Below are 55,723 nucleotides of genomic sequence, written 5' to 3' on the forward strand. Positions count from 1 at the left end.
GTGACCGAGCATCAGCCACGCCTCGTCGAGCACGATCAGGCTCGGCGCGCCGGTTAGCCGCTTCTCGATCCGGCGGAACAGATAGAGCAGCACGGGCACGAGGCTGCGCTCGCCCATGTTCATCAGCTGCTCGATCTCGAAGGTCTGGAAGGTGCGCAGTGACAGCCCGTCGCTTTCCGCATCGAGCAGCTGACCCATCGGCCCGTCGACCGTGTAGTGATGCAGCGCTTCCTTGATTTCCCTCATCTGCACGCCCGACACGAAATCGGAGAGCGAGCGCCCATTCGCCGACGCCATCAGGCCGATCTGGCGCGAGATGGCATTGCGATGATCGGGCGTGATCGTCACACCCTGAAGCGCTACCAGCGTCTCGATCCATTCGGAGGCCCAGGCCCGATCGCCGTCCGTGCCGAGCTCGGAAAGCGGGCAGAAGGCGAGCGTCGGGGAGCCATCGCCGTCGCTCTCTCCGATCTCGTAGTGATCGCCGGCGGCGGCCAAGGTGACCGGCAGCATGGAGCGGCCCTTGTCGAAGGCGAAGATCTGCGCCTGCGCGTAGCGACGGAATTGCGCGGCGATCAGGGCCAGCAACGTCGACTTGCCAGAGCCAGTCGGTCCGAAGATCAAGGTGTGGCCGACATCGTCGACATGGAGGTTCAGGCGAAACGGCGTCGAGCCGCTCGCCACGAGCATGAGCGGCGGCGAGCCTGGCGGATAGTAGGGGCAAGGCGCCGTCGGGGCGCCCGACCACACCGAATTGAGCGGGACCAGGTCGGCGAGGTTGCGGGTGTTGATCAGCGGCTCGCGGATGTTCGCGTACCAGTTGCCGGGCAGGCTGCCGAGGAAGGCTTCCGTCGCGTTGATGGTCTCGATCCGCGCGCCGAAGCCCTCGGCCTGGACGAGCCGGCGGACGGCTTCCGCCTTCTCGCGCAGCCGGGCCTCGTTGTCGTCGAACAGCACGATCACCGGGGTGTAGTAGCCATAGGCGACCAGCTGCGACGAAGCCTGGGCGATGGCGTCCTCGGTCTCCGCCACCATCGCCATGGCGTCCTGGTCGACGGAGCGTGACTGCGTCTGGAAGAGCTGGTCGAAGAACGGCCTGACCTTCTGTTGCCACTTCTTGCGCGTGCGCTCGAGGCGCGCGCGGGCCTCCTGGTCATCGAGGAAGATGAAGCGCGACGACCAGCGATAGGTGAGCGGCATCAGGTCGAGCGAATTCAGAATGCCGGGCCAGCTCTCAGCCGGAAGCCCATCGATGCCGACAATCGCGAGGTAGTGGCTGTCGACCATCGGCGTGAGGCCGTGGCTGAACTCGGCCGTCGCGAGCCAGTCGAGATACATCGGGATTTCGGGAAGCCGGACGGGATGGTTCTCGCCGGTGATGCAGAAGCGGATGAACTGGAACAGCTCGTCATAGCGCGCGGTCTGAAAGCCGCCGCGCTCCTCGACCGTGCGCGTCACCATGCGACGGATCGACAGCACATTACCGAGATACTGCTCGACCTCGCGGATCGAGGTCAGGAAGCTGTCGAGGACGGTGTCGGCATAGCGCGCAGCGCGGCTTTCGCTGTCGGAATAGACGTAGCGGGCAAGCCCGGAACGCCGCCGCTCCGGCGGCCGCCAGGTGAGGATCAGCGCATGGCGGCTCTCGAAATGTCCCCTGCCCTCCTGAAAATGCGCGCGCCGTTCGTCGTCGATGGCGCGCGTGACCGCATCGGGAAAATGGCACTCCTCGCGAGCAGGATAGTCCGATGTGGCAACCCGCACCGCCTCGACCTGGATCATCCAGCCGGTGCCGAGCCGGGACAGGATCGCGTTGATCTGCCGGGACACCTCGTTGCGCTCCGCATCCGTCGAGCTCTCGGAGTCAGGCCCGGCAAAGTACCAGCCCGCCATGAGCGACCCATCCTTGAGAAGGATGACGCCGTTCGCCACGATCGCGGCGTAGGGCACAAGATCCGAGAAGGACGGGCCGGAATGGCGGAAGGAGCGTATCGCCACCATGGCCGGTCCTCAGAAACGCCGCCAGGGCGTCGACGTCGGGCGATAGTACGGCCGGTAGCCGACATGGCGGGCGTAGACGCGCCGCATCATCGGGTCCGCTTTCGCCATCATCCGCAGCGCCGCCACTACCACGATCCAAACCGCGACCCCGAACAGCGCGGAATAGGGCGTCAGCACGACGAAGATCAGGATGGCCGCTGCAAGGCCCGTCAGCAGCACGAGCTCGCGGTCGGCGCCGAGGAGAAGGTTCGGGCGCGACAGCGCCCGATGGATGCGCGAGCGGTCGAGGTTCGATCCCGGTTCAGCCACGACCGCCCTCCCCTGCCCGCTCGATCAAGGGCGAGGACGCGACGTCGCCGATCGAGGCGCCGCTCGCGCCGAACAGCGCAACGATCTGAGTGGCTCCGAGAAGGATGCCGGCGACGAGCACGACATACATGAGGCGCCGCGCGAAATCGTTGAGCTCGCCACCAAAGATCAGCATTCCGCCGGCGACCGCGACCGCTGCCAAAGCGATGAAGCCGGCGACTGGCCCGGTGATCGACTGCTGGATCTGCTGCAGCGGGCCTTCCCATGGCAAGCTGCCGCCGCCCGAGGCGAACGCTGGCTCGGAAAACACCAGCCCAAGCGCCAGTGCCGCGAGCGCAAGCCTGCACAGACGTTCATGCGACATGGCGTTCCTCCTTCGGCGAATAGGATTCCGTGCGATAGTGGCCATTGACGAAGCTCTCGACGTGCAGGACATCGCGGACGACGCGGCCTTTCGGCGTGCGCTCGATCGAGACGATGAGGTCCACGGCCTCGCCGATGACTTCGTGCATCGGCTGCTGGCTCGCCTCGGCTGTGAGCTGCTCAAGGCGCCGCAGCGCGGATTCCGCCGTATTGGAATGGATCGTCGTCACGCCGCCGGGATGGCCGGTGTTCCATGCCTTGAGCAATGTGAGCGCGGCGCCGTCGCGGACCTCGCCGACGACGATGCGATCGGGACGCAAGCGCATGGTGCTTTTCAGCAGCCGGCCCATGTCGATCGAGTCGCTGGTGTGCAGCGCGACCACATTCTCCGCTGCGCACTGGATTTCCGCCGTGTCTTCCAGGATCAGGATCCGATCGTCCGGCGCCGACTCGACGACCTCGGCGATGACCGCGTTGGCGAGCGTGGTCTTGCCCGACCCGGTGCCGCCTGAGATGACGATGTTCATCCGCGAGGTGATTGCGTTGCGGATCACGCAGGCCTGATGGTCCGTCATGATCTTCGCCGCGACATAGTCGTCGAGCGGGATGAGCCGCGACGCGCGACGCCGGATGGTGAAGGCCGGCGCGGCGACCACCGGCGGCAGGAGACCCTCGAAGCGGTGGCCGCCGATCGGCAGCTCGCCCGACACGATCGGGCGATCCTCGTCGGCCTCGGAATGCAGTGCATGCGCCACGCTGCCGATGACGATCTCGGCGGTGGCGGCGTTCATCTGCCCGGCAGGCGCCACGCCATGGCCGAGGCGCTCGATGAAGAGGCGCCCGTCGGGGTTGAGCATAATCTCGACGACGGTGGCGTCATCGAGGGCGAAGCAGAGCTGATCGCCGAGCGCCTCTTGCAGTTTGCGGACCAGGCGCGGATGGGAACGAAGCTGGGCCATGGCCGTCCTCCTAGCTCACGCCGCGCGCAGCTGCGGGCAGAAGGTCGAGAAATACGAGGCGGGCCGGACGCGCTCGAAGCTGCGCCGGTCGGCGGGCAGGATGCCGGCGACGGCGGTCGTCTCCCCGATCCTCCGCGGTTCCCCTAGCCGCTTCATTGGCCAACCGGCGCGGTTGAGGATGCGTTCGACGCGAAGGTCGGTACCGGTGACGATTTCGCGATAGCCGTTCACCATCGCCCATTCGATGATCGCGGCGAACATGGTGAGCGTCGCGTCATGCAGCGAACCCCCTGCCCTGCCCTCGCCCAGCGCCGTATCGACGCAAAAGCGAGAGCTCTCGATCATGAAAGGATTCGGCTTGTACAGGCCGGAGGTCGCAAGGTCCGGGAAGAGCACGTCCATCATGGTCGGCCCGTTCGCCGGCAGCAGCCTCGCGCAGCCGATGACCTGCGAGCTCGAGGAAAGCGCGACGATGTACGTCGGCGAGAAGCCGTCGAACTGGTCGCTCTCGCGACCGTCCCGCACGTCGACCGCCCAGCCTAATCGCTCCTTAAAGACGCGGGCACGAAGTCGATGCATGGAATCGACGAGATCAGCAAAGTCATCATGCGTTTCGGCAGGAATAGCCAGTGCCCGCATCAGTATTGCTCCGATTCGAGTGTGTTCGGAGATAGGAGGCACGTTTGCGCAGATGGCCGCGACTAGCGAAATTATGAGTGCGACTCGACGGAAGCTGCGCTGAGTCGCCCTGAGAACGAGGAAATCGAGGGCGAGAAGCGTCCAAAATCGGACTTCCAGCACTAATAGATTTACTAGTCGCTACACTTGGTGCCGGAGCTGCGCGGCCGGCTAAATAACTGATTCAACGCGATAAAGTGGCGGGAAAGGAGGGCCGGTGAGGTCTCGCGTTAACGAGCCGTTAACCTTAAAGCGCTGGACGCATCCGCAGAATCGTGGCCTAGCTGTTGTCGGGCAAAGGCCGATAAGTCGCACTTAGGCCGACAATAAGGACTGGAATCGACAATGGCTGTGCAAGCCGCAATCAGCATGCAGAGCGAAGACCCGGCGGACAAGATCGTTCGGCACGCTGGCCTGCTTTCGGAACACCTGCAGGCGCGGCGCCAGCAGATGTACCCGCCGGACGCACAGAAGAGCCTCAGAACCTTCATGATCCATGAGGTGTCTCGGCTGACGTCGATTCCTGAGTCGACCTTGAAGCTGATGTCGAACGAGGGAAAAGGCCCGGTCCCTGCCCGCCTGGAAAACAATCATCGCGTCTATACGCTGGCGCAGATCAACGAGCTTCGTGAGCTGTTTGCTGCCCAGCGGCCGGCTGAGGCTTTGAGATTTTTACCGCATCGCCGCGAGGGCGAGCACCTGCAAATTTTGGCGGTCGCGAATTTCAAGGGTGGCAGCGCTAAGACGACAACGAGTGCGCATCTCGCGCATTACCTCGCGCTTCATGGCTATCGCGTCCTGGCGATTGATCTCGACCCCCAAGCGTCGCTATCCGCAATGTTCGGCGCGCAGCCGGAAATGGACGTTCGGCAAAATGAGACGATCTATGCGGCTCTGAGATACGACGAGGAGCGTCGTCCAATCTCCGAGATAGTCAGGCCAACGTACTTCACCGGTATCGATCTGATCCCCGGGAATATCGAGGTCATGGAGTATGAGCATGAGACGCCTCGGTTCCTGTCGCAGCAGCGGCGGGCCGGCGATGACAGCATCTTTTTCGAGCGGTTGCGTCTCGCCCTGGCCGACGTTGAGGATCGGTACGACGTCGTCATTCTGGATACCCCCCCTTCCCTCGGCTTTCTGACGCTAGGCGCGATTTACGCCGCGACGGGCCTACTCGTCACGGTTCATCCTGCGATGCTCGACGTCATGTCGATGAGCCAATTCCTTCTCATGATGGGCGATCTGATTTCGGTAATTCGAGATGCCGGCGCGACAATGAAGCAGGATTTCCTGCGCTATGTCGTGACGCGGCACGATCCCATGGATCATTCGCAGGTCCATGTTGTCTCGATGCTGCGCCATCTTTTCACGGAAGATGTGTTGACGTCGACGGCCATTGAGAGCGCGGCAATCGAAACGGCCGGCTTGGCGAAGCGCACGCTCTATGAGCTTGAATCCGGCAATATCTCGGCAACGACCGCGAAGCGTGCCCGTGAGTCGATCGACGCCGTCAATGACCAAATCCTCGGTCTGATCAAGCAGAGCTGGGGGCGCAGCTGATGGCGAAGCGCTCGGCCGGCAAATCGATTCTCGCAAACTTCGGCGCCTTCTCCCAGCCGGAGGCGGAAGCTCCAGATCCGTCTGGTCCGAAGGATTCACCGGCGCCGCCGGTGCAACCGGTCGCGCGCGTCGGCGCGGGGGTAATTGGTGCAACACAGCGATCGCTGACGGAGCTGCGAGAAGAGCGCGACAATCTGCGTGCGCTTGTCGAGGCCGGTGGCGGCTCGGAACTCGATCCGAATTTGATCGATCCGTCGCCGTTTCCGGACCGGCTACCGGATGACAACGAGACCCCCTTCGAAGCGCTGAAGAAGCTGATCCAGGATGAAGGCCAAAAGGTCCCAATTCAGGTTCGACGGCATCCAGCCTCGGACGGCCGCTACCAAGTAGTCTACGGGCATCGCCGCTGGCGAGCGGCATCGGAGCTTGGCATCAAGGTCAAAGCGACGATTCTGTCGTTGTCCGACAGCGAGCTTGTTGTGGCGCAAGGCATCGAGAATGCCTCGCGGCAAGACCTCAGCTGGATCGAGCGCGCATTGTTCGCGTGGCGGATGGATGCGGCCGGCATAAAGGCACGGGATATTCGGGCGGCGTTGTCGATCGATGATCCTGAATTGGCGCGCATGAGATCCGTTTGCCGCGCGATTCCGGTGGACGTGATCGAGGCGATCGGCCGCGCGCCGAAAGTCGGGCGGCCACGGTGGATATCGTTGGCGTCGGCCCTTGGCGAAGACCCATCGGCACTGGCTCGGGTTCGGGAAACCTTGTCAGCTGACAAGGTTTCGGGACAGCCGTCTGATGAGCGGTTCAAGCACGCCCTCGCTGCGCTGAAGAAGCCTGCGAGCCGAACGCGGACCCAGGTGGAGATGAAGGCCCCGTCGGGACAGATTGTCGGTAAGGCGACCTTCTCCACGGGCGATATCAAGCTTGCGGTCGCCACAGAGTATGCGCCGGCGTTCAGCGATTTCGTCGAGGAGGAGCTGCCGGCGCTTCTGGAGCGCTTTTTCGCTCGCGAGGGCGGAGGATGATTTCAGAGCGGAGTGAAAACCTTGTCAGCTGACAAGGTTTCAGCGACGCGCTGGGAAGGGTGAAGGCCTCGGCCTCACCGGACAGGTGCAACAAACGAAGAGGTAGCATGCGGTAAAAAGAAAGGCCCCCGAAACAGCGTCCCGGAAGCCTCTCTCGTTCGTTTGGCGACAACGAGAATCTCACTTCCGCGAATCACAGTCAAGAGTCTCCGAGAGGAGATTGGGCGCCGTTTTGGTGAGCGCTTTCGCTTTGCCTAAAAGCTGAAGGGCAGAACCATGACGGAATACATTGCGACGACGCCCTTTGGGCGGCGAACGATGACACTTGGCCAAATTGCAAGCCAGGTGAAGGCACGCACGGCACCGAAGGATGCCGTCGTTCATAAGTGGCAGACCTTCCAACATATCCGTGAGGCCCGCGACCTCATTGGAGCGACGGATCGCGCGCTTGCGATCCTGAATGCGCTACTGTCGTTCCATCAGGAGACGGCGCTTACGGGCGATGCCGACATCGTCGTGTGGCCGTCGAACGAACAGCTTATGGCCCGCGCCAACGGTATGCCGCCCACAACCCTTCGCCGGCATCTCGCCGTGCTTGTCGAGTGCGGGCTGATCATTCGGCGGGATAGCCCGAACGGGAAGCGCTATGCCCGGAAGGGGCGGGGAGGCCAGATCGAGCAGGCCTACGGCTTCGATCTCTCGCCGATCGTCGCGCGCGCGGCCGAATTCAAGGACCTGGCGGAAGCTGTGCAGGCCGAGAAGCGCGCCTTCCGCGTCGCCAAGGAGCGGCTGACGCTCTTGCGCCGGGATATCGTCAAGATGATCGACACCGGCATCGAGGAAAGTGTGCCGGGCAACTGGGGCAGGGTGCAGCAGAGCTACCAGGCGGTAATGAACCGTTTACCACGTTCTGCGCCGCGCCAGCTGCTGGAGAGCATCTGCGAGGAGCTCGAGGCCCTCTGGCGAGATATCCGTGACGTCCTGGAATCGTTTGCAGATTCACAAAATACGGACGCCAATGAGTCCCAATCCGGTCGCCACATACAGAATTCAAATCCAGACTCCCTTTATGAATCTGAAAATGACAATCGAGATAAGAAAGAAGCGGGCGGCAGCGCCGAGGAAAACGACAAGCTGCGGAGCTTGCCGAGGCGTGATCTGCCTTTGGGGATCGTGCTGGACGCCTGCTCGAACCTGCGTGAGCTGGCCCAGGGCGGCGAAATCCGCCACTGGCGCGATTTTCTGGCCGCCGCGGAGCTTGCCCGGCCGATGCTGGGGATCAGTCCGAGCGCTTGGCGGGAGGCCCGCGAAGTCCTTGGGGAGCAACAGGCCGGAATTACGCTGGCGGCGATCTATCAGCGCGCCGACCAGATCAACAGCGCCGGCGGTTACTTGCGCAGCCTGACGGAGCGGGCTCGGGACGGCAAGTTCTCGACCTGGCCGATGATCATGGCGTTGCTGCGCGCGAAGCTTGATGCCTCGAAGCCGCCCGCGGCCCGGCCCGAAACCGCCGACTATGCCAGCGAGCCGCGACAACAGGGTAGTTCCGGCGGGGTCCAGGCGAGCTCCGAGCTCCGGAAGCTTCTGGAGAAGCGGCCGAAGGATCCAGGCCCTGGGTGGGAATGACTCTGTCAGCGGACACGACTCAGCTAGGCTTTTCAGGAGAATGCGAAAGGGGAGGGCGGTTTGAGCGGAAGTGCAACATCGGTTGGCGCCGCGATCGCGGCGGCCTTGGATCGCGCCGAGCAATTGCGCAGCCTCGGCAATCGCCCGGCTCGCGTTCGGATCATGACGATCTTTGGGGATGATCGCTCGGGTTTGACCATTCACGCCAGCATAAGGTCCAACAGCCCAGCGGAGCTCCGTGCGCAGCACGGGCTCGGAGTGAGGTGCATTCCGTGGGAGGAGCTCGACGCCCGCGCAGGCGAGCTCGTCGGCCTGGTCGACGCCGCAGTCGGAGAGGTGACGCTCGCGGTGAAGAACGCCCCTCAGGCCGACCGCCCAAGCCGGTCACAATGTGATGTCGAGATCGATAAATTCGGCAGCCTGATCGATCAACTCGGCCGTACCCTCACGCACTCGGCGATGGCCGTTCTGAAGGACAATCGGAACCCGACAATGCCACGGGATCTGGGAAGCGAAGCCACCATGGTTGCCGCGCTCAAGCTCGCGGCATTGGCAGCCTTCACCGCGAACGTCAGCGCGAGCGACGCCCAGGATGAGCTGCGCCTGGCGACCGGTGACGTGATGAGCAAGGCGAGTGCTTCGCCGGAGCTCTCCGGACGGCCGCCGCTGAATTCCTGAGCGGGAAGGGCGGGATCAGAGGCCGGCGGCCTTGGTGAGGTTCACCCGGAAGCGGTCACGCCGGCGTTGGTAGCGGCGGGTCATTTCCGCACTCGCGTGACCGAGCTGCTTCTGGACGTAGCGCTCGTCAACTTCGGCCGAAGAGGCGAGACCGGCGCGCAACGAATGGCCGGCGAATTTCTGCTCCCGCTCGCCCTCCGTGAGGTCGCCTCTGACCCCGGCGGCGAGCGCGGTCCGCTTGACCAGGCGAGCCACCTGCTTATCGGTCAGCCTGTCTGGGCCGACGTTCTTGCCTTGTCCGGTCACGCGCCGAAAGAGGGGGCCGTGACCGATCTTCGCCAGCTTCAGCCAGGTTTCGAGGGCCGCGACAGGGCAGGTCGCGTCCGACGAGCCGCGACCGATCTCGACCTCGCGCCAACCGTTCTTGCCGCGCAGCGTGACGATCATGCCCTTCTTGAGCACCTCGATCCATCCGCCCCCGTCCTCGGTATCATCGCGATGGAGGTCGAGGCCGACGACCTCGGATCGGCGCAGGCCGCCGGCAAAGCCCAGCAGCAGCATGGCGCGGTCGCGCAGGCCTCGCAGCGTGGCACGATCGAGCGTCTCGATCATGGCGATGACGTTCTCGGGCAGGACCGCCTCCTTTTGGCGCGGCGGGGCGGCATGGGTGTTGCGGATGCCGGCGAGAACGGTCGCGATATGCCGATCGCTGCGATCGAGCGGCGTGCCACGCTGCGTATAGCTCCACGCCAGCGCCGATAAGCGCCGTTCGATCGTCGAGACGGCATTCGGCTTGCGGTCGGCAGTCGCGGCCCCGGAGGCGCAGGCGGTGATGTAGAGGCCGACGACCTGAGGGGAGGGCGGGAACATCTCGAGCCCCTGGCGCCGGCACCACCCCGAGAAGTGCCGCCAATCGGAACCGTAAGCCTTGCGGGTGTTCGCCGAGCTCGCAGCATCGACATACTCGCGGGCGCGGTCGGCGAGCTTCTCGAGGTGAACCGGTAGCGTGGAGGACGACGCTGCGTCGGCAACAGTCGGGAGAGGGGAGGGGGAGTTCCGGTCGACCCGGTTGTCTTCGCCGATTGGCCCTGCGGTCATCAATTTACCTCCGTGGGGCACAACTGTTAGTGGTGACTGTTCATGACGATACAATCCGCTTTCGGGAGTCACCCAACATGGACACGCGCCGCTATGAATTGGTGTTCGACGCCGAATTCTCCCTCGTCTACCTCGTGGGCGAACCGCCTGAAGCGGGCACGTTGCCGGCCGAGCTGACCTATGCCGAAAGCCTGCGCATGTTCGGTTCTCGCGACGGCGCCGTGACGATCTTCACGGCGCGGGAATGGGACGTCCCGTTCACCGTCGAGATCTCCAAGAGCGCGCCATCCGAGGATTTTGACAGCTGGGAGCACGTTGTCGAAGCGGCGATCCGCGTCGGCGCAGACGGCTTGCGTCTCGGAAGCGACGGGGTCTCCGAACTCAAGGAGGCGAAGCGCTTCGACCTTGAGCCCGGCTCCTATCGGGTCCGCGTCTCCTACGGCGGCTTGAGGGTGATGGAGGAAGGGGAAGCCGAGGTCGACGATGATCGCTATCGGATTCAGCTTTGGCCCGGCCCGCCAAGCGAACCCGCGGTGCTGAAGCAGATGGACCCGGCGATCGCGGCATCGATGCCGTACCCGGAGATGCATGGTCACTTCGTGGAACGCGGCCTTATCCCGAAGGCCTAGCGTCGCTGACCTCGCGTTGCGATGTCCGCCGGCCGAGAGCACCACGGCGACGCGCTCGCGGGACCTGATGACCACCCGGCGGTCCGGGCTCAGCGCCATCGTGCCGGCGTCCGGAAGATCGCTGTCATCGTCGGCCGAGGCGTCGCCGCCTTCCATCGCGTTCCGCCTTCCTTTTCCAGCATTCGGCGTCGCCGGAATGGCACGGGAATTCTGGCACTGCTGACGCGCAAATCGCGCCTCCTGTCGGACTACCGGGGTTGATGAGACTGGCGCCTGCGCAATTTCAATGCCTTGGCCGTGTCGTCATTATGAGACCGATTCAAGGTAATTGAGACTGGCGACGGTATTGAGTCGGTAGTTGTGAGACCAGCTTGCAGCCAGACGGCGAGGCTGTCCATGAACGATGATGGTATCGATCCTGAGGCCTGGGCGCAGGCGCGGCATCGCGCCGAGATCCTGTCGAAACTGTCGAAGCACCTTGGCGATGCGGAAGTCCGCGATGCCCTGAACGCGCTTGGCGTCAGCCGGGCAACCTTGTTTCGCTGGCTGAAGCGGTTCCGGCAGGATGACCGCACCAGCACGCTCCTACCGCGCCGGCGTGGCCCAAACGCTGGCATGCAGCCTCTGGATCCGGTGGTGCTCACGATCGTCGAGCAGCATTTCCGGATGCTCTATGCGACGCGCCGCAGGCCCACCCTGACGCGCTTTCAGCAGGAGGTTGCGGCGGACTGCCAGCTTCAAGGCCTGCAGCCGCCATCGATCCGCCGTCTCGGCCGGTGGCTGAAAATGAAAGATCAGGCCGATCTGATGCGCCGACGGGAGGGCGCCGGCAAATCGGAGGCGGTGTTTCTGGCGACGCCAGGCGGATTGGAGGCGGCGGCTCCGCTTGAAATCCTCCAGATCGACCACACCAAGGTCGACGTCACGGTCGTCGATCCGGTAACCCGATTGCCGATCGGCCGGCCGACGCTCACGCTGGCCGTCGACGTCAACACCCGCATGGTGATGGGCTTCTACCTGTCGCTGGAAGCGCCGTCCCTGGCAGCCGTGGCGTTGTGCCTGACCCATGCGGTGACGGACAAGACGGCCTGGCTGACCTCACGGGGGATCGTGGCGGAGTGGCCGGCGCACGGAATTCCTGGGACCATTCATGTCGACAACGGCGCCGAATTCCATGCGCGCGCCTTCGAACGCGCCTGCGGCGAGCATCGCATCGACCTGAGCTACCGTCCACCTGGCACGCCGCGTTTCGGCGGTCATATCGAGCGGCTGATCGGCACGATGATGGGTGCCGTTCACCTCATTCCGGGCTCGCATTTCTCGAACATCGACGAACGCGGCGACCTCGATCCGGAGGCCGAGGCGGTCATGACTTTGCGCGACCTGGAACGCTATCTCGCCATCGAGATCATCGGCTCCTACCATGCCCGCATCCACAAGGCGCTGGATCTGCCGCCGGCGGCCGCCTGGCAAGCCCGCATCGGCGACGTCACGGTGCGGGTTCCGTCGGATCCGCGGCGGTTCCTCATCGATTTTCTGCCTTTCGAGCAGCGCACTTTGCAGCGCGACGGGCTGCACCTGTTTCACATCCGCTACTGGTCGGACGAGCTGCGTTGGCTGATGGGGCGCGACCGGCAACGACTGACCGTCAAATTCGATCCGCGCGACCTGTCCTGCGTGTTCGTGGCGACAGGGCAGGGGTATCTGGAAGCGCGTCCAGCCGATCGGACCCGCCCGCCCATTGGGCTGTGGGAGCACCGGGCTGCCGTGCGCGCCTTGCGGGAAAAAGGCCGCGAGGCCGTCGACGAGGAGCTCATCTTCTCCACAATCCTCGCCCAGCGATCCCTGGTCGACGAGGCAACGCGCCTGACCAAGGCGATGCGAAGGGATGTCGCCCGGCGCGCGCATCTCGCACCGGACAGGATCATCGACGTGACACCGGAGGTGGTGCCGAACAAGGACGAAAGGCCCCTGCAACTGCCTTATTTCGCGGTGGAGGAATGGGATGATGACTGAGGCGTTCTCGCATCTCTTCCCCGCTAGCCGGCCGATCGCCGCGCTGAGCGCGGACGAGCGTATCCGGCGCATTCGCGCCGACCGCTGGATCAACTATCCGCGCGCCGAACAGGCGCTCCAGAAGCTCGAAGCCCTGCTTGCCTTCCCGCCACGGGCGCGCATGCCCAACCTGCTCATCGTCGGCGCCAGCGGCATGGGCAAGACCATGATCGTCGAAAAGTTCGCCCGCGACCACCCTTCGCAGTTCGATACGGTGACGGGGCGCATGCATATGCCGGTCATCGCCGTCCAGATGGTGCCGGGCCCTGACGAAGCCCGCTTCTACAAGCGGCTCCTGGCGGCGATCGGGGCACCCGAACCGCCGCGGGCGACGCTGTCGGTACTGGAAAGCCTGACGCTGCGCCTGCTGTCCGAGATCCGGCCGGGGCTGCTGGTCATCGACGAGGTGCACAGCCTGCAGGCCGGCACCGTGCGGGAGCAGACCCGCTTCCTGAACATGCTGCGCTTTCTCGGCAATGAGCTGCGGATTCCGCTCGTCTGCGTCGGTACGCAGCAGGCGCGAAACGCGCTGCGCACCGATGATCAGCTGGTGCGCCGGTTCGAGGCTTTCGCGCTGCCGCCGTGGCAGAATGACGAGGATTTCGGCGGTCTGATCGGCAGCTTGCAGCGCAGTTTGCCGCTGCGGCAGCCCAGCGAGTTCGCCGACGCGACGCTGAAGCGCCTCATCGAGGTGACGGGAGGGATCACGGCCGGCATCTTCTCGCTGGTGAGCGCGCTCGCCATCGCCGCGATCGAGAGCGGCGAGGAAAGGATCACGCCCGGCGCGGTCGCAGACAAGCGGAGCGTGCTGGCTCTCGTGGGAGAGCCCGTGTGAGGGACCCACCGGCACCGGTTCCGTTGCCGGTGGTGCCGCGGCCGAGCCCCGACGAGCGTCTGTCGTCCTGGCTGGGGCGGCTTGCGCGGCTCTACAGCATGCCGGCGGAGGCGCTTCTGGCGCATTGCGGCCTCGGCCGCTTCAGCGTTCGCGAGCTCGAATGGCGCCTCGGGGTAGGGGAGGGGTCCGTGCTGGCTGGCCGCACCGGCATGACCGTTGAGGGGCTGCGGAGGCTGACTTTCGACGAGATCACGCCGCAGGCGCGCCTGATGATCGCCGCGGCAAGCCGCTATGTCTGTCCGCGTTGTCCCGCCGGGCTCCACCGCAAGGCGACGGCCTTTCCCTGGAATTTCTGGTGCGATGAGCACGGCGTCCGGTTCGGGGGGAGGGCCGGGACAGGACTGGATGCGCGGCTGCCGCAAACACAGTTGACCAGGCTCGATCCCAGTGCGCGGAGCGGGGCGCTGCGGCTGGCCGATTGGGCGCAGGGGAAGGAGGAGGGCGCGCCCGCGGTGCCCGCGCTGCTGGACCTCCTGACGACGCGGCATCGCAGGTCCTCGCCCCCGTCGCTGGCCGAGCAGCCGATCCTGTCGCTCGCCGCGCGCCGGGCCAATCACGATTTCCTCACGCAGCCGATTGCCCGGCAGGCGCTTCTGGTCGTCGTGCCGGAGTACGATCGGGTGGCGCCTGTGCTCGCCAAGCCGGTGCGCCCAGGCCTGTTTTCGCTCGCACAAGGCTCGCTGCTGCAGAACTATGCCTTGGCCGTTGGTGTCGGGCGGCTGTGCGCGGATCCCGTTGGATGCGCCACTTCGGTGCTGCTGGCGAGCGATCGGGAAGGGGAAGAGCGGCTGCGGGAAGCCCTGCGGGCGTGGTCGCCGGCGCTGCGGCGGCGTGTCTATGCCCGGCTCCGGCGCCTCCGAGCGCCAGAGACGTCGCCTCAGCGGGCGTCGCAACGGCTCGGCTGAGCCGGAAAGTCCGCCAGTCTCACAAATTCCGACTCAGCCAGTCTCATAATGGCGCTCCGGGAGTCTCATAATTATGCGCGAGATTTCCGCCCAAGCGCTTGAGTCTCACAAATTGTCAGCCGACGGTTTTTCATGAGACTGGCGATCGCTTATTTTCAATGGGTTAGCCGATTCAGAATTTGTGAGACCGAGTCGGATCTGCTGAGACGGAACCGTCACGCGATTCAGTTATGGTGAGACTAGATTGATCGACCATCCGCGTGAATAGGCATGGAACGCGACCAGCTCGACGAACAGGAATGGCAGAACGCGCTCAGGTATGCAGATGTTCTACGACGGATGCCACAACGCCCGAGTGCAGCTGATGTCGCGGACGCTATGGCGGAGCTTGCCGTCAGTCGCGCGACCTTATTACGGTGGCTAAAGCGGTACCGGACGGAGGAGCGCGCCACTGCGCTCATTAGTCGAAAGCCAGGGCGGCGTGCCGGAATCGACGCCTTTGATCCTGCCCTGAAGGCGATCGTCGACCGCAACATCACGACATTCTACGCCACACCCGAGAAGCCCACGTTGACGCGCCTGTGGAAGCGAATCTCGGCCGATTGCCGGGTGAGCGAGTTGGCGCCGCCCTCAATCAGACGCCTGAAAGGATACCTTGCGACGTTCGATACGGAAGCTATGACGCGCCGTCGCGAGGGCAAGGCCCGGGCCGACGCGCAGTTCCTGGCACTACCCGGCGAGCTTTCAGCGCAGCATCCGCTGCAGATCGTCCAGATCGATCATACGAAGGTCGACGTGACGGTGGTCGACCCGATCGAGAGGCAGCCGATCGGTCGACCGATCCTCACCATCGCGATCGATGTCTGTACCCGGATGGTGCTGGGCTTTTACCTGTCTCTGGAGGCGCCGTCGGTGACGTCGGTGGCGCTTTGCTTGACGCACGTGATCATCGACAAGACCCGCTGGCTGCAGGGTCGGGGGATTTCGCTGGATTGGCCGACGAGCGGCCTGCCCGAGTGCATTCATGTCGATAACGGCGCTGAATTCCACGCGCGCGCCTTCAAGAGGGGCTGCGACGACCACAATATTGCCATCTCCTACCGTCCGCCGGGAACACCGCGTTTCGGGGGGCACGTCGAGCGCCTGATCGGCACGATGATGGGGGCGGTCCATCTGCTGCCCGGCACGCATTTTTCCAATGTGCTGGACCGCGGCGACTATGATCCCGAGGCGCGCGCCGTGATGACCATGCGCGAGCTCGAGGCCTGGCTGGCGCTGGAAATCATCGCCTACCATTCCGATCTGCACCGCGGTATCGGCCGGCCGCCCGGTGCGGCCTGGCACGAGGCCATATCCGGGCGCCCTCCGCGGCAGGTGCGCGATCCGCTCGCCTTCCTGATCGACTTTCTACCATTTGAGCCGCGTGTACTGCGGCGAACCGGCATCCACATCAACAACATCTGCTACTGGTCGGACGGCTTTGCCCCCTGGATCGGCCGGAGCAGCGACAAGGTTCTCGTCAAGTACGATCCGCGGGATCTGCATCGGGTCTTCGTCAAGCTGGGTGGGAACTATCTGATGGCGCCCACGCGCAACCCTGGACGCCCGGCCATCACGCTGTGGGAGCAGAAGGCGGCGCTGCGCGTGCAGCGGGCGCGCGGCCGCCGGGAGATCGATGAGGAAACGATCTTCCAGACGATCGCTGCGCAGCGTGCCCTGGTCGAACAGGCAACCCGGGACACCACACAAGCCCGCAGGCTGCGCGCGCGGCGCGCTCATCTGCAGGCAAGGCCAGCGCTTCCGGCAAGCGCGCCGGCGGACGAGCCGGTGATCGCCTTGCCGCATTTCCCGGTGGAGGTATGGGAATGACGGCTTATCCGCATCTCGATCCCGCCGTTCAGGCCTATGCCGATCTGCCCGCGCGGGAGCGCATCGAGCACATCCGGGTGGATCGATGGATCGACTATCCGCGTGCCCGCCAGGCGCTCGACAAGCTCGAAGAGCTGCTGTTGTTTCCCAAGCGCGCCCGCATGCCCAACCTGCTGATCTTCGGCGCCTCGGGCATGGGCAAGACGATGATTATCGAGAAGTTCGTGCGCGCTCATCCGCCTCGGTTCGATGAGCGCAGCGGAATCCATCACCGGCCTGTCATCGTCGTGCAGATGGTCCCCTCCCCGGATGAGGGGCGGTTTTATCATCGCCTTCTGTCGGTGATTGGCGCGCCGCCGCCAACCCGTGCCACACTCGGACAGCTCGAAACGCAGGCGCTGCGGCTGCTTCAGGAAACCGCGCCACGCATGCTGATCATTGACGAGGTTCAGAATCTGATTGCGGGCACCTACCGGGAACAGCGCCGAATGCTCAATCTGCTGCGCTTCCTCGGTAACGAACTGCGGATTCCCCTGATCTGCCTTGGCTCGCACGAGGCGCGTGATGCGATCCGGGGCGATGCCCACCTCAACAGCCGCTTTGAGCCGTACGGCTTGCCGCCGTGGCGGCACGATGCCGACTTCCATGGCCTGATCGGCGGTCTCCTCTACTCCTTGCCGCTGCGCCTGCCGTCCGAGATGACGGACAGCGCGCTCAAGCGGCTTGTCGAAGCCAATGGCGGCATCACGGCATCGATCTTCCGGATGGTGATCGAGCTCGCCACGGATGCCATCCTCTCGGGAACCGAGCGGATCACGCCGACTGCGATCCTCGATCATCGTGTCGCCGCGCCGGCGACCTTCGCCGCGGCCTAAACCGTGACGGGGGAGGGGAGGGCGCCGCTGCCGATCGTGCCGCCGCCCTTTCGAGACGAGCGGCTGAGTTCCTGGCTGGAGCGGATCGCCGACGTCTATCTGGTGTCCCTGGACGAGCTGCAAGCGCATATTGGTTGCGTTCGTCCGGCATTGCAGCTTGAGTTCGAGCCTGTGCAGGCCGACATGGAGCGCATCGCAGTCGCGACGAACAGTTCGGCCGAACGTCTGTTCGCCATGACCTTCCGTGGCGCACCGCCGCGCTATCGCAGCCTGCTTCGACCCAGCTCCAGAGAGATTTGCCCGGCCTGCTCGCGCGGCACGCAACGACCGCAGCGTCTGAGAGGCTGGTCGTTTGCCTTTGCGTTCTGGTGCGATCGGCACCGTGAGCCACTATTCGGCGGCGAAATGAGCGGCGTCAGCGCGCTCGGCGATGAAGCATCAGGCCGTCGGGGTGCGGAAGTCCTGCTTCAATGGGCAATGGAGAGGGAGATTGCCGCGATTCCTGTCGGCTCGGTGCTGTCGCTGCTGCTTTTGCCGTCTCGGAAATCGTCGCCTCCGGAACCGTGGGAACTCGCGCACTTGCCGATCCCGCATCAGCGCGATCCTTCCGTTCTGTCGCGACCCTGCCGGCGCCCGGTTCTGAGTGTCGTGGTGCCGGAATTCAGGACTGCGGTGCCGATCAGCGATCAGCGTCTGTCTTCAACCATCGCCGATCTGCCGAGTGCGCCACGGGCGGAGCGGTACGCGCTTGCCATCGGCGTTGCCCGGGTTCTGAAGAATCCGATCGGCGCGATCGTTCGTGTCCTGGAGGTTTCCGACGAGTTCGGCCGAAAGAAGGTAATGGCGCTGATCGACGGATGGCCGGCGGCAATCCGCTACGCTGTCGGACGTGCCGCTCCCTGCACCAGGCACAGCGGGGAGGCCGGAAGAGCGGTGACAGGTGCCCGTTTCAGCCATCAACGGGTTCAAGCGCTCTCCTGATCCCCCAAAAAAGCTGGAGGCCCGCCAAGGCCGCTCAGAAGCCCGCAGGCGGCCACTAGCCGTTTTCCGACCCTTGCCTCGCCCAACCCGTTCGATCGGCCTCAGCGGCCTCCTGACGAGGTCGATGGAATGGGGTCTGCGTCCGCATCCGGCGACGTCCACCGAACAGCAGGCTGTCTTCAAGATGTGCGAGCCGCGCTTGGCCGGGCTTCCGCGCTGATCGGGGCGGTATTCCCGAGACAATGTCCATCCAAACCGGAAATCGTGAGACTGCGTAACAAGGCGCGCCTCTGGCTGGGAAAGGCGTCTGGAAACCAACGATTTCAGTCTGTTAGCAACGCGCCCAGCTCTGGATCTGGCAGGCTGTCTCACGAAAACCGCTTCAAAAAACGGCTCGACGGCGGCCGAGTCTCACGAATTCCGGTCTGTCAGCCGACGGTTTTTCATGAGACTGGCGATCGCTTATTTTCAATGGGTTAGCCGATTCAGAATTTGTGAGACCGAGTCGGATCTGCTGAGACGGAACCGTCACGCGATTCAGTTATGGTGAGACTAGATTGATCGACCATCCGCGTGAATAGGCATGGAACGCGACCAGCTCGACGAACAGGAATGGCAGAACGCGCTCAGGTATGCAGATGTTCTACGACGGATGCCACAACGCCCGAGTGCAGCTGATGTCGCGGACGCTATGGCGGAGCTTGCCGTCAGTCGCGCGACCTTATTACGGTGGCTAAAGCGGTACCGGACGGAGGAGCGCGCCACTGCGCTCATTAGTCGAAAGCCAGGGCGGCGTGCCGGAATCGACGCCTTTGATCCTGCCCTGAAGGCGATCGTCGACCGCAACATCACGACATTCTACGCCACACCCGAGAAGCCCACGTTGACGCGCCTGTGGAAGCGAATCTCGGCCGATTGCCGGGTGAGCGAGTTGGCGCCGCCCTCAATCAGACGCCTGAAAGGATACCTTGCGACGTTCGATACGGAAGCTATGACGCGCCGTCGCGAGGGCAAGGCCCGGGCCGACGCGCAGTTCCTGGCACTACCCGGCGAGCTTTCAGCGCAGCATCCGCTGCAGATCGTCCAGATCGATCATACGAAGGTCGACGTGACGGTGGTCGACCCGATCGAGAGGCAGCCGATCGGTCGACCGATCCTCACCATCGCGATCGATGTCTGTACCCGGATGGTGCTGGGCTTTTACCTGTCTCTGGAGGCGCCGTCGGTGACGTCGGTGGCGCTTTGCTTGACGCACGTGATCATCGACAAGACCCGCTGGCTGCAGGGTCGGGGGATTTCGCTGGATTGGCCGACGAGCGGCCTGCCCGAGTGCATTCATGTCGATAACGGCGCTGAATTCCACGCGCGCGCCTTCAAGAGGGGCTGCGACGACCACAATATTGCCATCTCCTACCGTCCGCCGGGAACACCGCGTTTCGGGGGGCACGTCGAGCGCCTGATCGGCACGATGATGGGGGCGGTCCATCTGCTGCCCGGCACGCATTTTTCCAATGTGCTGGACCGCGGCGACTATGATCCCGAGGCGCGCGCCGTGATGACCATGCGCGAGCTCGAGGCCTGGCTGGCGCTGGAAATCATCGCCTACCATTCCGATCTGCACCGCGGTATCGGCCGGCCGCCCGGTGCGGCCTGGCACGAGGCCATATCCGGGCGCCCTCCGCGGCAGGTGCGCGATCCGCTCGCCTTCCTGATCGACTTTCTACCATTTGAGCCGCGTGTACTGCGGCGAACCGGCATCCACATCAACAACATCTGCTACTGGTCGGACGGCTTTGCCCCCTGGATCGGCCGGAGCAGCGACAAGGTTCTCGTCAAGTACGATCCGCGGGATCTGCATCGGGTCTTCGTCAAGCTGGGTGGGAACTATCTGATGGCGCCCACGCGCAACCCTGGACGCCCGGCCATCACGCTGTGGGAGCAGAAGGCGGCGCTGCGCGTGCAGCGGGCGCGCGGCCGCCGGGAGATCGATGAGGAAACGATCTTCCAGACGATCGCTGCGCAGCGTGCCCTGGTCGAACAGGCAACCCGGGACACCACACAAGCCCGCAGGCTGCGCGCGCGGCGCGCTCATCTGCAGGCAAGGCCAGCGCTTCCGGCAAGCGCGCCGGCGGACGAGCCGGTGATCGCCTTGCCGCATTTCCCGGTGGAGGTATGGGAATGACGGCTTATCCGCATCTCGATCCCGCCGTTCAGGCCTATGCCGATCTGCCCGCGCGGGAGCGCATCGAGCACATCCGGGTGGATCGATGGATCGACTATCCGCGTGCCCGCCAGGCGCTCGACAAGCTCGAAGAGCTGCTGTTGTTTCCCAAGCGCGCCCGCATGCCCAACCTGCTGATCTTCGGCGCCTCGGGCATGGGCAAGACGATGATTATCGAGAAGTTCGTGCGCGCTCATCCGCCTCGGTTCGATGAGCGCAGCGGAATCCATCACCGGCCTGTCATCGTCGTGCAGATGGTCCCCTCCCCGGATGAGGGGCGGTTTTATCATCGCCTTCTGTCGGTGATTGGCGCGCCGCCGCCAACCCGTGCCACACTCGGACAGCTCGAAACGCAGGCGCTGCGGCTGCTTCAGGAAACCGCGCCACGCATGCTGATCATTGACGAGGTTCAGAATCTGATTGCGGGCACCTACCGGGAACAGCGCCGAATGCTCAATCTGCTGCGCTTCCTCGGTAACGAACTGCGGATTCCCCTGATCTGCCTTGGCTCGCACGAGGCGCGTGATGCGATCCGGGGCGATGCCCACCTCAACAGCCGCTTTGAGCCGTACGGCTTGCCGCCGTGGCGGCACGATGCCGACTTCCATGGCCTGATCGGCGGTCTCCTCTACTCCTTGCCGCTGCGCCTGCCGTCCGAGATGACGGACAGCGCGCTCAAGCGGCTTGTCGAAGCCAATGGCGGCATCACGGCATCGATCTTCCGGATGGTGATCGAGCTCGCCACGGATGCCATCCTCTCGGGAACCGAGCGGATCACGCCGACTGCGATCCTCGATCATCGTGTCGCCGCGCCGGCGACCTTCGCCGCGGCCTAAACCGTGACGGGGGAGGGGAGGGCGCCGCTGCCGATCGTGCCGCCGCCCTTTCGAGACGAGCGGCTGAGTTCCTGGCTGGAGCGGATCGCCGACGTCTATCTGGTGTCCCTGGACGAGCTGCAAGCGCATATTGGTTGCGTTCGTCCGGCATTGCAGCTTGAGTTCGAGCCTGTGCAGGCCGACATGGAGCGCATCGCAGTCGCGACGAACAGTTCGGCCGAACGTCTGTTCGCCATGACCTTCCGTGGCGCACCGCCGCGCTATCGCAGCCTGCTTCGACCCAGCTCCAGAGAGATTTGCCCGGCCTGCTCGCGCGGCACGCAACGACCGCAGCGTCTGAGAGGCTGGTCGTTTGCCTTTGCGTTCTGGTGCGATCGGCACCGTGAGCCACTATTCGGCGGCGAAATGAGCGGCGTCAGCGCGCTCGGCGATGAAGCATCAGGCCGTCGGGGTGCGGAAGTCCTGCTTCAATGGGCAATGGAGAGGGAGATTGCCGCGATTCCTGTCGGCTCGGTGCTGTCGCTGCTGCTTTTGCCGTCTCGGAAATCGTCGCCTCCGGAACCGTGGGAACTCGCGCACTTGCCGATCCCGCATCAGCGCGATCCTTCCGTTCTGTCGCGACCCTGCCGGCGCCCGGTTCTGAGTGTCGTGGTGCCGGAATTCAGGACTGCGGTGCCGATCAGCGATCAGCGTCTGTCTTCAACCATCGCCGATCTGCCGAGTGCGCCACGGGCGGAGCGGTACGCGCTTGCCATCGGCGTTGCCCGGGTTCTGAAGAATCCGATCGGCGCGATCGTTCGTGTCCTGGAGGTTTCCGACGAGTTCGGCCGAAAGAAGGTAATGGCGCTGATCGACGGATGGCCGGCGGCAATCCGCTACGCTGTCGGACGTGCCGCTCCCTGCACCAGGCACAGCGGGGAGGCCGGAAGAGCGGTGACAGGTGCCCGTTTCAGCCATCAACGGGTTCAAGCGCTCTCCTGATCCCCCAAAAAAGCTGGAGGCCCGCCAAGGCCGCTCAGAAGCCCGCAGGCGGCCACTAGCCGTTTTCCGACCCTTGCCTCGCCCAACCCGTTCGATCGGCCTCAGCGGCCTCCTGACGAGGTCGATGGAATGGGGTCTGCGTCCGCATCCGGCGACGTCCACCGAACAGCAGGCTGTCTTCAAGATGTGCGAGCCGCGCTTGGCCGGGCTTCCGCGCTGATCGGGGCGGTATTCCCGAGACAATGTCCATCCAAACCGGAAATCGTGAGACTGCGTAACAAGGCGCGCCTCTGGCTGGGAAAGGCGTCTGGAAACCAACGATTTCAGTCTGTTAGCAACGCGCCCAGCTCTGGATCTGGCAGGCTGTCTCACGAAAACCGCTTCAAAAAACGGCTCGACGGCGGCCGAGTCTCACGAATTCCGGTCTGCTGACAATTTCAGGGGGCAACGTCATCGATCATCTCCTCTATAAAGAGCAATACGACCGATAATGCAACATTATCGGATGTTCTTATTTGGCGACAGGTGGTGCGGTTTCAATCGGAAAATATGGAATAAAGCGCACCGCTCGGTTATCCTTCCGGCCGATGTCCGCGACCGATTCAACGTCCTTGCCCGCATATGCGCCTCCGACCGTGCCGGGGTGGGCGATCCCGCGCGCGCCCGTGGAGGACCCGGTCGAGGCCGCCTACATGGCCGGCGCAGCATTGAATTCATTGGATAATCTGGTCCGCGCCGATCCGCCCTGGGCGGGTGCCTGGCGCCAGCGCGTGGCCCTGAACGCGGCGGCGAGCGTCGCCCGCCTGCTCGGCCATCGCGAGGACGCGGGGGCGCTGCGCGACGCCTGGCATCTGCGCCCGCCTGGCGCCGATCCTGGGCCCGCGGGCAACTTGCTGGCGGCGTGGCGACGGCTCGCCTCCCGCTCCCCGATGCTCGACGTGGACGGGCTGCGCTCGCTCGCCACTCTGCTCGGTCTGGCCTGGGCGCCGGCGCTTGAGGCCCTGCCGGAGGCGGTCGAGACGGCCGCCACCTCCAGTCGGCTGGCGCCGCTCGCCACCGCGTCGGCCGTCGGCACAGTCAGTGCGGCCGCACCCGGAACCGAAGCACTCGCCTGGTGGATTGCGGACCTGACGCTGGCGCGACGGATGCGCTGGCCGATCCCGGTGCCGGTGCTCGCCACCCAGATCCACGCGCGCGTGCTGCGATCCGCTCCGGGTGGTCGCCGCTATCGGCCGGGAGGGGAGGGGGGCGAGGCGGCGCTTTGTCTTGCCGCGGCCGCCGGCGCCGCGGAGGCCTGCCGGCTCGCCGGCGAGATCGCCCGCCGCGCCGAGCGGCTCGGGGCCGTGGCGCCAAAGCTGCGCGCCAAGGGGGCAGGGGAGGCGATCGCCTTGCTGCTGGACGATGACGCGGTGTCGGGCGCGCTGACGACGGCGGCGCTGTCGCGCTGGGCGTCGCGCCGACTGTTCGAGCGGCTCGCAGCGCTCGACGCCGTGCGCGAGCTCTCGGGCCGATCCACCTTCCGGCTCTACGGGCTCTAGCCATGGCCCGGCGGCGCCGCGCGGACGCAACCCTCGACACCGAGCTCGCCGAGCTGCCGCCGGAGCTGCGCTGGCGGGAATGGGTCGCGCGGGTCGAGGCGGTGATCTTCGCCGCGCCAGGTCCTGTCGATCGGGAGCTGCTCGGCCGCGTCGTCGGACGGGGCTGCAGCATCGAGCTTATCATCGAGGACATCCGGGACGCGTTGCGTGAGCGCCCCTACGAGCTGGTGCCGGTCGCCGGCGGCTGGCAGCTGCGCACCCGTGCGCGCCACGCCGAGGCGATCCACGCGGCGTTCGGCTCGGCGCCAGCGCCGGTTCCGCTCTCCGAGGCCGGCATGCTCGTGCTCGCCTGCATCGCCTACCATCAGCCGGTGACCCGGGGCGCCCTGAGCGAGATGATCGGCAAGGCGGTCAGCCGCGACACCATCGCCGAGCTGCGTGCGCGCGACTTCATCGTTGCCGGGCCCAGGAGCCCGCAGGCGGGCGCGCCCTACACTTATGTGACCACCCGGGCATTCCTGGTGCACTTCGGCCTCGACACGCTGCGCGACCTGCCCGACGTCGAGGCGCTCGAGGACGCCGGGCTACTCGATGCCGCGCAGCTGCGCGCTGGCGGCTTTCCGTCGTCGGCGGCCGACGACGATGATCTCGGGCCCGAGGATGGGGAAGACGAGGAGGGGGATTGAAGCCGGCATGAGAGCCCAGCCGTTTACCCGGTCGACGATTGTCGCCGCCAATGAGCTTCTGGCCGAGGCCATCAGGTCGCACACTCAGATCAACAAGATGGTGCTTCGCCTGGGCCTGGAAACGGAGGTCCCGGACGACACTTCGCTTGGCATCGAAAAGAAGTGCGATCGGCTTGGTCGAACCATCCTCGACCGCGCCTTGGTGCCGGTGGAAACCCTCGATGGGAGATTTTCGCTGGCCGAAGCCTTTGTCCGCGAGGCGGTGAGCCTCGCCGAGCAATCATCGTCGAGCATCCGCCAGAGGGATCTGCTCCGGGGCCTGGCACGCGACGGGTATGTCGTGGTCTGGGGCGAATGGCGCGAGCCGCCCAGGCTGCGGGCCGCCTTGCCCGAGGAAGTTGACCTGCCGGCGGCCGACGACGAGGTCCGGGAATTGCTGAAGCGGTTCGGGTTCACGGTGCCGCTGCGACACCTGGATCAGGCGATCGAGGCGCACACGCGGGGCGATTGGGAGGCGGCGAACGCGCAACTCCGAACCTTCCTCGAAGGGCTGTTCAACGACATCGCCCGCTCTATCGACCCGTCGAGAGCGGCCCGGCTGCAGGAGGGCATCAACATGCGGCAGATGCTGGCGGACAACTCCATCGAGTTCCTGGCGATCGACCGGAAGGAATGGACCGCCGATGGCAGGAGCTATATCGAAGGCCTCTTCAAGATGCTCCACACCGATGGATCGCACCCCGGCCTGTCCGACGAGGATCACTGCACGTTCCGGCTCCACGTCGTGCTGGTGACCGCGCGGACCTTCCTTCGACGCCGACAGCAGGGGCGGCTGTCCTCGCTCCCGCCTGGCTAAGCTTACGGCTGAGGCGCGCAGGTGACCGGCACGGTCGTCTCAAACGGCGTGCCCGCAATGGCGGACAGCACGTCTCTCCTCTGTGCAGCGGGACCGCACTGGATCTCGAGAAGCCGGATGCCGCAGAAATCGTTGTGTTGGCCAATCGGCAGCGGCCAGTATCGATTCTGGCCGTCAAATTCGGTCTCGTCTCGGCCTCCCGGGTATCGCTTTATGAGTAGCCGGACCTCATCTTCCCGATGAAGCGTCGACGGCAGATAGAAGGCGCCGATCTTCGACACCGTCCACGGTACAAAGGGTGGCTCACCCTCGGCTGCAAGCGTGCTGTTCAGTTCCATCAGAAGCGTGCCCGCGGGTGGTTCATACTGAATCTTCCGCAGTTCGGCGCGCGAGGGGTTCACCAAGAGCCTCAACCGCACTCCGGTGCCGCCCAGCGCAAAGGCGCGCCATAGTTCGAATTCGTCACCGCCACCCGGACATGTCAGCGAAATGTAGAAGAGGTCCTTGGACAAGGTCTTGAAATAGGGCTCACTCTCCGATGAATCGAGGTAACCTTTCAGCCGATGCTTGATGGCGAAGGGTTCGAGCTCACCCTGATCAATGCGCTTGTGGACCCAATGGAGGCGCAGGAGCCCGGTTTTTGCAATACCCTTCAGTGAATCGATGCTGGTGTAGTGAAAAAGTTCCGCTGGCTTTGGTGCGTGCGGAAACATGTGGTTGAGGATCGCGTCAGAAAGCACCTTGCTATGCGTAGGCTCTACGATAACTTCCGGTCGGAGGGTGAATTCGACGTCTTTGACCTGATCCCAAACACCGCAGGGCTCCAATACGGATTGGAAGATCCGCCGGACCTTAGCTTGTCGCTCTATCTCAAGGAAGATGGGTGGTTGGTTCATTGCGAGGGGAATCTCGTCTCAAGGGAGAAGGCTGGCCGCCCATGCGGATTGCAATTCGGCTTCCGAGCACTGCAGGCGTTCGAAGCCGGTCCGGCTCGGTTCCATGCGGGTCAAGACGCGCTGCTCCATCTCGTAGGCCTCGATGGAGGTCTTCCAGGGTTGGGTCAGGAAAATCGCCCATTGCTCGTTGAGCACCTCGACGGGGATGTGCTGGTTCACGGCGGCGAGACGTACCTTCACATCCTCGGCGTGGCCGATCTTGAAGATGTTCCTCTTGCCGAACCGCAAAGCGTAGGTCGCGGCGGCGTTCTGAGCGGAGCGTTGCACGCCGTACGTTGTGTCGTGGGGTCTCGGGCCGGTGGTCGGCCGAAGAAGCTCGTTCAGTTGTCGCATCCGCTGGAGCGAGGCAAGCTCGGGCAGCACGAGCGGCTCGGCAGCGAGGGCCAGGACGCGCCTTACATCATCCTCCTCAAGCTCCTCCACGCCCGGCGTCGCGAGCATGGTCAGCTGGGCGGACAGCGTGTCCGTCACCACCGGCTGCGGCACAAAGCGCCATGCCCGGGTCAGTGCGACCGCATGAGGAAATTTGTAGTTGCCGCGCTCGTCGAAGTCGCGGGGATCGAGGTCGGCGTGGGTGGCGATCTCGAGCGTGCGCAGCGGCTCGAAACCAATCTCCGCCATTCCCAGCAATCGCCCTTGGAGGGACTCCGGCGTGCGCTCCGTCTTCGTGCCCACGAACAGCAGGCGGTCCCCGCGTTCGGCAAGCCTGAGGAGACGGTTGAGGTGGCCCGCCGATCCGAAGGTCGCGATCGGCAGACGTTCAAATCCCAGGCCCCAGACGCGGGTTGCGAACATCCTCATGGCGCTGTCGAGCCCAGCTGATCGGGATGCGACACCGAGGGCGAGTTGAGGTGTCGTTCGAGCGCTTCGATGCTCGCCATCACCTCCTCGAAGGCGGGCGGTGTCCCGAAGATCATCGCCGACATGCGCCCATAATCGGCCGCCAGCTTGGCACGCATCTCCGAGGTGGGGACAAGACGGTAGGTCCCCGGCACGGCCCGGTCGTATCGATGATCCGGCGCGCGAAACATCAGCATCTTGTGTTGGCGGGAGGCTTCGGCGAGGTCGAGCGTCGAGGCGGTCGCGACGCCATAGTCCGGATGGGTCCAGATCTGATGGACGTCGTAATAGTGGCGCGAGTAGCGATCGAGATTGGGTTCCGGGCGGTCGGGCCTGGCGTCAAGACGGCGCTTCTCGGTCATCTCGGTCATGGCGTGCAGGATCAGCACCTTTTCCCAAAAGGTCCGCTCGGGTTTGACCGTCATGACGCTTCCGACGGTGAGATCGAGGTCCTCGGGCATTTCCGAGGCGACATAGGGAACGATCGTTCGAGGCTCCGCGGGCACGGGATCGGGCCGCGCGCCGCCCTCGATGCGGACCGCCGCCTGGACGTAGTCGTCGCCGGCGTCGAAGGCGCTCCTGTAGCCGACCACCAGGATGTCGAGGGCCTCCCTGTTCCGGTAGGGATCGAAGCCGAAGCTGAGGGAAAAATGTCCCTTCTGCCCGGCCTCCCTTTCGACGACGGTGATCTCCTCGCTCAGCAGGGTTCTGAGCGGGCCGGAAATATACTGCCGCGCCGCTTCGTCGACCCGGTCGGTCAGTGCCTTCTGCTGCTGGGTCGGCGAGGGCAGGGCAGCGATGTCGGCTTCCAGCGGCACCTTCAGGTCGGCCTTGTAGATGCCGATGTCGATGTCTTCGGAGAAGCGGCGGATCAGTCCATAGGCCTTGCTGAGGCTGGTGCCACCCTTGAAATAGAGTCCGATGGGATCGTGTGGCCGGCGGTTGAACAGGAAGTCGAGCACCCAGCAGACATAGAGGTCCTTCTCGACGTTCTCCGCGCGGGTCTCGAGCCCGGCGGCGACGGTCGAAAAGAGGGCGCGGCGATCGTCGACGCTCGCGCGGAGGATTTCAATGAACGTCTCTTGCATGCTCCCCCTTCGGCCGCTCGGGATCGGGTTCATCAGCCCCGCCTTCCTGGCCAAGTAGCTTGCGCGCGATCGTCTCCGCCAGGGGGTACATCCATGCTGGCACCGCCTGGATGTTGTCGCGCAGGTCCTGCGCGACCTGCCCTCGGTTGGGGGCCTGCGACAGATGCCGCACGATGCCGTTGACGGCCGCATCGAGGCTCGATTTTTCGTCCCGATACCACGTCAGGGCCTGGACCACGCGCATGGCCGGCCGGCCGGCCCAGAATGCGGTCTTGGCCGAAATGCGCTTGAAGTCCAGCCTGTAAATGACCGGCTGCGCGGCCTTGGGATCGCCGGCGTTGGCCTCGATCTCGATCGTCCGCGGATAGGTGTCCGCATGGATCGTCGACCGGGCCGGAACGGCGGTGGTCAGGCCGAGATCGTTCGCCGCCGTCATGCCGTCGACCAGCACACGCAGCTTGTCGCGCCGGGCGATGGCGTCGATGAACGCGGCGCGCGGCGGAAACACCATCTTGCCGGTCAGCTTGCTGGTTGTGGGCTTGTCGTAGAGGCCACGGTGAGGGCGGCGGATGTCGCCCCGCCGGGTCAGCCTCTGCAGCGCTTTCTCCACGGCATTGGGCGTCCCGATATCGAGGAAGTCGGCGCGGGACCACACCCCGGCCGGTGCCGCCTTGGCGATCCGGTCATGGATGCGGTCGAGGGTATCGGACGTAGGATCCGGCATCAGGCATCCGTTTGTGTCCGAAAATTATATCCAGAAATTGGTCAGTGGCAATGACGGCGCGACCAAAAATTATATCCAAAAATTGGTCACTGCAGCGAAGAAGGGCGGGGTGCGACCTGGGCTCCGCCACCTGCTGCTGGCTGGCGCCTGGAGCGATTGGCCGATGCGCATGTGGAAGGCGAGCGGGAGCACCTCGGTATTGCCGAGACCGCAAGCCGAGCGGAGCTGGTCAGGCGGTTGGTGCAGGGGTTCGGCATCTCGCTCATGGCATGGCGCAGAGTCCGAAGCCATCGACCGTGACCCATGGACGTCACCGACGAAAGGATGCGCCGCGAGAGCGCTATCCCGCGCCGCTGCGACGATTCAAGTCCTTGGCCGGAGACAACTCCATCAGGGACGCCGTCGATGATAGGTAAGCGCCATGGCGAGGCAGATCGCAAGCGGCTCGGCCGGCAGCGGAACGGATGGATCGAGCAGGATCGTGCGGTTTCCCTGATAGGAGAGCGTCTGCGCGAAATGTGCGCGGAACGTCTCCACCAGTGTCGTGCGGCAGTTGAACAGCACCGCACCCGTGCCTTGCGGCGATTTCGGCCGGCCGAGCCGGATCGTGCTGCCGCTGCCCGTCGCCAAGGTAAGGTAGGCGGGCTCACCCCATTTCAACGTCTCGGTTAAAGGGCCGACGCCGGACGTTCCCGCGGCCGTCGCGAAAATCAGAGCCCGCACCTCCAGGAGCCTCAGGCGGACCCGCTCGGGGAATGCGGCGAACGCCGCCGCGACCTCGGCGGGGATCTCCGGCGGTTCCGGTTCGCGGCGCATCATGGAGCCCTCAGCGGCACATCGATGTCAACGACAAGTCGGGACAGGACCACGTGTTATCGAGCGAAGCTTCAGATGGTCCTGGTATTCATTTCCCCGGCAGGGATCGAACGAAGTCGAGAGCGGCATCGATCAGCTTTCGCCGCAGTTCGTCGTCACCATATGCCGATGGCCCGGCTCGAACCCAGCCTTGCATCCGCCGGCCGCGGGAGATCATCGGGACAACATCCGCCATGGCCAGCGCCAACCTTGCCGGCTCGCAGGAAATGCGCTTGAAACGAAGCTGTTACTTTAGCGAGGTGCACCGTGACCGAACCGTCCGTCGAGCGGAAAAACGACACTAATCTTGAACTCGCCACAGATATCGTGGCGGCCTTCGTCAGTAACAACAGCGTGCCTGCGGCTGATCTACCTGTCCTCATTCAGAGTGTGTATGCTGCCCTCGCGAAGTTAGGGGCTCCCGAACCCGTCATCGTGGAGAAATTGAACCCCGCCGTCCCAGTCAAACGCTCGGTGACCGACGACTTCATCATCTGTCTCGAGGATGGCAAGAAGTTCAAATCGCTGAAGCGCCATCTGCGCACGGTCTACGACCTCAAGCCGGAGGCCTATCGCGAGAAATGGGGCCTCCCGCACGACTATCCCATGGTGGCGCCCGCCTACGCGGCGGCACGCTCAGAGCTCGCGAGGAACATGGGCCTGGGTCAGGCGCGCAAAAAGGCCGTTGAGCCTCCTGCGCCAACCAAGAAAGCGCCTTCACGCCGTAAGGCTACGGCCACCTGAAACCCAGTCACCTTTTTTTTCGTCCCGCTTCGTGGCGTGAGGGATCTCTCTCAACGCTGGACTGAAGTTCGCCTCCTTCGGCGGATGACGCCTTTGGCTTCCTAGTGAACGACAGCAGGTCCATTCGTCCGCGTCCGACCCCGACTTCGCCGTTCACGGCGGCTTGCGTAGGGCCCGAAAAGCAATCGTTGTGAGGGAGCCTCCTGTGAAGAGAGCCTTGGTCTTGTTGGGTGCTGGTGCTGCAATCGACTTCGGCGCTCCTTCGACGATGAAGCTGACCGACATCATCGAGAAGGCGGTCATTGAGGATCGGGTCATGCAGATGACCGGCGGTGACGGAGCCTTCCAGACGATTAGGGCTGGTCTGGCGGGCTACCTGCACAAGCCCGGCATTGTGCATTTTGAGCAGATCTATCACTGCGCGCACGAGCTCCTGTTCACGACACTGTGGGCTTCAAGCCCACAAGGTCGTGAAATAGATTGAGACGCCTTGCCTTCCTGACCCCATCATGCGGCGACCCTGCGTCGACCGCGAAGAGAAGCGAGTGACCCACGGGGCGACGCGATCCAAGACCAATGAAGGCAGAGAGCAGGAGCAGCTTGACTTCAACGACCCCAATCAGAGAGGGCTCTCAGAGACTTTTCGTCGGGAAAAGCAAAAAATCACAGCGCGCCGAAAGCGCCAATCACGCTCTCAATTTAGAGCGTTGAACAGCCCTGGTTGAAAGGATGTTGGGCCCGCCCGCAGAATCACGGGCGGATAATACAAGGATATCTTTATTTCGACGCGTCGTCGATCGCCTTTCGAATCGAGCGATAGGTCTCGTAAAAAAGCGTCCTGGCATCCGTGTAGCTCTTCTGCACGGCCTTCCAGGCTGTACTTGAACCTTCTTCGAGCCGTGCGAGCCTCGCCTGAGCATCATCGACCTGCGCTTTCAGCGCGGCGATGCGCGCTTCAATGGCCACGCGCTGGTCGGCCCCGACCTTTTCCGCCCGCGCCCGCAGGTCCTCGACGGATTGCAGCCAAGCCGTGCGCCGGGCATCCAATTCCGCCTGGAGCACGGCCCGGCGCGTCGCGAGGTCTGCTTTGGCGGAATCCAGGTAGGAATCGCGCGCGGATTGGAATGCCGTCCAGTTCGCATCGAGCCGTTCTTGAGCCGCGCTGACCTGCGCATCGGTCCAGGATTTCGCGTTGGCGATCGACGTGTCGGCCTGCGCTCGATAAGCGTCGCGTTGCTCGCGCAGCGTCTTGATCGCGGCATCCGCCTTGGCGCGCGCCTCGCCCGTAAGCGCTGCGGCGTTGCGCTCCAGCGCGGCGATGGTCGCATCGGCCTCCGCCAGACGATCCTGGGTCCATTGGATGGCCTGGCGGGCCGCCGAAGTCTTATCGACGTCCTGCGTCGGCGGCGCGGCGCCCTCGGCGAGGGCATGCGGCGCGGCGAACGCGAGAGCGGGAACCAGGAACGCAATCCCGGCGATGGTGGCGCGCATGTTCTTCATTGTGATCTCCGCAGCAGGAAGAAGGGGTCGGAAAGCCCGGACGTCACGTGCTTCAGAGCAACTTGGCGAACGCGCCCTTGATTTTGTCGATGGTACGGTTGTGGACGGCCTTCGCCTCCGCAAGGCCGCTCTTCACAGCCTCCCAAGACGTATCTCCCGCGTCCTTGACCTCGCCGATCCTGGCCTGGAACCTCTCGGCCTCCTCGGACAGACGATTGATGGCCGCGTCCAGCTCCCCGCGCGCGGTGTCCACCGTCTCGGCGGCCTGATCGCGCAGCCTCTTCAGGGAATTGTCCCAAGCCTGGCGCTGCGCTTCGACACGCGCCGCCACGATGCCACGCGCCGTCTCCGCCTGGCCGGCGAGCGCCCCGAGGAGGGACTGGAAGGCTGTCTCGACCTCGACCCATTGGGCGTCGAAGGCGTCCTGGAGATCTTCCGCAGTGCGATCGAGAGCCTTCGCCTCGGCGCGGAGTTCATCGTAGGACTGCTGCAGGCTGGCGCGGGACGCCTCAAGACGGGCCACCGCGGCATCGGCTTCCGCCCGGACACTACCGCTCAGATCCTTGGACCTCTTCTCCACCTCGGAGATGAGCGCGTCCAGCTCATCAAGCCGCTGCTTCGCCCATACGATGGTTTCGTGGGGGTATGATTTTTCACTCATCTGGCATCCCTTCTCGCTATAGAAATGGAACCACTTACTTATTTAACATATGAACATATTTCTGCATCATCATTATTGATCTACATTAAATCATGCGAGAAAATTGCTTCGACACAGATCGCGGACCATGACCTCGAACTGGGCAACATGCCCGCCCTGAAAATCATCCCCGTCGATGCTGCGCAGCACGATGCCGCGCAGAAACCTGAAGCTCATGATGACGGTCATGATCGCGCTGACGCGCAGACGGATGATCTCGTCCTCCGCCTTCGAGGCGGACATGTCGCGCGCCGCCAGAGCGAGCCGGTTTACCAACGGCTTGATGGCTTCCGTGTGGATGAGCTCGAATGCCTCATCCTTGTCGTACGCGCAACGAGCGAAGAACGACGTCCAAGAATGTGGCTCCGCGTCCTCCAGGACGATGTGCAGCAGATGGATGAGCGCGCCTTCAAAACGGCGCCTCGGGTCGGCCTCCGCGCCCCCGTCCAACAGGGCGCCGATTTCCTCGAAGCGGCCCCGTGCATAGTCGGCGATCATCTGCGCCGCAGCGAGATAAAGCTCCTTCTTCCCTCCGAAATGGTAGGGAATAGCCGACAGGTTCGCATTCGCGGCCTTGGCCAGGACGCGCGTGCTCGCCGCCTCATATCCGACCGAGCCAATGACCTCGATCGTCGCCTCCAGGAGGTGCTCGCGTGTCTTGGCGCTGCGGGCGTCGTGCCCGCTCGGTGCTTTCGGTTTCGATGCCATTGCAATTTCCTCGTTCAATAGTTAGTTCATTCGAATGAACTTATCAAGCGGGAAGCTGCGCTCGATCGTCGCCGGCCGACCCGGATCGAAAACCCGAATGTGACTCCAAAGGAAATCGTCATGCGTGACACGGCCGCCAGGCCTCATGCCGCCTGCCTTGCGGCGCTGCTCCTGATCTTCCCGCCTGTCGCCGCCTGGGCGGCACCTGCCGCCGAACCATCCGCGGGCCTTGCCACCGTGACGGTCGTGGAAAGGGAGGTTCCCGTGACTTACAGCGTGCCCGGATCGGTGGTCTCCGATGGGCGCATCGACGTGTCGTCGCGGGTTGTCAGCTTCATCCAACAGCTCGACGTGCGCGAGGGGCAGACGGTGTCGCGTGGCGACCTCCTCGTGCGCATCGATCCTTCCGACATCCACGAAGCGATCCGGCAGGCGGAGGCCAGCGTGCGAGCCAGCCGCGAGGACCTCGACGACGCCAAGGCGGATGTCGAGAAATATTCCAAGCTCGCCGTCACGGGCGCCATCGCCGCCGAAACCTTGCGCAAGGCGAAGGTACGCGTGGATGTTGCCCAAGCACTCCTCGACAAGGCGCAGGCCGCTCTCGCCGCCGCCAATGCCCAGAAGGGCTACGCCACCATCACCAGCCCGGTAGACGGCGTGGTGGTCTCCGTCGCGCGCCGCACCGGCGAGATGGCCACCGCCGGCACCCCCCCTGCTAACGGTGGAATCCCGCGAGGTCCTCCTGTTCAAAACGTTCGTCGCCGAAAGCAGGCTCACGCAGATCGATCCGAAAGCAGAGGTCAAAGTGCGGATCGACACGTTGAAGGACAAGGTATTTCCGGGACGCGTGCGTGGCATCGTGCCGTCCGGAGACGACATCACGCGGCGCTACGAGATCAACATCATCCTGCCGTCCGATCCGGCGCTGGTACCGGGCATGTTCGGGCGCGCGGACTTCAGCCTTGGCAGCCGCAAGACACTGCTCGTGCCGCGCGCCGCCATCGTGCATCGCGGTGGGCTCGACGGAGTGTTCGTGCTCGACGGCCACTCGGCTCGTTTCCGCTGGCTGCGCACCGGCAAGGACATCGGCGATGCCGTGGAAGTCAACGCCGGGCTCACCGCCGGCGAGGCCATCCTCATCGGGCCCACCGACGCGCTGCGCGACGGCGCGATCGTCAACCTGATCGGAGGGGCGAAATGAGCGCGCCACGCCTCAACATGGCTGGGCGCCTCGCCCAGACCTTCATCACCTCCAAGCTCACCATCGTCTTCATCATCGCCGTCGCATTGATCGGCATCGTGGCGGTGCTGAAGACCCCGCGGGAGGAGAACCCGCAGATCATGGTGCCGGCAGCCCTGATCACGGTGAGCCTGCCCGGCGCGTCGGCGGCCGAGGTGGAGCAGCTCGTTGTCCGGCCGCTCGAAGGCATCATGAGCGAGATGTCCGGCGTCGACCATGTGGAGAGCACGGCCCAGAACTCTCTCGCCATGGTCCAGGTCCAGTTCAAGGTCGGCCAGCCGAAGGAAGAGTCTCTGGTGAAGCTCTACGACCGGGTCCTGGCGAGCCGTGCCCGCCTGCCGGCGGACTCGGGCACGCCCTTCGTGCGCAGCATCGACGCGGACGATGTGCCCATCGTCACCGTCACCCTCGCTTCCCCGCGCTACGACGACTACGCTTTGAAGCGGCTCGCCGAACGCATGGCGGAGCACCTGCGCAGCACGGACAATGTCTCCGTCGTTTCCGTGAAGGGCGGGCAGACGCGCGAGATCGCCATCGAGTTCGACCCGGACCGCCTGCAGGCTTTCGGCGTGACCCTGAGCCAGGCCTATGCGGCCTTCGGCGCCAGCAACCTCTCCGTGCCCCTTGCGCCCACCGTGCGCGATGGACGGGTGGAGGCTATCAAGCTCTCCGCCGACTTCGCCTCGGCGGACGACGTGCTGAACCAGATCGTGGCCATTCATGATGGCCGCCCGGTCTATGTCCGCGACGTGGCAGCGGTGACCGATGGGCCGCCATCCGAAATCTCCACCATGAGCCGCTTTTCCTTCGGCCCCGGCGACCCGCGCTTTTCCGGACCGGACGCGACGAACCTGCCGGCGGTGACCATCGCCGTGGCCAAGAAGAAGGGGGCAAACGCGGTAACGGTGGCCAACGCCGTCATCGAGCGGGTGAGGCAGATGCAGGCGACGTTCGTGCCTCAGGACGTTCAGGCAGTGGTCACCCGCGACGATGGCGAGAAGGCCGACGCCGCGGTGAACCTGCTGCTCGAGCACCTCCTGATCGCCCTCGCCACGGTGGGCCTCGTGCTGATCTTCTTCCTGGGCTGGCGCGAGGCCCTGATCGTGATGGTGACGGTGCCGCTCATCCTGTCCATCACTCTAGCGGCCGACCTTCTCGGCGGCGTCACCATCAACCGCGTGACCCTGTTCGCGCTCATCCTCGCCCTCGGCCTCCTGGTGGATGCGGCCATCGTGGTGATCGAGAACATTCACCGCCACTATGGCGCAAAACGTTCCCGCGCCAGCAAGGAGCAGATGACGGTCGCGGCCACCAACGAGATCGGCAACGCCACCAATCTCGCCACCTTCGCGGTGATGCTGGTGTTCGCTTCTCTGTTCCTCGTCACCGGCATGGCGGGCGACTATTTCTATCCCATCGCCTACAACGTGCCCATCGCCATGGCGGCATCGGTGGTGGTGGCCTACATCGTCACACCCTGGGCCGCCAACCGGTGGCTCCACCGCCATGAGGTGCAGGAGGAGGACGCCAAGGCGGTGGCCGCGCACCATGGCGAGCCGGGATGGATGGAGCGCCTCTATCTTCGTCTCATCGCGCCCCTGCAGCAACGGCGCGGCGCTCGCCGCCTGTTCGCCGCGGCGGTGCTGGTCCTGGTGGTCGCCTCGATGATGCAGGGGGCATGGCAGTTCATCCGCCCGTCCGGCGTCGGCGGGCCGGCCTCGGCTTTGGGCGTGCCCCTCGGCTTCCTGCCGAAGGACAACAAGAACACGTTCAACGTCGTCATCAAGGCACCGGAGACGACGCCGGTCGAGGTCACCGACCGCTTCGCGCGGGAGATTTCGGCGCTGCTCGCGAAGGAGCCGCAGGTCGCCAACACCCAGACCTGGATCGGGCAAGCGGGCGTCGAGGATTTCAACGGCCTGTTCAAGGGCACCGCGGGCCGCGTCGGCAGCAACGTCGCTGAGATCCGGGTAAACCTCACCGACAAGCACGACCGCTCGGAGAGCTCCATTGATATCGTGCGCAACTTGCGGCCCAAGGTGGATGCCCTCGCCAAAGCCTATCCCGGCACCGAGGTCTCCCTGGTGGAGGATCCGCCCGGACCACCCTTGCGCTCAACCGTCCTCGCCGAGCTCTACGGCCCGGATTCCGAGGGGCTGCGGGCGCTGTCGGGCGAGGTGCGCAAGGCCTTCGCCGAGACTTACGACGTGGTCGATCTCATCGACACCGAGCCGGAGGACGTGCGGGAGCACCGCATCGTCCCGGACAAGGAGAAGGCGGCCCTCTCCAAGGTCTCCACGGCGCAGATCGCCGAAGCCCTCTCCTTGATCCATGGCGGCAAGGTGCTGAGCCGGGCCCATCTGCCCGACGAGAAGAATCCGGTAGACGTGCGCGCCTTCGTGCCCCGTCGCTTCGAGGTGGACCCGACCCGGCTGGACCGCGTGTTCGTCGCCAATGCGGACGGCAGGCCGGTGCCGCTTTCCGAGCTGGTGAAGGTGCTCCCCGCCGAGGCGGACCGTCCCATCCATCATCGCGACAACGAGAAGGTGACCTTCGTCGGCGCCGAGCTCTCCAACTCCGTGCCCCTCAACGCGGTGCTGGATCTGCAGCGGCGCCTTTCCGGCATCACGGCGCCCGACGGGCAACGGCTCCGCACCGGCAATCTCGGGTTCATCCAGGACGTGCCCGACACCATCGGCGGCTACCAGCTCCTGTGGGGCGGAGAGATGCGCATGACCCTCGACATCTATCGCGATATGGGGGTGGCCCTGGGCGGCGCCCTGCTCATGGTCTACTTCCTGCTCGTGGCCTATTATCGGTCGTTCCTCCTTCCCATGATCGCCATGTCGTCGGTGCCGCTCGGCGTCATCGGCATCTTTCCGGGGCACTGGCTGGTGGGCGCCGATTTCTCGGCCACGTCCATGGTGGGCATCATCGCCCTGTCCGGCGTCGTGATCCGCAACTCGCTGCTGATCATCGACTTCATCCAGGACAACCTGAAGCACGGCATGCCGCTCGATGTGGCCGTGCGGCAGGCCGGGGCGGTGCGCCTGCGCCCGATCCTCCTGACCACCCTCGCCATCATCCTCGGCTCGGCGATCATGGTGAGCGACCCGGTCTTCGGCGGATTGGCGATCTCGCTGATCTTCGGAACGGTGGCGTCCACCGCGCTCACCGTGTTCGTCGTCCCGATCCTCTATGATCTCGACGCCCGCCGTCGGGAGCGGCACCTCGGGGCCGGCGACGAAATCCGACCGGCGGGAGGCGGGTCCACGCTTTGATTGCTTGGACATGCCGGGGATTGTTTGGACATGCCGGGCCGGAATAGGCGAGATAGGGAACCTGCAACCACGGAGGCAATGCCGCCCATGGCGCGGACGAAGATCCAGGAGTTCGCCTTTCTCGCCACCCTCGTCCTGGTGACGGTGGCGTTCGTCTGGCTGCTGTCGCCTTATTACGGCGCGATCCTGTGGGCGGTCATCCTCGCGATCCTGTTCGATCCGCTTCAGCGCGGGCTCGAGAGGCGGCTCGGCAGCCGGCGCAACCTCGCGGCAGCGCTCAGCGTCCTGGCCTGCATCTGCGTCGTCGTCATCCCGGGCACACTGATCCTCGCCGCCCTCGCCAACGAGGCGGCCGGCCTCTACACCCGCATCGGCACGCGGGAGTTCGATCCGGGAACCCTGTTCTCCCGGCTCCAGGGCGCGCTGCCGCCCTTCGTCTGGAAGGGGCTCGCCGCCCTCGACCTCGGCGACATGGCGCAGATCCAGGCCCGCCTCACCTCTTTCCTCCTCGAGGTGAGCCAGACCATCGCCACCAGGGCGGTCACCATCGGGCAGAACACGGCCCAGTTCGTCATCAGCCTCGGCGTGATGCTCTACCTGCTGTTCTTCCTGTTCCGCGATGGCGTGGCCCTTGCCGCCCGTATCCGCAAGGCGAGCCCCCTCGGCGAGCGGGAAACCGACCAGATGCTGGAGAAGTTCGCCTCGGTGGTGAAGGCGACGGTCAAGGGCAACGTCACCATCGCCGCCATCCAGGGCGCCATCGGCGGGCTCACCTTCTTCATGCTGGGCATCCAGCCCGCGCTCCTGTGGGGCATCCTGATGGCCGTCCTCTCGCTGCTGCCCGCCGTGGGCGCGGGGCTGGTCTGGGTACCGGCGGCCGCCTATCTCCTGCTCACCGGCGCCTATCTGAAAGGCGCCGTCCTGCTCGCCATCGGCACGCTGGTGATCAGCACGGTGGACAACCTCCTGCGGCCACCTTTGGTGGGAAAGGGCACCATGCTGCCGGACTATGCCGTGCTCATCTCCACCGTGGGCGGCCTCTCGCTGATCGGCATGAACGGATTCGTCCTCGGCCCGCTGATCGTCGCTTTGTTCGTCGCCGCCTGGTCGCTCTTCTCGGATGACAAGATGCACCCCTCATGAGCTGGCGCCGCATGCCGTTCAAACCGCATGCGTCCGCGCCGAAGTGTCCTAACGCCGGACAAACACCCACCTTTCCGCGTCCATCCCGTGCCCCAGCTCCCCGCGGACGACGAGGTGGCGCAGGTGGGCCAATGCCTCGCTGAGGCCGAAGCCGATCTGATCCAGCGGCAGGGGACGGAACAGGACGTCCAGCGTGTCCATCACGGTGCGCGGCTCGATGCAGAACGACGAGAGCCGCTCCAGCCGCTCGTCATGGTGCTCCCGGAGCGCCTCGATGCGCCTGTGAAGACCGTGGAACGGCTCGCCGTGGGACGGCAGCACCAGCGTGTCCCCGGGCAGCGCCTCGAACTGAGCGATCGAGTTCAAAAACGTACCGAGCGGATCGGCGAGGGGATCCGAGGGGTGCGTGCCGATGTGCGGAGAAATGCGTCCGAGAATCTGATCCGCCGCGATCAGCAGGCCTCTCTCTGCGCAATACAGGCAGATCATCTCCGGCGCGTGACCTTCGCCGATCATCACCCGCCACGCGCTGCCGGCGAGCACCAGCTCATCGCCTTCCTTTACACGCAGGTAGCGCCGGGGCAGCGGTCCGACCCATTTGGGATAGAGCATGCCCCGGCGCTCCACCAGGTCCAGGAACGCCTCGGGGGCGCCGCACAGCCGGTTGTGAGCCACGAGCTGGGGGACCACCTCGGCGGGATCCTCGTTGAGGAGCAGGCGCGCCTGCATCCATTCCACCCGACTCATATGGATGTCGGCGCCGGTGCGGGCGTGGAGCCAGCCGGCGAGCCCCACATGGTCCGGATGGAAATGGGTCACGAGCAGCCGCGTCACCGACCGACCACCAAGCCGGGGGTCGGCCAGCACCTGCGCGAAAAGCGCCCGCGTCGGCGCGTCGTCAATGCCGGAATCGATAAGCGTCCACCCATCCGACCCGGACAGCAGCCAGGCGTTGACCTCGCTCGGCGGAAAGGGCAGCGGCACGCGCACGCGCAGAAGCCCCGGCGCAACCTCGCTCAGATCGTCCGCGACGGCGTCACACAGCCCGGTGGTCATGCTCGCTCCTCATGTCGCACGCTTTTCCTTCCCTGAACCAAGGCATAAATCCGCTCCGCGCTAGCTAAATTGATTGTATCAAAATTAATTTCTGGCACATTATGTGCTCATGAACAATCAACAGGCAAACCGTCGGCGCCTCACCTCCGGGCTGCTGCAGGCGGGCCGGCAGTGGCGGCGGCTGGCGGAAGCCGCGCTCGCGGCCGACGATATTTCCGAAGCCTGCGCCTCTCCCCTCGTCTGGCTGAGGCGGCTCGGCGGCGGCGTGCGGCAGGTGACCCTGGCGGCCCATGTGGGCATCGAAGGGACCTCCCTGGTCCGCCTGCTCGACCAGCTCTGCGATGCCGGGCTCGTGGTGCGCCGGGACGATCCGGAGGACCGCCGCGCCAAGACCCTGTGGCTCACCGAGGCGGGAGAGCAGCTTGCGGAGCGCATCGAGCGCGCCATCACCAGGCTGCGCTCCCGCATCCTCGACGAGGTGAGCGACGCAGACGTGGAGGCGACCCTGCGGGTGCTGGACACCATCGAGCGGGCCCACGCCCGCCTGCAGCAGGACCCCACCTTTCTGGAGGCGCTTCCGGCGATGGGCCGGTGAAACTTCCCTCGGGGCGCGACTGGCTGTTCTCCGCCAAGGCCTTCACCGCCGCCATGCTGGCGCTCTACGTCGCCCTGGCCATGGACCTGCCGCGCCCCTACTGGGCCATGACCACGGTCTATGTGGTGGCCAACCCGCTCACCGGCGCCACCACCTCCAAGGCTCTCTACCGCGCGCTGGGCACCCTCATCGGCGCCACCGGCGCAGTCGTGCTGGTGCCAACGTTCGTGACCGTGCCCGAGCTTCTGAGCCTCGCCGTTGCGCTCTGGGTCGGCGGCCTGCTCTACCTCTCCCGTCTCGACCGCACGCCCCGCAGCTACGTGTTCATGCTGGCGGCCTATACCCTGCCCATCATCGCCTTGCCTGCGGTCACGGCGCCCGAGACCATCTTCGACGTGGCGCTCGCGCGCAGCGAGGAGATCCTCCTCGGGATCCTGTGCGCGAGCCTCGTGGGCGCGATCGTGTTCCCGGTGAGCGTCGGGCCGGCCTTCGCCACGCGGGTCGGCGGCTGGCTGCGCGATGCGGGCGCCTGGGCCGGCGAGGTGCTGCGCGGCGAGGTGACGGGTGATGCGGTGCCCCTGGTCCGGCAGAAGCTTGCCGCGGACGTGGCGGCGCTCGACGCGCTCATCACGCAGCTGGCGCACGATCCAGAAGGGCGCGCCTTCGCCCGCGGGGCCGGAGAACTGCGGGGGCGACTGCTGCTGCTCCTGCCGGTGCTGTCCTCGCTCAACGACCGGATGCGCGCGATCGCCTGCTGCGATGCAATGGATAGCGTGCGGGAAGACCTGGCCGCTCTCGCCCACGAGATCGCAGACTGGATCACCGGCACGTCCGACACGCCGGACCGGCTGCGCGGGCGGATCGCCGCCCTGACGCCCGATCCCGGCGCTATTGAGGACTGGCCCGGCCTGCTGCGCGCCAACCTGTGCGCGCGCCTCAAGGAGCTTGTGGATCTCTGGCAGGACTGCCTCGCCTTGCGTCGGCAGATTGCCGGAGGCCCCGCTGCGGGACACTGGGCGCCAGTGCTGCACCACCGGCCCATCATCGGCACCGCGCGCCACCACGATCACGGCCTGCTGCTGTTCTCCACCGCCTCCGCCGCCCTCGCGACCCTGACGGCGAGCCTGATCTGGATCCTGAGCGGATGGCCGGGCGGTGCCAATTTCGTGGCCATGGCCACCGTCGCCTGCTGCTTCTTCGGCGCCCAGGACCGGCCCGCCCCGTTCATCTGGATGATGGCCATCTGGGGCACGGCGGCGCAGGCGATCGCGGGGCTCCTGCTGTTCGCGGTGGTCCCCCTGGTCCACGATTTTGTGACGCTCGTTCTGGTCCTCGCGCCGCCGTTCCTGCTGGTGGGGGCCCTCATCCCCCGGCCGGAGCTCGGCCTCGTCACCCTCCTGCTTGCCGCGATGGGAGCGGGCTCCCTCTCGGTCCAGAGCCACTACAATGCGGACTTCACCGTTTATGTGAATGAAAGCCTGGCGGTGACCGGCGGCTTCCTGTTTGCCTGGATCTGGGCGTTGGCGACCAAGCCCTTCGGCGCCGAGATTGCCGCCCGCCGCCTCGTGCGCTCCGGCTGGGCGGACCTTGCCGCCTGTTCCGCCGGCACCCGCCTGCAGGACCATCGCGTGCTGGTGAGCCGCATCTTCGATCATCTCGGCCAATTGGTGCCCCGCCTTGCGGCCGGCGCCATCGGCAACGACCTCGCCACGGACGGGTTGAGGGACCTGCGCACTGGCTACAATGTCCTCGACCTGCAGCGCGACCGCCGGGCGCTGCCCGCGGTCGCGAAGGAGGCCATCACTGCCGTCCTCGGCGGAGTGGCCGGGCATTTCCAGGCGCAGGCCAAGGCCGGCGCCACCTTGCCTCCGCCTCATCCGCTGCTGGACCACGTGGATCACGCCATCACCACCGTGCTGGCGCGGCGCGAGGGGCTGGCCGCGGACAATGCCCTGCAGGCCCTGGTGGGGCTCAGGCAGGCCCTGTTCCCCCGTGCGGCAGCGCCTATCCTCCCGCCAGCGGCAGCCGCCGGCGCCCCGCCTTTGCTCGCGGCCGAGTGAGGCCGAGGAGACCCCGGATGCCCGCGGAAATCGACATTTTCGGCGTCTACCTGCCGACCTTTCTCCTCCTCGCGCTCGCCGCCATGGGGGTCACGCGGCTCATCTCCCGCGTCCTCACCCGGATCGGGCTCGGCCGGCTCATCTGGCACCGGGCGCTGTTCGACCTCGCCGTGTTCATCCTCGTGACCGGCGCGGGCTATTTCCTTCTTGAACGGATCACATGATGAAGATCGACGCCGCGAAGATCGGCCGCGCCTGCATCACCCTCGGCGTGCTCGCGGGCGCGCTGCTCATGGGCCGCGCGCTCTGGGACACCTACATGAATGCCCCCTGGACGCGGGACGCGCGCGTGCGCGCCGACGTGGTGGGCATCGCTCCCGATGTGTCGGGGCTGGTGAGCGAGGTCCTGGTGCAGGACAACGCTCCCGTGAAGAAGGGCGACGTCCTGTTCCGGGTGGATCGCGAGCGCTTCACCCTCGCCCTGAAACAGGCCGAGGCCGCGGTGGAAGGCCGCGCCGCGACGCTCGACCAGGCGAAGCGCGATCTCGCGCGCTACGCCCAGCTGCGCGAGCGGCAGGTGGTCTCGCCGCAGAATGCCGAGCAGGCCCAGACCGCCCTCACCCAGGCCGACGCCGCCTGGCGGCAGGCGGTGAGCGAGCGGGACCTCGCCCGGCTCAACCTCGATCGCTCGGAGATCAAGGCCCCGGCCAACGGCATCGTCACCAATCTGGAGCTCCGGCGGGGCGACTATGTCTCCACCGGCAAGGCGGTGGTGGCGCTGGTGGATACGGATTCGCTCCGGGTCGAGGGCTATTTCGAGGAAACCAAGCTGCCGCGCATCCATGTGGGCGATGCCGTCACGATCCGGCTGATGGGGGAGCCGACCCTGCTGCGCGGCCGCGTGCAGAGCGTCGCGGCGGCCATCGAGGACCGCGAGCGCGCCGCCGGCACCGGCCTCCTCGCCAACATCAACCCCACCTTCAACTGGGTGCGTCTTGCCCAGCGCGTGCCCGTGCGCATCGCGATCGAGGAGGTGCCGCCGGATATCCGCCTCGTGGCCGGCCTGACCGCCACCGTGGAGATCCAGCCGGGCGCCGCCGTCGGGAAGAGCGCGCTCGCGGTCACGCCGGGTGCCGGATCCACGCACGCCTCATCCGCGCAGGCCTCCCGGTCGGTCCGGTGAGAGTGGTGCGCCTTATCCCCGGCAGATGGCCGCAAGGGCCGCTCCACCTTCAGCTGCGGCGCCAGGATAAAATGCCATGAATGCGCCCGTGAATGCGCCGCGGACATCGGAGCCAAAGGGGAGCACGCACCGCCGGACGGTGCCGCTCTGGCTGCTGGCGCTCCTGGCCTTTTCCGGCACCCTCGCCATGCACATCTTCGTGCCGGCGCTGCCCAGCGCCCAGGCCGACCTCGGCGGCGGGATGGCGGCCATGCAGCTCACCATCAGTCTCTACATCCTCGGCCTTGCCGGCGGGCAGCTCGTCTACGGGCCTTTGGCAGACCGTTTCGGGCGCCGGCCCGTGCTGATGGCGGGGCTTGCACTTTACACCGCCGCCAGCCTCGCGGCGACGCTCGCCCCGAGCATCAACGCCCTCATCGTCGCTCGGCTGTTCCAGGCGCTGGGCGGCTGCTCCGGCCTCGTGCTCGCGCGTGCCATCGTCCGCGACACCTCGGCACCGGCCGACACCACCCGGCGCCTCGCCTTGATGAATCTCATGATCACCGTCGGCCCGGGCGTGGCACCGCTGGTGGGCGGCCTGCTCGCCGACGCGGCCGGCTGGCGCTCCATCTTCCTCGCCATGACCCTGCTCGGTGTGGTCAACATTCTGCTGACCTTGCGTCTGCTCCCGGAGACCGGACGGGTTGCCGAAGGCGACGCCATCGGCCTGATGGAGAGCTATGGCCAGCTGCTGCGGGCCCCTGCCTTCTGGGCCTATGCGGTGGGCGGCGGCTGCGCCACCACCTCGCTCTATGGCTTCGTCGCGGCGGCCCCCTTCATCTTCATCGGCGAGCTGCACCAGCCGGCGGCGCGCGTCGGAAGCTACATCGCCCTCCTGGTCCTGGGCGTGTGGGTGGGCAGCATACTGGCCAGCCGGCTCATCGCCCACGTTTCCGTCGGCCGCCTGCTGGTGGGCGCCAACGGGGTCAGCGTGGCCGCCGCCTTCATTCTGCTCGCCGTCGTGCTCCTGGATCGGCTCACCGTGCCGCTCGCCATCGTCACCGTGTTCACATTCTGCGTCGGCGTGGGCACCGCGGCGCCCGCAGCGCTGACCGAAGCCCTGAGCGTCAATCCCCGCGTCGGCGGCTCCGCATCAGGTCTCTACGGCGCCGTGCAGATGGCGGTCGGCGCCCTGTGCACGACCTTGGCTGGTGTCGGGTCCGACCCCGCTTTGGCCGCCGCTCTCGTGCTCGCCGGCTCCGGCATCATCGCCCAGGCCACCTTCTGGATGGCCGGGCGACCAAGGCGCATGGCCCCGTAGAGCAGGCAGCAGGCGCACAATGTGACGAATGGGCATCACGAGGTGAGAGGCATGGACATCAAGACAATCGCTGTTCTCATTGATACCAGCCCGTCGCGGGAAACGCGGATGGATTATGCGATCCATCTCGCACAGCGCCATGGCGCTCATCTCACCGGGATCTTCCTGCTTCCACCGGACCTCGACGGCCGGGCCGCGTCCTCCCATGTCCGCGGGCAAACGGCAATCGCCGAGCATCTGCACCATCAGCAAATCCGCAAGGACGACATGATCCGGCAGGCGCGGGACAGCTTCGAAAAGCACGCCGCCCGGCAGGATGTGCGTTGCGAGTTCCGCATCCACACGCCCCGCGGTGAAGATGAACGCCGCATCGGCGCCCTGCACGCGGATCTCGTCGTCGCTGCGCCTCCGCACGAGTCTTGGCTCGACGACGGGCCCCCGGCCGATGTGGTGCAGCTGTCGACCGGCGTCCCTTTCCTGCTTGTGCCGGAGAGCTGGCACAATATGGAACCACCGCAGCGCATTCTCATCGGCTGGAATGCAAGCCGGGAATCGCGCCGGGCCATCGGCGACGCCTTGCCCCTGCTGGCGCGCGCGTCATCGGTGACGGTGCTGATCGTGGACCCGCAGGCAAGTCTCCCGGCCGGAGAGGAGCCGGGGATGGAGGTGGCGATGTTCCTGTTGCGTCACGGGGTCCGCCTGACCGTCGATCCCCTGCAGTCACATGGCCGAGCGATCCCCGAAGTCATCTTGGAATACGCCGTGTCCAATGACCACGACATGATCGTGCTCGGCGCCTACAGCCATGCCCGCGCCCGGGAGATCGTGCTCGGCGGCGTGACGCGTTCGCTTCTGAGACAGTCGCCGGTCCCTTTGCTCATCTCCCACTGAACAATGAGGCGAGATCCGGGCGGAGGTACGCCTGAGAGCGTGTTTGAGAAGGATTGATCGGGATAGGGGGACGCCTCACGGCGCCGCCCCTCCCACACCACCGGGCATACGGGTCACGTACCACGGCGGTTCGACTGGATTACGCTTCGACAGGGACATAGAGTCGGGGAAGACTGAGCGAGTCGAAGTACTGATTGCGCAGGGCCTGTTGGACCGCCGGATGTCCTGACATGCGCCAGAACCCCGTCGGCGAACCGGCGGCAACCGCGGCCCGGAGTTTTGGTACGCCACGACGGCGCAGCTCCTTGAAGCGGTTGTGCCGTTTCCCCATTGCCGCCAAAGATACGAGCGTAATCTTCGGCGAATCCACGCTTCACAGTTCGTAAGCACCCACGGGGTCTGGCAGAAGCCGAAGTAGCCGCGCCATCCGATGAGGTATGGCTTCAGCTCTTTGATCAGCTGCGCCAGACTGATTCCCCGTGTCCGGCGGGTCATGTCCCGGATCCGCGCCTGGAATTTGTCGAGGGCCTGCGGCGCGATGCGCCGCTCGCTCCCGTCATTCGAGATGCTGAACCCAAGGAACTTCCGCTCCTCCGGTTGCGCCACCGCGCTCTTCGCTTCGTTGACCTTCAGCCGTAGCTTCTTGGTCAGGAACCGGCTGACAGAGGCCATGACCCGTTCGCCGGCGCGGCGGCTGCGAACATAGATGTTGCAGTCGTCCGCGTACCGGCAGCGATCGGGATGATCGCCTTCCAGAACAAGGCCGCCGTCTATGCCATCCTGTTAGAGCGGACTCTTCTTAATCCGGTTCATATCCGGCGGCGAAGAAGTTGGCGCATTCCTGCGGTGAGAAGGCCGGCAGAACAGCGCCGATGCGATGCCACAGGCCCTCTCGCGTTCGCTCCGCCGCCTTGCGCAACAGCGCCTTGAGCTTGGAGAAGGGTAAGCGATGCTCTGAGAGCACCTTTCAGCCGGTGAGCTGAGGGTCGATGTTGGAAGCCTGAGGGCTTGGACACATGACGATTTCAGAGCATACGCTTAAAACCAGCGCGGATGAGCCGGTCCGGCGGTTTGAGTTTTTTACCGGAGCGGGACGCCGGCGGGATTGGTCCGACGACGACAAGGTCGGCGATCATGCCCTGATCGACGAATTCGGACTGCACGAAGTCGCGGGCGAGTTCGATGCCCTGGGCTTGCGTCATCTCGCGCGGCAGGGCGAACTCGACCTCGCGGCCAAGCTGGGCGTCCTTCCTGACCTCGAAGGCTTCGACATCATTCCAGAGCCGTTCGCGGTCGCTCCATTGCTCGGGCGCATCCTCCGGCAGCATGATCTCGGAATGGACGACGCCGCGCTTGTTGGAGAAGTCATGGCTGCGCTCAAGCCGGTCGTCGCGCAATCGCGAGGCCGAGCGGTAGGCGGCGGAGGCCACCGCGCTGGAGCCGGCCTTGCGGCCGACGACCTTGACGTGAAGATGATAGATCGCCATCACGATCCGAACATCACCACGGCGAAGCGCACGTCGGAATGACGTATAAGCGCGCCCTCGAAACTAATTTCTCGGGACTGCTCGCACCGTTTCAGCCCGTCTCGGCGACCTTACAGCATTGCGGTAGGCGCTCAACTATCATCGCTCCATCGACAGCTTATGGAGACGACGATGCGCAAGCCACGGGACTTCGATGCGGAACTGAAGTCGCTGGAAGACAAGGCGCGGGACTTGAAAGCTCGCAAGGTGCAGCAGCTTGGCGAGCTGGTCATCTCGACCGGAGCCGACGGCCTCAGCGCCAAGGAACTGGCGGGCGCGCTGATCGTGCTGGCCGAAACCAAGGACGCCGGAAAGAGGGAGGCATGGGCGAAGCGCGGGGCCGCGTTCTTTCGAGGGCGGGAACGGCGATCTGCGCCATCGCCTGACCGCGACGCTGGCGGCGCTGCAACGCCATCGGGCGGCGCGCAACCGGCATCAGAGAGTTCGGGCGCGTCATGACATGCGCACCTGGCAGGTCGAGCGCCGCAATCGGACGCGGCATCTGATCGAACTCGGCGGCCTCGTCGTCAAGGCCGGGATCGTCGACCTGACAGGTGATGATCGCGCCGCGATCTACGGCGCACTGCTCTGGATGGCCGACAAGCTCCGAAGCGAGCGGGGTGAGCACGCACGGGCGCTCTGGACCGCGAAGGGAAAGCAGGCATTCGGGGACAACTGAGCATCACTATCGCCGAACGGCGCGCCCTCTTCGTTGTGCGTCGCGGTCACGGAAAAAGAACGCGCTCCAGGGCATCGGCCAGCGCGCGCCGTTTTGCATCGGGCAGCTTGGCGAGGTTGCGCTGCTTCCACATGACGGCGGGCAAATGCTGTGCCTCCGGTATCCCGAGAAGCGCCCAATCCGGTTCGCCGCGCTTGAAGCCGGCAAGGAAGCGCCGGTGCTCTTCCGGCATGTCGGCCACCATCGCGGCGATGATCGCTTCTCGTGCGGCCTCAAGGCCCGCAAGCGCGACAGGTTCCTGAGTCATGCCGGCAAAGCCCCGTGCGAACTCCTCACGGAGAGGCTTGCGGGTCGGGGCCAGAACTTCGGCCATCGGACGGTTGTGGCTGATGACGTAAACCAGAAAGGCGCGGCGCAACTCATCGCTGATGCCCTCGCTCGCCAGCAGGCCGTGCACGTCGAAGAGGTCGCGCGGGTGTTGGCGGTCGAATGCCGCCACGATCTTGCCCGCATAGAGGTCGGCGAATGACACCACCTGCATTTCAGCGAAGCCGAAGGCGTCTTCGACAGCGGGAACCACACCCATCACGACGGGATCATAAACCGCGCCACGGAGCACTGGCGTCACCTCGATCTTGATCTGCGCGCCGCTCGCGCGAACGATCAACTTGGTGACGATATCCTCGTCGGACGAACGCGAAGCATTGACCCTCGTGGCAGGCATGCCCCGCTCGATGCGCTCCTTGATCCGCAGCATAGCGGCGTCGATCGCCGCGAGCGATGTGGCCCGATCTTCGACTGGCAGATAGGTCAGGTCGATGTCCACGGAGAGGCGCGGCATGTCGCGCACGAACAGGTTGATCGCAGTGCCGCCTTTGAGCACGAATGCCCGCTCCTCCGCGACGAAAGGAAGGACGCGAATAAGCAGGGCGACCTGCTGTCGGTATGTGTCCAGGAAGGCCATGAAATTCACGGGCCTGCAAGGTCGGACGGCACGGTGATGTTGTAGCGCGGATCGAGCTTGCCGCCTTTGACGAGGACGCGCTTGCCCGAACCCAGATCGACGCGGGACATGTCGAGCCGGGATCGCCACGCATGGCGGTGGCGGTCGGCGAAGAAAAGAAAGAGCCGCTTCACCTTCACGCTGGCGCAAGCCTCCAGCAGAGTTTGCAAGCGGCGCGGGCTCAAATCGCTCATCCCTTCCATCAGGGCATCGATCTGATGGAAGCTCTCATGCTCGGGGAGCTCGTCGAGCAATTCGAGAACGGCGCGCTCCTTGGTGGAATAGCAGATAGGCAAGGTCAGGCCGCCGGCGCTGACCATGACGGGGCTTGGCTCGGGCGGTGCGTCGGCATCGCCGGGAAACAGTCGCAGGCTGTTGTGCCAATGAAAGGTCACGTCGAGCGGCAGGCTCACCAGCCAGGTCGGCGGGCGCGTCGGCCCGTAAAGGTGAACCTCGCGCATGGCAGTCGAAAGGTAATGGGCGTAACCCTGCTGTTCGAGCGCGGTACGCCCGCCGACGGTCAGCGGAAGGTCCAGCACCGTCTGGAGAGAAACGGCCACCTGCTGCCAGGTGAGCGGCGTGCGCGAGCGGCGATAGACGCGCCGGGCCGGGCTATCGAGCCAGCCCGCGCGAACATACTGGCTGCGCAGCGCCGATGAGTAGCCGTGGGCTTCCATCCAGGCGGCATCGGCCAGGAGTCCCTCGGGGAGATCCTGCTGCAGCCGGTTTAGCTTGCTGCCAGAACGCATATCCATGTTTAACATTTTGGCATATTTTCAAACCAATGTCGAGTTCATATTTTTCGACATTCACTAAGTCATACTTAGCGTTTCGTTGAATCTACAAACCATCCCTCGAGGTCAATGAGGGGACCGCCAACATCGGATCATCCTTAAAACTCCGCTTTCAGAGCGGAATTTTCAGTATGATGCTGCGGCAGCCCCGGCCCAACCGCCGCTGCTCGCCCCGGGATGGGTGAGGTGGTCCCCATTTGGCGGACAGATTGGCGGCTTCGCTAAGCTTGGTTCTGGTGTGTGTCACGCCGCCATGTTGATGCCGTCGCAGGCCGTATGGACCTCCTCCGGCGTTCTGCCGCCGAGAGCCGAGTGCGGCCTCGTACAATTATAGTAGGTGACCCACCTGCCGATCCCGGCCCGGGCCTGCGAGCCGGTCTCGAAGGCGTTGAGGTAGATGCACTCGTATTTCAGCGACCGCCAGAGGCGCTCGATGAACACGTTGTCCATCCACCGGCCGCGGCCATCCATGGAGATCCGCACGCCAGCGTCCAGCAGCACCTGAGTGAAGCGCGGGCTGGTGAACTGGCTGCCCTGGTCGGTGTTGAAGATGCCCGGCCGCCCGGGCGCCGCGTCGAAGCCGTTCTTCGCCCTCGCTGGCGCACCGGCCATGGTGTTTGCCGCGCGCTTCGCCGACCGCATCGGCAAGGGGATCCGTGGCGCGCCGCGGGACGCGCTGGTGGCCGATGTCACGCCGCCTTCCATCCGCGGGCGCGCCTACGGGGTGCGCCAGGCGCTCGATACGGTCGGCGGCTTCCTCGGCCCGCTCCTCGCCATCGCGCTGATGGCGCTGTTCGCCGACGACATGCGAACGGTGTTCTGGTTCGCCCTCATCCCCGGCGCGCTTGCGGTGGCGTGCGTCATCCTGGAGGTCGAGGATCTGGGGGTCGAGGATCGCGCCATCGGGGAGGAGGGCTCCACCGGCCGTCCGCCGCCGGTGCGCCTCGCCGATCTCCGGCAGTTCGACGGCGCGTTCTGGGGCGTCGTCGCCATCGGCGTGGTGTTCACCCTTGCGCGGTTCAGCGAAGCCTTCCTCGTGCTGAAGGCGCACGACGAGGGCCTACCGCTGGCCCTCGCGCCGCTCGTTCTCGTGGCCATGAACGTCGTCTATTCGCTCGGCGCCTATCCCGCCGGTGCCTGGTCCGACCAGGCCTCGCCCACGCGCTTGCTGCTGGTGGGGCTGGCGGTCCTCATCGGCGCGGACCTGATGCTGGCCTTCGCGCCGGGGCTGTGGGGCGCCTTTCTCGGCATCGCCTTGTGGGGCGCGCACATGGCGCTCACGCAGGGCCTGCTCGCCAAGCTGGTTGCCCAGCACGCGCCCGCGACGCTGCGCGGCTCCGCCTTCGGCCTGTTCAATCTCGCCACCGGCGTCGCCATGCTGGTGGCGAGCGTCGTTGCGGGGGTGCTGTGGGAGCGGATCGGCTCCGCGGCGACCTTTGCCGCAGGGGCCGGTTTCGCGGTCCTCGCGGCCCTCTTCGTGATGGTATCCGCCCTGACGCGCCGGGCGGGGCGCGAAGATCCCTCTCCCGGCGGCGCGCACCTCCCCTGAGACGCCCCGGCTCCAGGCCGGGCGCCTGTCTTTCACAGGATGGCCATGCAACCGCAGTGCTAATGCCACAGGTATTTGATGAGCGCGGCGATCCCGAGCACGACAAGGATGAGGATCAGGAGCCCGACCAGCCCCATCCCCCACATGCCGCCGTCCATCATGCCGTCGTAGTTCATCATCGTGTCCTCCTCATCCGAGCGATGCGCTTCGCAGGCGCAGCGCGTTGGCGATGACGCTGACCGAGGACAGCGCCATGGCCGCCGCGGCGATGATGGGCGAGAGCAGCAGGCCGAGCCACGGATAGAGCACGCCGGCCGCCACCGGCACCCCCGCCGCATTGTAGATGAAGGCGAAGAACAGGTTCTGGCGGATGTTGCTCATGGTGGCGTGGCTGAGCTGGCGGGCGCGCACGATGCCCTGGAGGTCGCCCTTCAGCAGGGTCACGCCGGCGCTCTCGATGGCGACGTCCGTGCCCGTTCCCATGGCCACCCCCACGTCCGCCGCGGCGAGGGCCGGCGCGTCGTTCACGCCGTCGCCGGCCATGGCGACGATGCGGCCTTCCCCGCGCAGCCGCGCCACCACCTTCGCCTTGTCTTCGGGCAGGATCTCGGCCTCCACCTCGTCGATGCTGAGCCTGCGCGCGACCGCCTGCGCGGTGGTCTTGTTGTCGCCGGTCAGCATGACGACCCGGACGCCCACCGCCTTAAGCGTCTGAACCGCGGCGGGGGTCGTGGGCTTGATCGGGTCGGCGATGGCGATGAGGCCGCCGAGGCGCCCGTCGACGGCGACGAAGATCACGGTCGCGCCCTCCCCGCGCAGGGCCTCGGCCTCCGCCGCGAGGGCGGAGAGGTCCACGCCTTCCTCCGCCATGATGCGATGGCTGCCGATGACGAGCTTGCGGCCGTCCACCGTTCCGGTGACGCCCTTGCCCACCGGGCTGTCGAAGTCCTGCGCCTCGCCGAGCGGCACGGCCCGCTCCGCGGCGGCGTCGACGATGGCGGCAGCCAGCGGATGCTCGCTCGCCCGCTCCAGGGTTGCGGCGAGCCGCAACAGCTCGGTCTCAGTCAAGCCGGCCACGGCCTTCATGGCAACGACCTTCGGCTTGCCCTCGGTGAGGGTGCCGGTCTTGTCCACCACCAGCGTGTCGACCTTCTCGAACCGCTCCAGCGCCTCGGCATTCTTGATCAGCACGCCCATGGAGGCGCCCCGGCCGGCCCCCACCATGATGGACATGGGGGTCGCCAGCCCGAGCGCGCACGGGCAGGCGATGATGAGCACCGCCACGGCGGCGATCAGCCCGTGGGCGAAGCGCGGCTCCGGTCCGACGATGCCCCACGCCGCGAAGGCGAGGATGGCGATGGCGATGACCGCGGGCACGAACCATCCGGACACCTCGTCGGCCAGCCGCTGGATCGGCGCGCGCGATCGCTGGGCCTCGGCCACCATGTGGACGATCTGCGCCAGCATGGTGTCGCGGCCGACCCTGCCGGCGCGCATGATGAAGCCGCCGGTCTGGTTGAGCGTGCCGCCGATGAGCCTGGCGCCCACCTCCTTCGTGACCGGCATGGACTCGCCGGTGATCAGGGATTCGTCCACCGACGAGCGCCCCTCGACCAGCTCGCCGTCCACCGGCACCTTCTCGCCGGGGCGCACCCGCAGGCGGTCGCCGACGGCGACGATTTCGAGGGCCACGTCCTCGTCCGAGCCGTCGCCGCGCACGCGGCGCGCGGTCTTGGGCGCGAGGTCGAGCAAAGCGCGGATGGCGCCGCCGGTCTGCTCGCGGGCGCGCAGTTCCAGCACCTGCCCCAGCAGCACCAGCACCGTGATGACGGCGGCGGCCTCGAAATAGATGGCCACCGAGCCGTCTGCGGCGCGGAAGGTCGAGGGGAAGATCTGCGGCGCCACGGTGGCAACGACGCTGTAGAGCCACGCGACGCCCGTGCCCATGGCGATCAGGGTGAACATGTTGAGATGCCGCGTGACCAGCGACTGCCACGCCCGCACGAAGAAGGGCCAGCCAGCCCACAGCACCACCGGCGTTGCCAGTGCCAGCTGGATCCGGTTGGCAGCCTGCGCACCGAGCAGCATGTGCAGGGTGGTGAGGTGCCCACCCATCTCCAGCGCGAGCACCGGCAGCGCAAGCGCAAGGCCGATCCAGAAGCGCCGCGTCATGTCCACGAGCTCGGCGCTGGGGCCGGTCTCTCCTGTCGCCACCTCGGGCTCCAGCGTCATGCCGCAGATGGGGCAGTTCCCCGGCCCCACCTGCCGGATCCGGGGGTGCATGGGGCAGGTGTAGATCACGTCCGTCGGCTGCTCTTTCGCTGCAGGCGGCGTCGCCATCGCGCCGGCCGCATAGGCCGAAGGGTTCGCCTCGAACCTGTCGTGGCACTTCGCCGAGCAGAAGAAGTAGCTCTTGCCCCGGTGCTCCGACTGGAAGCCGGCGGTGGCCGGGTTCACCGCCATGCCGCAGACGGGGTCCTCGACCATCTGCGCCGATGCGGGGCCTGCTTCCATATGCCGATGGCCGGCATGGTCGTGGCGGTGATGACCTGCGTGCACGTCCTGCTCAGTCATGGGACTTCTCCGGAAGGTGGGTCTTCCCGGACGGAAAGCCGATCCGGGGAGGAAGGCGGCAACACCAGGGTGTCCTCACCGAAGGTCCGGGTAGCAGACACGTCGCGTCCCCGGCCGCCGGATTGATCCTCCTCCCCCGGCGGGATGGATTGGGGGATCGGGACGGCGCACGCCGTCCCGATCCCTCCGCTCACATGGCTCCCATGGGTCCCGGCATGAGCAGTTGATCGGCCGTGCGCTTCTGCGCGTCGTCGAAGGCGGCGTAGAGCGGCCCGAGCGCGCCCTTCAGCCGGCGCAGGGCATCGAGACGGGCGGCGAGCATCCGTTCATGAAGCTCGAGCCGCTGCGGCAGAGCCGCGGGGCCCTGTGCCCCCATCATCATCATGTCCTGCATGTCGCCCATCATGCCCGACATGCCGCGGGCGTTGACGCGGAGCGCCTCGGTGAAAGCGTTCCACAGCGGCTGCTGCGCGTCGGTGATCTTGAGCTCCGTCTTGAGGAAGGCGATGCGTCCCTCGATGCGCCCCGGGGCCATCATATGGCCCATCATGCCCATGGAACCTCCCCCCATCATCCCCATCACGCCACCTCCCATCGTGCCCGGCTGCACGTCGGAAGCTTGAGCGGCGGCCGGAGGCTGCGGGGCAGGTGCCGGAGCGGTCGTTTGAGCAGGGGCTGGCTGCGCCGCGCCGGGCGGGTGGTGCGCGTCCTCGGCCAGAGCCGGCCCAGCCGCGATCAGCAATGCACCCGCCGCACAGGCCATCATCAGCTTGCGATATGTCGTCATGACAAGCGTCCTCCAATTGTGGCGAGACGGCACGCGCCGCTCGCATCGGCCTCGAAAGTGTCGAATGGGCGTCACGATGGCGTGACGACATCCCTGTTGCTGTTCATTGAAGCGCTCGGCGAAAGACGGAATTCGCCAAAGTCCTGGACACCGACGTTCGGGCTTCAGACCTGCTGGAAGGTCCGCTCCCCGACGGCGTCGCACGGCCGGTGCCCATCGCATGGTTGTGCGCCCGCTGCGGATGAGCGTGCACGCGCATCGCGCGCGGCATCAGGTCGGGCACCATCCCATGACCCGATCGCCCTCCGATACGGAAG

51 protein-coding genes and 5 pseudogenes are annotated in these 55,723 nt (G+C 65.6%); 32 read left to right on the forward strand and 24 right to left on the reverse strand.

All coding sequences use genetic code 11. The features are described 5' to 3' along the window. From AAC979_RS23000 to traI, 5 genes are all read right to left on the reverse strand, one after another. Nucleotides 1-2,001, reverse strand: a 2,001-nt coding sequence (locus AAC979_RS23000) for a conjugal transfer protein TrbE (protein WP_371349355.1), incomplete at its 3' end; no start/stop codon positions are given. A 9-nt stretch (nucleotides 2,002-2,010) separates the two neighbouring features. Beyond that, nucleotides 2,011-2,310 (reverse strand): conjugal transfer protein TrbD, encoded by a 300-nt coding sequence (locus tag AAC979_RS23005; RefSeq protein WP_371349356.1) that lies wholly within the window; start codon nucleotides 2,308-2,310, stop codon nucleotides 2,011-2,013. Next, entirely contained in the window at nucleotides 2,303-2,674 is a 372-nt protein-coding gene (locus AAC979_RS23010) for a TrbC/VirB2 family protein (RefSeq protein WP_371349357.1), read from the reverse strand. The genes AAC979_RS23005 and AAC979_RS23010 overlap by 8 nt, the downstream gene beginning before the upstream one ends. Next, nucleotides 2,664-3,632: a P-type conjugative transfer ATPase TrbB gene (gene trbB, locus AAC979_RS23015; RefSeq protein WP_371349358.1), complete on the reverse strand. Its 969-nt coding sequence runs from the start codon at nucleotides 3,630-3,632 to the stop codon at nucleotides 2,664-2,666. The genes AAC979_RS23010 and trbB overlap by 11 nt, the downstream gene beginning before the upstream one ends. A gap of 15 nt (nucleotides 3,633-3,647) precedes the next feature. Then, nucleotides 3,648-4,271, reverse strand: a complete 624-nt coding sequence (gene traI, locus AAC979_RS23020) for an acyl-homoserine-lactone synthase TraI (protein ID WP_371349359.1) — start codon at nucleotides 4,269-4,271, stop codon at nucleotides 3,648-3,650. 384 nt (nucleotides 4,272-4,655) lie between these two features. On the opposite strand from traI, the gene repA reads away from it, so the two are divergent. The 4 genes from repA (at nucleotide 4,656) to AAC979_RS23040 (ending at nucleotide 9,205) form a co-directional block, all read left to right on the forward strand. After that, nucleotides 4,656-5,873: a plasmid partitioning protein RepA gene (repA, locus tag AAC979_RS23025; protein ID WP_371349360.1), complete on the forward strand. Its 1,218-nt coding sequence runs from the start codon at nucleotides 4,656-4,658 to the stop codon at nucleotides 5,871-5,873. Next, nucleotides 5,873-6,901 carry a plasmid partitioning protein RepB gene (repB, locus tag AAC979_RS23030; RefSeq protein ID WP_371349361.1) on the forward strand — a complete coding sequence of 343 codons (1,029 nt, stop codon included), beginning with the start codon at nucleotides 5,873-5,875 and terminating at the stop codon, nucleotides 6,899-6,901. Before repA ends, repB begins: the two co-directional genes overlap by 1 nt. 276 nt (nucleotides 6,902-7,177) lie before the next feature. Beyond that, nucleotides 7,178-8,527, forward strand: coding sequence for a plasmid replication protein RepC (gene repC, locus AAC979_RS23035; RefSeq protein WP_371349362.1), 1,350 nt, complete (start codon nucleotides 7,178-7,180; stop codon nucleotides 8,525-8,527). 60 nt (nucleotides 8,528-8,587) lie between these two features. Beyond that, a complete protein-coding gene (locus AAC979_RS23040) occupies nucleotides 8,588-9,205 on the forward strand; it encodes a hypothetical protein (protein ID WP_371349363.1) in 618 nt (205 codons plus the stop codon). A gap of 15 nt (nucleotides 9,206-9,220) precedes the next feature. Here the strand turns inward: AAC979_RS23040 and AAC979_RS23045 are convergent, their stop codons facing one another. After that, entirely contained in the window at nucleotides 9,221-10,303 is a 1,083-nt protein-coding gene (locus AAC979_RS23045; RefSeq protein WP_371349364.1) for a tyrosine-type recombinase/integrase, read from the reverse strand. 77 nt (nucleotides 10,304-10,380) lie between these two features. Here AAC979_RS23045 and AAC979_RS23050 point away from each other — a divergent pair, with 77 nt between their 5' ends. The 13 genes from AAC979_RS23050 (at nucleotide 10,381) to AAC979_RS23110 (ending at nucleotide 25,630) form a co-directional block, all read left to right on the forward strand. Then, a complete protein-coding gene (locus AAC979_RS23050) occupies nucleotides 10,381-10,932 on the forward strand; it encodes a hypothetical protein (RefSeq protein ID WP_371349365.1) in 552 nt (183 codons plus the stop codon). Nucleotides 10,933-11,328: 396 nt separating this feature from the next. Beyond that, a complete protein-coding gene (locus AAC979_RS23055) occupies nucleotides 11,329-12,948 on the forward strand; it encodes a Mu transposase C-terminal domain-containing protein (protein WP_371349366.1) in 1,620 nt (539 codons plus the stop codon). Further along, on the forward strand, nucleotides 12,941-13,822 hold the full coding sequence (locus AAC979_RS23060) for a TniB family NTP-binding protein (RefSeq protein WP_348842701.1): 882 nt from the start codon (nucleotides 12,941-12,943) through the stop codon (nucleotides 13,820-13,822). Before AAC979_RS23055 ends, AAC979_RS23060 begins: the two co-directional genes overlap by 8 nt. Then, on the forward strand, nucleotides 13,819-14,787 hold the full coding sequence (locus AAC979_RS23065; protein ID WP_371349367.1) for a TniQ family protein: 969 nt from the start codon (nucleotides 13,819-13,821) through the stop codon (nucleotides 14,785-14,787). Before AAC979_RS23060 ends, AAC979_RS23065 begins: the two co-directional genes overlap by 4 nt. A 270-nt stretch (nucleotides 14,788-15,057) precedes the next feature. Then, nucleotides 15,058-16,656, forward strand: coding sequence for a Mu transposase C-terminal domain-containing protein (locus AAC979_RS23070; RefSeq protein ID WP_371349230.1), 1,599 nt, complete (start codon nucleotides 15,058-15,060; stop codon nucleotides 16,654-16,656). Beyond that, the gene (locus AAC979_RS23075) at nucleotides 16,653-17,531 is read left to right on the forward strand and encodes a TniB family NTP-binding protein (protein ID WP_371349231.1); all 879 of its coding nucleotides are present in this window, start codon (nucleotides 16,653-16,655) and stop codon (nucleotides 17,529-17,531) included. Before AAC979_RS23070 ends, AAC979_RS23075 begins: the two co-directional genes overlap by 4 nt. 3 nt (nucleotides 17,532-17,534) lie before the next feature. After that, nucleotides 17,535-18,512: a TniQ family protein gene (locus tag AAC979_RS23080; RefSeq protein WP_371349232.1), complete on the forward strand. Its 978-nt coding sequence runs from the start codon at nucleotides 17,535-17,537 to the stop codon at nucleotides 18,510-18,512. Between the two features lie 583 nt (nucleotides 18,513-19,095). Further along, nucleotides 19,096-20,694 carry a Mu transposase C-terminal domain-containing protein gene (locus tag AAC979_RS23085; RefSeq protein WP_371349230.1) on the forward strand — a complete coding sequence of 533 codons (1,599 nt, stop codon included), beginning with the start codon at nucleotides 19,096-19,098 and terminating at the stop codon, nucleotides 20,692-20,694. Then, nucleotides 20,691-21,569: a TniB family NTP-binding protein gene (locus tag AAC979_RS23090; protein ID WP_371349231.1), complete on the forward strand. Its 879-nt coding sequence runs from the start codon at nucleotides 20,691-20,693 to the stop codon at nucleotides 21,567-21,569. The genes AAC979_RS23085 and AAC979_RS23090 overlap by 4 nt, the downstream gene beginning before the upstream one ends. A gap of 3 nt (nucleotides 21,570-21,572) precedes the next feature. Continuing rightward, a complete protein-coding gene (locus tag AAC979_RS23095) occupies nucleotides 21,573-22,550 on the forward strand; it encodes a TniQ family protein (protein WP_371349232.1) in 978 nt (325 codons plus the stop codon). A gap of 665 nt (nucleotides 22,551-23,215) precedes the next feature. Next, the gene (locus tag AAC979_RS23100) at nucleotides 23,216-24,088 is read left to right on the forward strand and encodes a DUF1403 family protein (protein WP_333473743.1); all 873 of its coding nucleotides are present in this window, start codon (nucleotides 23,216-23,218) and stop codon (nucleotides 24,086-24,088) included. A gap of 2 nt (nucleotides 24,089-24,090) precedes the next feature. Beyond that, entirely contained in the window at nucleotides 24,091-24,774 is a 684-nt protein-coding gene (locus AAC979_RS23105; protein WP_371349368.1) for an SMC-Scp complex subunit ScpB, read from the forward strand. 7 nt (nucleotides 24,775-24,781) lie between these two features. Then, complete coding sequence (locus tag AAC979_RS23110; RefSeq protein WP_371349369.1) at nucleotides 24,782-25,630, forward strand: hypothetical protein; 849 nt, start codon at nucleotides 24,782-24,784, stop codon at nucleotides 25,628-25,630. A 2-nt stretch (nucleotides 25,631-25,632) separates the two neighbouring features. Here AAC979_RS23110 and AAC979_RS23115 read toward each other — a convergent pair whose 3' ends face one another. The 6 genes and pseudogenes from AAC979_RS23115 to AAC979_RS23140 form a co-directional block, all read right to left on the reverse strand. Beyond that, a complete protein-coding gene (locus AAC979_RS23115; RefSeq protein ID WP_371349370.1) occupies nucleotides 25,633-26,526 on the reverse strand; it encodes a hypothetical protein in 894 nt (297 codons plus the stop codon). Between the two features lie 18 nt (nucleotides 26,527-26,544). After that, complete coding sequence (locus AAC979_RS23120; protein ID WP_371349371.1) at nucleotides 26,545-27,387, reverse strand: hypothetical protein; 843 nt, start codon at nucleotides 27,385-27,387, stop codon at nucleotides 26,545-26,547. Next, the gene (locus tag AAC979_RS23125; protein ID WP_371349372.1) at nucleotides 27,384-28,514 is read right to left on the reverse strand and encodes a nucleotidyl transferase AbiEii/AbiGii toxin family protein; all 1,131 of its coding nucleotides are present in this window, start codon (nucleotides 28,512-28,514) and stop codon (nucleotides 27,384-27,386) included. Before AAC979_RS23125 ends, AAC979_RS23120 begins: the two co-directional genes overlap by 4 nt. Continuing rightward, nucleotides 28,495-29,238, reverse strand: coding sequence for a DUF6088 family protein (locus tag AAC979_RS23130; RefSeq protein ID WP_203196854.1), 744 nt, complete (start codon nucleotides 29,236-29,238; stop codon nucleotides 28,495-28,497). The genes AAC979_RS23125 and AAC979_RS23130 overlap by 20 nt, the downstream gene beginning before the upstream one ends. Nucleotides 29,239-29,628: 390 nt before the next feature. Continuing rightward, nucleotides 29,629-30,057 carry a DUF1801 domain-containing protein gene (locus AAC979_RS23135; RefSeq protein ID WP_371349373.1) on the reverse strand — a complete coding sequence of 143 codons (429 nt, stop codon included), beginning with the start codon at nucleotides 30,055-30,057 and terminating at the stop codon, nucleotides 29,629-29,631. An 85-nt stretch (nucleotides 30,058-30,142) separates the two neighbouring features. Then, nucleotides 30,143-30,277, reverse strand: a pseudogene (locus AAC979_RS23140) (cold-shock protein); the annotation flags it as partial. Between the two features lie 83 nt (nucleotides 30,278-30,360). Between AAC979_RS23140 and AAC979_RS23145 the strand changes: the two are divergent. After that, complete coding sequence (locus AAC979_RS23145) at nucleotides 30,361-30,837, forward strand: MucR family transcriptional regulator (RefSeq protein WP_371349374.1); 477 nt, start codon at nucleotides 30,361-30,363, stop codon at nucleotides 30,835-30,837. 205 nt (nucleotides 30,838-31,042) lie between these two features. After that, on the forward strand, nucleotides 31,043-31,321 hold the full coding sequence (locus tag AAC979_RS23150; protein ID WP_371349375.1) for a hypothetical protein: 279 nt from the start codon (nucleotides 31,043-31,045) through the stop codon (nucleotides 31,319-31,321). 293 nt (nucleotides 31,322-31,614) lie between these two features. On the opposite strand, the gene AAC979_RS23155 is transcribed toward AAC979_RS23150, so the two are convergent. From AAC979_RS23155 to AAC979_RS23165, 3 genes are all read right to left on the reverse strand, one after another. Next, a complete protein-coding gene (locus AAC979_RS23155; protein ID WP_348842172.1) occupies nucleotides 31,615-32,337 on the reverse strand; it encodes a hypothetical protein in 723 nt (240 codons plus the stop codon). A 52-nt stretch (nucleotides 32,338-32,389) separates the two neighbouring features. Then, entirely contained in the window at nucleotides 32,390-32,998 is a 609-nt protein-coding gene (locus AAC979_RS23160) for a hypothetical protein (protein WP_371349376.1), read from the reverse strand. Nucleotides 32,999-33,088: 90 nt separating this feature from the next. Further along, nucleotides 33,089-33,745: a CerR family C-terminal domain-containing protein gene (locus AAC979_RS23165; protein WP_371349377.1), complete on the reverse strand. Its 657-nt coding sequence runs from the start codon at nucleotides 33,743-33,745 to the stop codon at nucleotides 33,089-33,091. 120 nt (nucleotides 33,746-33,865) lie between these two features. Here AAC979_RS23165 and AAC979_RS23170 point away from each other — a divergent pair. The 4 genes and pseudogenes from AAC979_RS23170 to AAC979_RS23185 all read left to right on the forward strand — a co-directional run. Beyond that, nucleotides 33,866-34,396, forward strand: a pseudogene (locus AAC979_RS23170) (efflux RND transporter periplasmic adaptor subunit); the annotation flags it as partial. 70 nt (nucleotides 34,397-34,466) lie between these two features. Further along, nucleotides 34,467-34,946 carry an efflux RND transporter periplasmic adaptor subunit gene (locus AAC979_RS23175; RefSeq protein WP_371349415.1) on the forward strand — a complete coding sequence of 160 codons (480 nt, stop codon included), beginning with the start codon at nucleotides 34,467-34,469 and terminating at the stop codon, nucleotides 34,944-34,946. Beyond that, nucleotides 34,943-38,266 carry an efflux RND transporter permease subunit gene (locus tag AAC979_RS23180; RefSeq protein WP_371349416.1) on the forward strand — a complete coding sequence of 1,108 codons (3,324 nt, stop codon included), beginning with the start codon at nucleotides 34,943-34,945 and terminating at the stop codon, nucleotides 38,264-38,266. Before AAC979_RS23175 ends, AAC979_RS23180 begins: the two co-directional genes overlap by 4 nt. An 87-nt stretch (nucleotides 38,267-38,353) precedes the next feature. Then, a complete protein-coding gene (locus AAC979_RS23185) occupies nucleotides 38,354-39,409 on the forward strand; it encodes an AI-2E family transporter (protein WP_371349378.1) in 1,056 nt (351 codons plus the stop codon). A 48-nt stretch (nucleotides 39,410-39,457) separates the two neighbouring features. On the opposite strand, the gene AAC979_RS23190 is transcribed toward AAC979_RS23185, so the two are convergent. Continuing rightward, a complete protein-coding gene (locus tag AAC979_RS23190) occupies nucleotides 39,458-40,465 on the reverse strand; it encodes an MBL fold metallo-hydrolase (RefSeq protein ID WP_371349379.1) in 1,008 nt (335 codons plus the stop codon). Nucleotides 40,466-40,574: 109 nt separating this feature from the next. Between AAC979_RS23190 and AAC979_RS23195 the strand changes: the two genes are divergently transcribed. From AAC979_RS23195 to AAC979_RS23220, 6 genes are all read left to right on the forward strand, one after another. Then, entirely contained in the window at nucleotides 40,575-41,060 is a 486-nt protein-coding gene (locus tag AAC979_RS23195) for a MarR family winged helix-turn-helix transcriptional regulator (protein ID WP_371349380.1), read from the forward strand. Then, nucleotides 41,057-43,120, forward strand: a complete 2,064-nt coding sequence (locus AAC979_RS23200) for an FUSC family protein (RefSeq protein WP_371349381.1) — start codon at nucleotides 41,057-41,059, stop codon at nucleotides 43,118-43,120. Before AAC979_RS23195 ends, AAC979_RS23200 begins: the two co-directional genes overlap by 4 nt. Before the next feature lie 17 nt (nucleotides 43,121-43,137). Then, a complete protein-coding gene (locus AAC979_RS23205; protein WP_371349382.1) occupies nucleotides 43,138-43,344 on the forward strand; it encodes a DUF1656 domain-containing protein in 207 nt (68 codons plus the stop codon). Continuing rightward, entirely contained in the window at nucleotides 43,341-44,303 is a 963-nt protein-coding gene (locus AAC979_RS23210) for an efflux RND transporter periplasmic adaptor subunit (protein ID WP_371349383.1), read from the forward strand. Before AAC979_RS23205 ends, AAC979_RS23210 begins: the two co-directional genes overlap by 4 nt. A 76-nt stretch (nucleotides 44,304-44,379) precedes the next feature. Beyond that, entirely contained in the window at nucleotides 44,380-45,603 is a 1,224-nt protein-coding gene (locus AAC979_RS23215) for a multidrug effflux MFS transporter (protein WP_371349384.1), read from the forward strand. 51 nt (nucleotides 45,604-45,654) lie between these two features. Then, nucleotides 45,655-46,494, forward strand: coding sequence for a universal stress protein (locus AAC979_RS23220; RefSeq protein WP_371349385.1), 840 nt, complete (start codon nucleotides 45,655-45,657; stop codon nucleotides 46,492-46,494). 75 nt (nucleotides 46,495-46,569) lie between these two features. Here AAC979_RS23220 and AAC979_RS23225 read toward each other — a convergent pair whose 3' ends face one another. From AAC979_RS23225 to AAC979_RS23235, 3 genes and pseudogenes are all read right to left on the reverse strand, one after another. Then, nucleotides 46,570-47,166 carry a group II intron maturase-specific domain-containing protein gene (locus AAC979_RS23225; protein WP_371349386.1) on the reverse strand — a complete coding sequence of 199 codons (597 nt, stop codon included), beginning with the start codon at nucleotides 47,164-47,166 and terminating at the stop codon, nucleotides 46,570-46,572. Nucleotides 47,167-47,293: 127 nt separating this feature from the next. Further along, a pseudogene (locus AAC979_RS23230) lies at nucleotides 47,294-47,440 on the reverse strand (IS630 family transposase); the annotation flags it as partial. Nucleotides 47,441-47,609: 169 nt separating this feature from the next. Then, nucleotides 47,610-47,981, reverse strand: a pseudogene (locus tag AAC979_RS23235) (MobA/MobL family protein); the annotation flags it as partial. A 171-nt stretch (nucleotides 47,982-48,152) separates the two neighbouring features. Here AAC979_RS23235 and AAC979_RS23240 point away from each other — a divergent pair. After that, a complete protein-coding gene (locus AAC979_RS23240; RefSeq protein WP_371349387.1) occupies nucleotides 48,153-48,479 on the forward strand; it encodes a conjugal transfer protein TraD in 327 nt (108 codons plus the stop codon). A gap of 1 nt (nucleotide 48,480) precedes the next feature. After that, on the forward strand, nucleotides 48,481-48,699 hold the full coding sequence (locus tag AAC979_RS23245) for a conjugal transfer protein TraD (protein WP_371349388.1): 219 nt from the start codon (nucleotides 48,481-48,483) through the stop codon (nucleotides 48,697-48,699). A 46-nt stretch (nucleotides 48,700-48,745) separates the two neighbouring features. Here AAC979_RS23245 and AAC979_RS23250 read toward each other — a convergent pair whose 3' ends face one another. The 3 genes and pseudogenes from AAC979_RS23250 to AAC979_RS23260 all read right to left on the reverse strand — a co-directional run. Then, entirely contained in the window at nucleotides 48,746-49,663 is a 918-nt protein-coding gene (locus tag AAC979_RS23250) for a nucleotidyl transferase AbiEii/AbiGii toxin family protein (RefSeq protein ID WP_371349389.1), read from the reverse strand. A gap of 5 nt (nucleotides 49,664-49,668) precedes the next feature. Next, nucleotides 49,669-50,457, reverse strand: a complete 789-nt coding sequence (locus AAC979_RS23255; protein ID WP_371349390.1) for a type IV toxin-antitoxin system AbiEi family antitoxin domain-containing protein — start codon at nucleotides 50,455-50,457, stop codon at nucleotides 49,669-49,671. Between the two features lie 282 nt (nucleotides 50,458-50,739). Further along, nucleotides 50,740-51,060, reverse strand: a pseudogene (locus tag AAC979_RS23260) (transposase); the annotation flags it as partial. Nucleotides 51,061-51,106: 46 nt separating this feature from the next. On the opposite strand from AAC979_RS23260, the gene AAC979_RS23265 reads away from it, so the two are divergent. Beyond that, nucleotides 51,107-52,045 (forward strand): MFS transporter, encoded by a 939-nt coding sequence (locus AAC979_RS23265; RefSeq protein WP_371349391.1) that lies wholly within the window; start codon nucleotides 51,107-51,109, stop codon nucleotides 52,043-52,045. 189 nt (nucleotides 52,046-52,234) lie between these two features. On the opposite strand, the gene AAC979_RS23270 is transcribed toward AAC979_RS23265, so the two are convergent. Beyond that, nucleotides 52,235-54,619: a heavy metal translocating P-type ATPase gene (locus AAC979_RS23270; protein ID WP_371349392.1), complete on the reverse strand. Its 2,385-nt coding sequence runs from the start codon at nucleotides 54,617-54,619 to the stop codon at nucleotides 52,235-52,237. A 190-nt stretch (nucleotides 54,620-54,809) separates the two neighbouring features. Then, nucleotides 54,810-55,406: a Spy/CpxP family protein refolding chaperone gene (locus AAC979_RS23275; protein ID WP_371349393.1), complete on the reverse strand. Its 597-nt coding sequence runs from the start codon at nucleotides 55,404-55,406 to the stop codon at nucleotides 54,810-54,812. Nucleotides 55,407-55,723: the final 317 nt, after the last annotated feature.

It is taken from the genome of Ancylobacter sp. IITR112 (assembly GCF_041415945.1).
GTDB lineage: Bacteria > Pseudomonadota > Alphaproteobacteria > Rhizobiales > Xanthobacteraceae > Ancylobacter.

What these genes read in the sequence shown, in the direction of transcription:
- AAC979_RS23010 (WP_371349357.1), bottom strand. Translation starts at nt 2,674, where the DNA reads ATGTCGCATGAACGTCTGTGCAGGCTTGCGCTCGCGGCACTGGCGCTT.
- trbB (WP_371349358.1), bottom strand. Translation starts at nt 3,632, where the DNA reads ATGGCCCAGCTTCGTTCCCATCCGCGCCTGGTCCGCAAACTGCAAGAG.
- traI (WP_371349359.1), bottom strand. Translation starts at nt 4,271, where the DNA reads ATGCGGGCACTGGCTATTCCTGCCGAAACGCATGATGACTTTGCTGAT.
- repA (WP_371349360.1), top strand. Translation starts at nt 4,656, where the DNA reads ATGGCTGTGCAAGCCGCAATCAGCATGCAGAGCGAAGACCCGGCGGAC.
- repB (WP_371349361.1), top strand. Translation starts at nt 5,873, where the DNA reads ATGGCGAAGCGCTCGGCCGGCAAATCGATTCTCGCAAACTTCGGCGCC.
- repC (WP_371349362.1), top strand. Translation starts at nt 7,178, where the DNA reads ATGACGGAATACATTGCGACGACGCCCTTTGGGCGGCGAACGATGACA.
- AAC979_RS23045 (WP_371349364.1), bottom strand. Translation starts at nt 10,303, where the DNA reads ATGACCGCAGGGCCAATCGGCGAAGACAACCGGGTCGACCGGAACTCC.
- AAC979_RS23050 (WP_371349365.1), top strand. Translation starts at nt 10,381, where the DNA reads ATGGACACGCGCCGCTATGAATTGGTGTTCGACGCCGAATTCTCCCTC.
- AAC979_RS23055 (WP_371349366.1), top strand. Translation starts at nt 11,329, where the DNA reads ATGAACGATGATGGTATCGATCCTGAGGCCTGGGCGCAGGCGCGGCAT.
- AAC979_RS23060 (WP_348842701.1), top strand. Translation starts at nt 12,941, where the DNA reads ATGACTGAGGCGTTCTCGCATCTCTTCCCCGCTAGCCGGCCGATCGCC.
- AAC979_RS23070 (WP_371349230.1), top strand. Translation starts at nt 15,058, where the DNA reads ATGGAACGCGACCAGCTCGACGAACAGGAATGGCAGAACGCGCTCAGG.
- AAC979_RS23075 (WP_371349231.1), top strand. Translation starts at nt 16,653, where the DNA reads ATGACGGCTTATCCGCATCTCGATCCCGCCGTTCAGGCCTATGCCGAT.
- AAC979_RS23085 (WP_371349230.1), top strand. Translation starts at nt 19,096, where the DNA reads ATGGAACGCGACCAGCTCGACGAACAGGAATGGCAGAACGCGCTCAGG.
- AAC979_RS23090 (WP_371349231.1), top strand. Translation starts at nt 20,691, where the DNA reads ATGACGGCTTATCCGCATCTCGATCCCGCCGTTCAGGCCTATGCCGAT.
- AAC979_RS23105 (WP_371349368.1), top strand. Translation starts at nt 24,091, where the DNA reads ATGGCCCGGCGGCGCCGCGCGGACGCAACCCTCGACACCGAGCTCGCC.
- AAC979_RS23110 (WP_371349369.1), top strand. Translation starts at nt 24,782, where the DNA reads ATGAGAGCCCAGCCGTTTACCCGGTCGACGATTGTCGCCGCCAATGAG.
- AAC979_RS23115 (WP_371349370.1), bottom strand. Translation starts at nt 26,526, where the DNA reads ATGAACCAACCACCCATCTTCCTTGAGATAGAGCGACAAGCTAAGGTC.
- AAC979_RS23120 (WP_371349371.1), bottom strand. Translation starts at nt 27,387, where the DNA reads ATGAGGATGTTCGCAACCCGCGTCTGGGGCCTGGGATTTGAACGTCTG.
- AAC979_RS23125 (WP_371349372.1), bottom strand. Translation starts at nt 28,514, where the DNA reads ATGCAAGAGACGTTCATTGAAATCCTCCGCGCGAGCGTCGACGATCGC.
- AAC979_RS23130 (WP_203196854.1), bottom strand. Translation starts at nt 29,238, where the DNA reads ATGCCGGATCCTACGTCCGATACCCTCGACCGCATCCATGACCGGATC.
- AAC979_RS23135 (WP_371349373.1), bottom strand. Translation starts at nt 30,057, where the DNA reads ATGATGCGCCGCGAACCGGAACCGCCGGAGATCCCCGCCGAGGTCGCG.
- AAC979_RS23155 (WP_348842172.1), bottom strand. Translation starts at nt 32,337, where the DNA reads ATGAAGAACATGCGCGCCACCATCGCCGGGATTGCGTTCCTGGTTCCC.
- AAC979_RS23160 (WP_371349376.1), bottom strand. Translation starts at nt 32,998, where the DNA reads ATGAGTGAAAAATCATACCCCCACGAAACCATCGTATGGGCGAAGCAG.
- AAC979_RS23165 (WP_371349377.1), bottom strand. Translation starts at nt 33,745, where the DNA reads ATGGCATCGAAACCGAAAGCACCGAGCGGGCACGACGCCCGCAGCGCC.
- AAC979_RS23180 (WP_371349416.1), top strand. Translation starts at nt 34,943, where the DNA reads ATGAGCGCGCCACGCCTCAACATGGCTGGGCGCCTCGCCCAGACCTTC.
- AAC979_RS23185 (WP_371349378.1), top strand. Translation starts at nt 38,354, where the DNA reads ATGGCGCGGACGAAGATCCAGGAGTTCGCCTTTCTCGCCACCCTCGTC.
- AAC979_RS23190 (WP_371349379.1), bottom strand. Translation starts at nt 40,465, where the DNA reads ATGACCACCGGGCTGTGTGACGCCGTCGCGGACGATCTGAGCGAGGTT.
- AAC979_RS23195 (WP_371349380.1), top strand. Translation starts at nt 40,575, where the DNA reads ATGAACAATCAACAGGCAAACCGTCGGCGCCTCACCTCCGGGCTGCTG.
- AAC979_RS23205 (WP_371349382.1), top strand. Translation starts at nt 43,138, where the DNA reads ATGCCCGCGGAAATCGACATTTTCGGCGTCTACCTGCCGACCTTTCTC.
- AAC979_RS23210 (WP_371349383.1), top strand. Translation starts at nt 43,341, where the DNA reads ATGATGAAGATCGACGCCGCGAAGATCGGCCGCGCCTGCATCACCCTC.
- AAC979_RS23215 (WP_371349384.1), top strand. Translation starts at nt 44,380, where the DNA reads ATGAATGCGCCCGTGAATGCGCCGCGGACATCGGAGCCAAAGGGGAGC.
- AAC979_RS23220 (WP_371349385.1), top strand. Translation starts at nt 45,655, where the DNA reads ATGGACATCAAGACAATCGCTGTTCTCATTGATACCAGCCCGTCGCGG.
- AAC979_RS23225 (WP_371349386.1), bottom strand. Translation starts at nt 47,166, where the DNA reads ATGGCCTCTGTCAGCCGGTTCCTGACCAAGAAGCTACGGCTGAAGGTC.
- AAC979_RS23240 (WP_371349387.1), top strand. Translation starts at nt 48,153, where the DNA reads ATGCGCAAGCCACGGGACTTCGATGCGGAACTGAAGTCGCTGGAAGAC.
- AAC979_RS23245 (WP_371349388.1), top strand. Translation starts at nt 48,481, where the DNA reads ATGCGCACCTGGCAGGTCGAGCGCCGCAATCGGACGCGGCATCTGATC.
- AAC979_RS23250 (WP_371349389.1), bottom strand. Translation starts at nt 49,663, where the DNA reads ATGGCCTTCCTGGACACATACCGACAGCAGGTCGCCCTGCTTATTCGC.
- AAC979_RS23255 (WP_371349390.1), bottom strand. Translation starts at nt 50,457, where the DNA reads ATGGATATGCGTTCTGGCAGCAAGCTAAACCGGCTGCAGCAGGATCTC.
- AAC979_RS23265 (WP_371349391.1), top strand. Translation starts at nt 51,107, where the DNA reads ATGGTGTTTGCCGCGCGCTTCGCCGACCGCATCGGCAAGGGGATCCGT.
- AAC979_RS23270 (WP_371349392.1), bottom strand. Translation starts at nt 54,619, where the DNA reads ATGACTGAGCAGGACGTGCACGCAGGTCATCACCGCCACGACCATGCC.
- AAC979_RS23275 (WP_371349393.1), bottom strand. Translation starts at nt 55,406, where the DNA reads ATGACGACATATCGCAAGCTGATGATGGCCTGTGCGGCGGGTGCATTG.